Below are 57,671 nucleotides of genomic sequence, written 5' to 3'. Positions count from 1 at the left end.
CGGACAGCCGTTCCCACTGCCCCAACTCCTGAGTGAGTTGCTTCTTCCCTGCCCGGGTGAGCGAATAGAACTTCGCCACTCTCCCTGAGGCCGTCTCGCGCGATTCCGATTCAATCCACCCTTGCTGTTCCAAGCGGTGCAACGCGGGATACAGCGAGCCCTGCTGCACAAGCAAGACATCGTTCGAGACTTGCTGGATCCGCTTGGCAATCGCCCATCCATGTACAGCTTCGAGCGATACCGTCTTCAGGATCAGCAGATCGAGAGTTCCTTGAATCAGGCTGGAAGGTTTTGCCACCCTATGATTATCTACAATCATTGTAGATTGTCAAGGGGTCCGAGCTTGGCGCGGGATCGACAACTCCGTTCCCTAACAGCTCATGGAAGTTATCAGAGAACAATCGCCGCGCGAAGTTCTATACGCTCACAGCGGCGGGCCGCAAACGTCTGGCAGCCACAACCCGATTCCTAAAGAGCATGCTCTACGGCGTTAGTCCGAACGATTTCGCCACATTCCTCACCGTCATCGCCGTGCTGTTTGGAGTGGGACTCCTTGCCGCCTATCTTCCCGCACGACGCGCAGCCCGGCTCGACCCAATCGCCGCACTCAGAACGGAGTAGAGAGCTGCAATCGCGCCCTGCGGGCGCCCCAGACAGCATCGTCCAACTTTGCACCTGCTCCTAGCGGTCGGCTGGAGTGAATTCATCTCTCGCTTTGCTATACTTTTCGATGTCGAATTTCGCTAGCGAAATACAGAAATGATGAATACCGCAGAAGATAAGGATCTCTACTCAGGGCTCATCCGCCTTCACATCCTGCACCATGCGGCCCAAGCCCCTCTCTGTCGAATTTCGCTAGCGAAATACAGAAATGATGAATACCGCAGAAGATAAGGATCTCTACTCAGGGCTCATCCGCCTTCACATCCTGCACCATGCGGCCCAAGCCCCTCTCTTTGGCCTCTGGATGGTCGAGGAGCTTCGGCATCATGGCTACAAAATGAGCACCGGCACTCTGTACCCCATCCTCCATGGCCTGGAACGCAAAGGATATCTCCGGTCCCAGGTGGAGCGCCAAGGAAAAACGTCCCGCCGGATGTACCGGGCAACAGCACTTGGAAAACGGGCGCTGAAGATGGCACTGGGTAAAGTCCGGGAACTCTTCGGAGAACTGATCAAGGATCAAAAATAAGTGAGACAGACCGAGCCTCTCCAATGAATCCAATGCCAATCACACGATTCTTCCAGGCGAGACTTCGATGGCTCTGTGCATTCTGGGTCTTTGCCGCCCATGCCCTCGCTCAGCCCACTCTGTCCTCGCGTCTCAATCTCCAACAGGCTGTAGACGCAGCACTGGAGCGATATCCTTCCGTGCGCGTCTCGGAAGAAGAGTTGCGTAGCGCCACGGCTGCGATTCAACTGGCCCGAACGGCATACCTTCCATCACTGGAAGCAGTTGCTGGGATCAATCGCGCAACAAGGAATAACGTACTTGGACTCCTGCTGCCCTCGCAGGTCCTTTCCCCGATATCCGGGCCAGTACTGGGCACCAATGGCCTGGGCAGCGCGTGGGGAAGCACCGTCGGGCTGCTCGCCACCTGGGAGCCATTCGACTTTGGGCTCCGCCAGGCGAATGTAGCAGTTGCCCAAGCGGGGCGGGCTCGAGCCGAGGCGATTGCCGGCCGCACGCGACTCGATATCGCGACGATCGTCGCCGATACCGTTCTCACGATCGTTGCCGCCGAGCAAACGATCATCGCCGCTCGTGCTGCTGCCGACCGCTCCGCGGAACTGGTGCGAATCATCGATGCTCTGGTTCGGACCGAACTACGTCCGGGAGCGGAACTGTCGCTCGCAGAAGCAGAACAGGCTTCCGCTCAGGCGCAGCTCATTCGCGCCCGTCAGGCTGAGGCAGAAGCCAAGGGAGTTCTGGGAGCGCTCCTCGGAATAGAGCCGAAGACGCTGAGCATCGATGCCGGAAAGCTCTTAACGATGGCAGGCCCTCTACCCCAGACTGGGGACTTATCGGAAAGCCCGCTTGCGCGTGAGCAAGATGCGGCAACGGCAGAGGTGCAAGCGCGGCTACGCGTACTGGATCGCAGTTATTATCCGCGATTCGCAATTCAAGGAACTTCCTACGCACGTGGCACCGGAGCGATTTCAGATGGCAGACTCCTCGGTGGAGTGAACGGATTGGGACCAAACATACAGAACTGGGGACTCGGGTTTACCGCAACCTTCAACGTCTTTGAGTACCAGGCTATTCGTGCCCGCCGGAGTGCGGAAAGCGCTCACCTCGACGCCGAAAGAGCCCGTTATAGCCAAGTGCTGGTCGATCTCCGAGCCCGGCAGAACAAGGCATCTGCAGCGTTCGAAGGCGCGCTCGAAGTGGCACAGACGACGCCCGTGGTCGTGGACGCAGCTCGTCATCTCACTGAACAGGCGAGAGCCCGGTACCAGTCCGGACTCGGCACCGCGCTTGAAGTTGCGGATGCGCACCGGCGGCTTGCGCAGGCAGAGATTGACGATAGCCTCGCTCGTCTGGGGACATGGCGCGCCAAGCTCGCGCTATTCGCAGCCACAGGAAACCTGAGCCCACTGTTAATTGAAGCGAGCCAGTAAACCACGATGAAACTTGTACTTGCAGCTCTCACTCGGCCGATCAGCCTGCTGACGGTGATTGTCGCCATCGCGCTCACCGCAGGCCTGGCGCTTCGCCGTATGCCGGTGGACATCTTTCCCCAGGTGGGGGAACCGGCGATCTATGTAGCCCAACCCTACGGGGGCATGGATCCATCCCAGATGGAAGGATTTCTGACTTACTACTACGAGTATCACTTCCTCTACATCACCGGAATCCAGCGCGTCGAGTCGAAAAGCATCCAAGGGGCGGCCCTCATGAAGCTGGTGTTCTATGCGGGCACCGACATGAATCAGGCAATGGCGCAAACCGTCGGCTATGTGAATCGCGCTCGTGCCTTCATGCCTCCGGGCGCCGTGCCACCCTTCATTACACGCTTCGACGCCGGGAGTGTTCCGGTAGGGCAACTCGTGTTTAGCAGCCCGGATCTTAGTGCCGGTGAGCTGCAAGATATTGCACTGAACCGCGTGCGGCCGTTATTCGCCACACTGCCCGGCGTTTCCGCACCGCCTCCTTTTGGAGGGAATCAACGAACCATCGTCGTGCGGCTTGACCCGGACAAGCTGCGCCAGTACAGCATCTCGCCAGAGGAAGCAATCAGCGCAGTAAACAAGGCGACGGTAGTCGTTCCCTCCGGCAACCTCCGCACAGGCGACTTGAATCGCTTTGCCGTGACCAACTCGGTTGTCGGCGGCAACTTAGCAGATCTCGCGAATGCACCCGTTCGCGTGGGCCAAGGCACCACCGTCTACATTCGAGACATCGCCGTGGTGGAGAACGGCACAGACATTCTCACCGCTTACGCACATGTGAACGGGAAGCGAACCGTTTATATTCCGGTCACCAAGAGAGCCGACGCGAGTACTCTTGCCGTTCTGGACGCAGTCAAGGCCGCGCTCCCCAGCTTTCGCGAAGCTGTTCCCGAGAATGTTACCGTGCGGCTTGAGTTCGATCAGTCCGGATACGTCACCAACGCCATCAAGGGGCTGAGTGTGGAAGCGGCGCTCGGCGCCGTGCTCACTGGCCTGATGGTGCTGCTCTTCCTGAGGGATTGGCGCAGTGCCTTCATTGTCATCACCACCATTCCGTTGGCTCTGTTGTCCGCGATCGTACTGCTTTGGGCTGCCGGCCAAAGCATCAACATGATGACCCTCGGCGGGCTTGCCTTAGCCGTGGGCATTCTTGTCGACGAGGCGACGGTTGAAGTAGAGAACATCCACACGCAAATGAGCCGAGGCCTGCCGCGCGCAGTGGCAGTGGTGGAAGCAGCCCGCCGGACTGCGCTGCCACGGCTGCTTGCGATGGTGTGCATTCTTGCCGTGTTTGTCCCCGCCGTCTTCATGGAGGGCGTCAGCCGCCAATTGTTCCTGCCACTCTCTCTTGCGGTCGGCTTTGCCATGATCTCGTCCTATGTTCTGTCCACCAGCCTGGTGCCTGTCCTCTCGGCCTGGTTGATGAGAGCTGGTCATCCTGAAGACGAGTCTCGCGGGCTCTTCGGCACGCTGCGGGAGTTCTACTCACGCTATCTAAAAGTCGCCCTTGCCTTCCGCTTCCCGATTGCCATCGGCTACCTGGTCACATCGATCGCCGCCCTTGTCATTCTCGTGCCAACACTCGGCACAGAGCTGTTTCCGCAAACAGATCCGCCTCAATTCCAGATGCGCTTGCGTGCGCCCACCGGAACCCGCATTGAGCGCACAGAACTCGTAGCCCTCAAAGCGCTGGATGTGGTGAGACAAGAGATTGGCGCGGAGAATATCGAGATCAGCACCGCCTTCATTGGCGTTCAGCCAGCCAGCTATCCGATCAATACAATCTTCCTTTGGACAAATGGTCCTCATGAAGCGGTGCTGACCGTAGCGCTCAAGCCGGAGGGGCGGCATGGCAGTGCCGCTCTCCGCGAACGGCTCCGGCAGAAGATTCGGGAAGCCCTGCCCGACGTCGCGATCTCCTTCGAGGCGGGCGACATTGTGAATCAGGTGCTCAGTGCAGGTTCGCCGACGCCTGTCGAGATCGCCATCCAAGGACCCAGTCTCGCGGACGATCGCGCACATATGGCAAAGATCCGGGAAGAGCTCACCAAGTTGCGCTTCCTGCGGGATCTTCAACTCTCCCAGCCGCAAGACTACCCCACTCTACAGATCGATATAGATCGGGATCGCGCCGGTCAGTACGGCTTAACCATGCAGGATGTGGCCCGGTCGCTCGTAGCGGCCACATCATCTTCACGCTTTACAGATCCAAACTATTGGCGCGATCCAAATTCCGGCAATGCGTTTCAGATCCAGGTCGAGATTCCGCAGAATCGCATGCAGTCCAACGAGGCATTGGGACAGTTGCAGATTTCCCCGAAAGGCGCGTCCCGGCCCTTTCTGTCGGAGGTGGCGCAGTTGAAGAACGGCACAGCTCCCGGCATGATGGAACGCTCCAACGGCCAGCGCATGCTGAGCCTCACTGCGAATCTCCATGGAGTCACGCTGGGCCAGGCGGCGCCAGAAATCCAGCGGGCAATTGAACGGGCAGGAAAGGCGCCGCGAGGCGTGAAGGTTCTGCTACGCGGACAAGTTCCAGCACTGCAGCAAACCATATCGGGATTGAAGACCGGATTGCTGCTGACCATCGTTGTCATCCTCCTCTTTTTGACTGCCAATTTCCAGTCACTCCGGCTGGCATTGGCGATTGTCCTCACCGTCCCCGCGGTGCTCTGCGGTGTTGTGTTGATGCTCTTGCTGACCGGCACCACCCTCAATATTCAGTCGTTTCTCGGCGCCATCATGGCAATCGGGATTGCTGTTGCAAACTCGATTCTGCTGATCAGTTTTTCAGAGGCAGCCCGCAAGGAACTCAAGCTTCCCGTCGTTGAGGCAGCGCGGCAAGGCGCCGTTGGGAGACTGCGAGCGGTGCTCATGACAGCCTCTGCCATGGTGATGGGTATGCTTCCGATGGCGCTTGGCCTTGGGGAGAGCGGCGAGCAATCGGCTCCGCTCGGCCGGGCGGTGATCGGCGGCCTGATCCTAGCCACCATCACTACTCTGACGATTGTGCCCGCCCTCTATGCTGTCCTCCAGAGCCGTGCCACTACGCAGTCTCCCTCATTGAATCCCGCTGACCCGGAGAGCTCTCACTATGTTCCGAATGCAATCTAGATTCACATTTCTTCTGATACTCAGCCTCGGCTCGCAGTTGCTATTGGCACAAGCTGTTGACGTTGTCACGGTGCGCTCAGAAAAGGTGCGGCGGACCATCCTGTTGCCTGGTGAGATCCTTCCTTTTCAAAGTGTCGCCCTGCACGCACGCGCCAGCGGTTTTGTCGATCGCATGCTGGTGGATCGGGGATCCGTTGTAAAAGAAGGCCAAACACTGGCCTTACTCATTGCCCCGGAACTGGGCGCAGAAACGTCACAAGCCGAATCGCAGGTGCACATCACAGAATCTCTTCGAGCGGAAGCAAAGGCGCGCCTCGCTGGCGTGCAAGCCACCTATGAACGGCTGAAGGCCGCTTCCGCCACGGTGGGAGCAATTGCGGGGAATGAACTGGTGCAAGCAGAGAAAGCAGTAGAGGCAGCACTCGCTGCGCTCCGCGCTGCCGACAACTCAGTGCGTTCGGCGGAAGCAGCGCAGCGGGCAACAAAACAGTCCGAGGGATACCTCAAGGTTGTCGCACCCTTCTCCGGTACGATCACCCGGCGCTATGTGCATCCCGGCGCTCTTGTCGGACCTGGAAATGGATCCGCAGGCCCGCTGCTCGATCTCGAACAGATTTCCAGATTACGTCTGGTTGTGGCCGTGCCAGAAGCCGAGACAGCAGGAGTGAAAGCGGGAACGCCGGTGGAGTTTCGAGTACCGGCCTATCCTGGCCGCAGCTTCGCAGGGAAAATCGCACGGATCGATCGATCGCTCGATCCCAACACCAGAAGCATGCCCGTGGAGTTGGACGTCTCCAATCCCAATCAGGAGCTCTCCCCTGGCATGTACCCGGCAGTGACCTGGCCGGTGGGTGGCGTTGGCGAGTCGCTGCTGCTTCCCCCAAGTGCCATTGTGACAACCACCGAGCGCAGCTTTGTCATCCGCTTGCAGGATGGCCGGGCGGAGTGGGTGAATGTCAAAAAAGGTCCGCCCGCTGGAGAACTAGTGCAAGTGATGGGTGCGCTCAAGGCTGGGGATCTGATTGTACGCCGTGGTTCTGACGAAATTCGAGAAGGAACAGCGCTGCAGCCGAAGTATGCGAAGTGAAGCGCTCACCACTTTCCAGAAGAGAGATCCCGTACTTCCTTCGCCGTCAAAGGCCGATTGAAGACAGCCACATCGTCCATGAGCCCGATGTAGTTGACGCCCAGCCGGATGGTCGCCTTGTCCATGTCCCATCCGAAGATCTCTTCAATCGGCGGCATCGTGCCCTGCAGTTGGCCGTTCAGATAAAGACTCGCCGCGCCCCTGCCACTGCCCAGCCCCTGATAGGTGATGGCAATGTGCGTCCAACGATCGCGAGAGAAAGGCGGCTGCTTCACACTCACCAGGCGGGTATTGAAACTGGGATTTCTGTCGGGCTGGGGATTGGTCCCGTTCCAGGCTTTCAGCGCGCCGAAGACACCCAGCCGGAGTTGGCGTGGATTGTCCTTGGTGAAGTCCACCCAGATGGCGGAGTCGTTGTAAGCCCGATCGGTGATCTGAAGCGGGTCGCAGTAGTCTGGCGCGAGATCCTGATTCGGGTCTAATTTCAACCAGAAGCTGACTGTTCCCGCAGTACTCGAAACATTCTTCCCTGCCTTGAAGAAAACAGCGCGGGTATTCTTCTTCGGAAAACGCAGCGCATCGCCCTTGCGCCCCTCGCCTTTGGCATATTCGACGCCCGAGCCTTCGAGTCCAGCCAGAGCCGGCTGCAGATCCTGATACGACGGGGCATTGTAGAGCTTCGGGTCGCCCTTCGCGATCGACGCATCGAGAGACGCATCAAAGGTCGCGCGAAACAGAACCGCTTTCTTCCAATCAGCAGACCAGACAGAAGTAGCAATCAGAAGACAAGCAAGACAACGAAGCATAGGGCTAATATACAGCAGGAGCAAGGGAGGCCGGATCGCGAGGCAAGAGCAACGAGAAGCAACTTCCTTGGCCCAGCACACTCGATACTTCAATCCGGCCCGCATGAGACCGCGCGATCTGCTGCGCGATCGCCAGGCCCAAGCCATAGCCGCCACTGGCGCGGTCCCGCGACGGATCGACGCGATAGAAGCGATCGAAAATGCGCGGCAGCGCATTCTCCGGAATGCCGCACCCCGTATCGATTACAGCAACGCTCCAGTACGCGCCAGCTTCCTGCAATCGCAGCCTTACCGTGCCACCGGGCCCGGTATACTTCAGCGCATTCTCTAACAGGGCCGCAACCAAGTGGCGCAGCGCATCCGCGTCTCCATAGAGATCGGCGGAGGCTTGCGGCACATCGATGTGGAACGCAATCTTCTGATCGGTAAACAACGGCTCAAGCTCTGTTGCAAGTCCTCGCAGCAGCGCGGCCAGATTCACCGGAGCAATACTATCAGGCGCATCTTCACTGCGCGCCACTGCAAGCAGGCTTTCCGTCAGAAGATTCAGACGTTCCGCAATCCGCAGTACAGACTCAAGCGTCTGCCGGTACTCTTCCAGCTCGCGGCGCTTGCGTAGCGACAGTTCCACTGTTGCCCGCAAGGCGCTCAGTGGCGTGCGCAGCTCATGAGCCGCATCCTCGGTAAAGCGGCGCATCCGGGAGAAAGATTCCTCCAGTCGCCCCAGCATTTCGTTCCAGGCCTCAGCCAGCCGGCTGAGTTCATCGCGCGGCCTGGGCACCACAAGCCGCCCACTCAGATTGCCGGCGCCGATCGAACGCGCAGAACTCGTCATCGCATCCACCGGCCGTAGCGATCCCCGGCTGATCCAGTAACCCGTCAGTCCAATCAGCACCAACAGCAACGGTGACGACCAGGCGAGCAGCGTCGTCACTTCCTGCACCGATTCCTCAATCGGCACCGTGGACGCGGCCGCCCGCGTCTGTAAGGACCGGCCGTACAAACGGAAGGATCGCTCCCGCACCAGCGCAGGCGCAGGAACGGGGTCGCCATGCAGCAGCAGTTGGCCGTCTTCATTGCGGACTTCAATCAGATGACCTTCGGGCTGTGTCGAGGCATACTCCGCCAATTCGAGAGGAATGCGATCTGCCGTCGCCGCTGTGGTTTCGCGCACAAGAAAATTCTCGACACCCCGCAATCGATGATCGAGCGACTCCGCAAGATGCGCCGTCAGCCGCTGTCTCAAGAGCGTGATCACCGCAACTCCCGATAGCACTAGCGCGAAAAATAGCAGGCCTCCGAAGATCAGAGTCAGCCGGATGCGAATGGGAAACATGGCGATCAATGCTCCACGCGGATTGAGTAGCCCACGCCGCGGCTGGTGTGGATGAGTTTCGATTCGCCCGGCGGATCGACTTTGCGGCGAAGCAGATGCACGAAGGTGTCGAGCGTCGCATTCTCAATCTCAGCGTCATAACCCCAGACCGCCTCAATGAGTTGGTCGCGGGAGACAATGCGGCCACTGTTCCGCAGCAGCATCTCCAGAATTCCATACTCCGTGCGCGTCAGCTCAATCGCCCGATTGCCGCGACTCACTTCGCGCGAAGCCGTGTTCAACGTCAGATCGGCGATGCGCAAGACCAGTTTCTGGGGCGAGCCACCGCGACGGGCCACCGCGCGCAACCTCGCCAGCAGAACCTCAAGCGCAAAGGGCTTGGTCAGATAATCGTCGGCCCCGGAGTTCAACCCATGAACGATGTCGCGAATGGTGTCGCGCGCGGTCAACATCAGAACCGGCGTGTGGCAACCCTGCTCGCGCAGGCGGTGGACAACGCCAAAGCCATCCAACCCCGGCAGCATGACATCAAGCAAAATGACATCGAAGTCATTCGTCTTGGCAAGCTCAAAGCCGGTCACTCCATCTTTTGCAAGAACCACCGAATCGCCTTCTTCGCGCAGCGCCTGCTCGAGAACCGGCCCCATATCCACATCGTCTTCCACCACGAGAACCCGCATCCTGCCTCATTCTTTCCTGTGAATCTTCAGATTTGCTTCAGATGCCTTGAAGGTTATTTTTAGATTGCTGTGATGTCCTTAGGCTACGATGCCATGGCGTCCTCTTCATTTCGCAATCTTCCTGGTTAGCGCTGGACTTGTCGGTTGCGCAAGCCGTCTTGCACCAGCGACAGCAACCGCGACGCAGGCCGGCATTCAGTCCCGCACGCAACTGCCGCTCCCTCCTGAGAACAAAGGCGGCGATGCGATTCAGTTTCCTCCTGGAATCCAGGCCGAGCAGCCACTCTCCTCCGATGACGCGGCGGCAATCGCATTGTGGAACCAACCGCAGTTGCGAGCCGATCTTGCCAGCCTGGGCATTGCCCGTGGCGATCTGATCGATGCCGGACTGCTGCGCAACCCCAGGCTCGACATGCTGCTGCCTGTGGGCCCCAAGCCTTTTGAGCTGATTCTCAATCTGCCGATCGAAGTGCTCTGGCAGCGGAAGCGCCGCGTGGCGGCCTCCCAGAAGGCTTATGACCAGTTGGCCCAAAGCCTGATTCAGAACGGACTCAACACCGTCCGCGATGCACGCCTCGCGCATGCGGACCTTGCGCTGGCCATTGCACGAGAGAAGGCTGGTCAGCAATCCGTCACCTTACGCGAGCGGATTGCAAGCCTGACCGAGGCGCGATTGAAGGCTGGCGACATTAGCGACCTGGAGGCGATGGCCGCCCGCAGCGATGCGGCCTCTGTGCGCGAGCAATTGCTGCGGCTGCAACACGATGTCGCACTGGCCACCGAGCGGCTGCGGATGGCGCTGGGCCTTGCACTGCACAGGAGCGCTATCACGATCACCATAGCGCCCATCGACGAGGCTCCGCCGCCACAGGCCAGCGAACTGGTGGGCAAGGCCTTAGAGGCCAGGCCAGACCTGCGCGCAGCGGAGATTGCGATTGCGGCCGCAGCCGAGAGAGCCCGTTGGCAACGCTCGCAGCTTGGTTTGGTCGCGGCGCAGCTCAGCTCAAAGGGCGTTGGCACGAACGGAATTCTCACCGGCCCCGGACTCAGCGCAGAGCTGCCCATCTTCCATCAGAACCAAGGTCTGCGTGCCCGCGCCGATGCGGAAGTCGCAGTCGCCTCACGCCAGTATCTGGCGATCAAGCAACGCGTGGCGTTCGAAGTCTATGAGTCGCGCGAGCTGCTCGTACAGGCCCAAGACGCACTCCATCGCCTGCGCCAGGAAGTTCTACCGCCTCTGCAAAAGACCGTCGCATTGGCCGAAGAGCAATACCAAAAAGGCGATGTCGCCTATCTCTTCGTACTCGAACAATCGCGCGGCCTGATCGATGCAGAACTACGACTCGCCGATGCCGAAGTAGCCCTCAGGCGGGCCCAAGCCCTCCTCGACCGGAATGTAGGAACCAAATGAGCACTCTCCATCACTTACTCGTTTTTAGTCTGCTGGCCCTTGCCGCTTGCAACTCTGCACCGGCGCCCGAGAAGAAGGCAGCGGTAGTACCAGCCAAGGTGGACAACCGCGTGGCGGAGAGCCATCTGACCCAGATCACGCTGTCACCAGAAGCCGAAAGCCGTCTGGGCATCACAGTCGCCGAAGTCGCGGAACGCAGCGCCTCCAGGCACCTGACCATCGCCGGAGAAGTGATGCCCATCCCTGGCAAGACACTGCTCGTAACGGCGCCCGCCTCAGGCGCAGTTACACTTGTGCGCAAGGGCCTGATGGTGGGCCAGTTTGTCAAAAGCGGGGAAGTGCTCTTTCGTCTGACGCCGATGCTCGCCCCCCAACGCGACCTCAAAACAACTTATGAATCCGATCTGCAATCTGCCAAGGCCAGGCTGGACACCGCCACCCAGCAACTAGAGCGGGCCCGGCAGTTGCTCAGCGATCTGGCTGGCAGCAAACGCAATGTGGAGATTGCCGATCAGGAGTTTGGACAGGCCAAGGCCAACTTCGACGCAGCAGCCCTCCGCCTGAAGCGGCTCGAAAGCCATCCGCTCGAGGCCGACGTCGAGATGAGCGTCGTTGCGCCTTCCGATGGAGTGTTACGCCAGTTGCTTGCCGCCGAGGGCCAAAACGTCGCTGCTGGAACCGTCCTCTTTGAAGTGGCGGACTTCCGCAATGTGTGGCTGCGAGTTCCCGTCTACGCCGCAGACCTGAAGGATCTCGCGCGCGCCAACCTCGTTGAGATCCGGGAAATGGACGGCGCCGGAACCATACGCAAGGCGCGTCTCGCATCGGCGCCTCCCAGTGCCGACCCGCTAGCCGTAACGGCCGATCTCTACTTTGAGCTTCCCAACTCCGATCTGATGCTGCGCCCCGGGCACAGGCTTTCTGTCTCCTTGCCCCTGCAATCGCAAACTCGAAAGGGCCTGGCCGCCCCGGCCTCGTCCCTCATCTATGACAGCTATGGCGGCACCTGGGTGTACGTGCAAGCAGGCCCGCAACTCTATCGCCGCCAGCGTGTGGATCTGATTGAGACCGCCGGGAGCACAGTCTACTTTGCAAGGGGCGTGAGCGCCGGGATGAGGGTGGTGACGGCAGGGGCTGCCGAATTGTTTGGAACAGAATTTGGAGCAGGACATTGAGAACCCTCGTTGCAACCGCGCTTCGCCTGCGTTGGGTGGTGGTGGCATTGTCCATCCTGCTACTCCTCGTTGGCTGGCAGGTGATCCAGAAAGCGCCGCTCGATGTTTTCCCTGAGTTCTCGCCCATCCTCGTGGAGGTGCAGACAGAGGCGCCCGGGCTCTCCACCACCGAAGTCGAGTCGCTCATCACCACTCCGATTGAGAACGCGCTCAACGGGGTGAAGGGGATGAAGACGATGCGCTCGAAGTCCGTGCTCGGCCTGTCCTCAGTGGTGCTGATCTTCGGGCCCGACACTGAACTGATGGCAGACCGGCAACTCGTGCAAGAGCGCTTGCTCACCTTGAGCGGTCAACTCCCGATCCTCGCCAAGACTCCCGTCATCCTCTCCCCGCTCTCCTCCACCAGCCGTGTGATGAAGATCGGCGTATGGTCCGGCAAACTCTCCCAAACTGAAATGACCACGCTCATCCGGTGGACCGTGCGCCCCCGGCTGATGTCCGTGCCTGGCGTCGCCAACGTCGCCATCTGGGGCCAGCGGGACCGGCAAGTCCAGGTGCTGGTCGACCCAGACCGTTTGCGCGATTACAAGCTCAGTCTCGCCGAAATCATTCGCGTCACCCAGGACGCCACCATGCCCGCAGCCGGTGGCTTTGTCGAGACGGCAAACCAGCGGCTCTCTGTCACCCACATGCCCGCCGTGCACTCGGCCGAGGACCTCAAGGAAGTGCCTGTTGCCTTCCGCAATGGAGCGCCCCTGCTGCTCGGCCGCGTGGCAAATGTCACCGAAGGGCACCAGGCCCCAATTGGCGATGCAGTGATCAACGACCAGCCAGGTCTGCTCCTCATCGTCGAAAAGCAACTGGGAGCGAACACGCTCGAGGTCACCCGCAATGTCGAGAAGGCGGTCGCGCAACTGGGCCCCGGCCTGCAAGGCGTGCAACTCGACACCAGCATCTTCCGCCCCGCCACCTTCATCGAGATGTCGCTTGAGAACCTGAAGCAGGCGCTGATCTGGGGCTGCATTCTGGTAGCTGCCATTCTGATTCTGTTCCTGTTTGAATGGCGCACGGCGGCCATCAGCCTCACCGCCATTCCGCTCTCGCTTATCACAGCGGCGCTGGTCCTCCATTGGCGTGGCGCCACCCTGAATACGATGGTGATTGCCGGGCTGGCCATCGCATTGGGCGAAGTAGTGGACGATGCAATCATCGATGTCGAAAACGTCCTGCGCCGCTTGCGCATGAATCACGATTCCGGCAATCCACAACCTGCATGGAAAGTGGTCCTGGAGGCGTCGCTTGAGGTGCGCAGCGCGGTGGTCTACGCCACCATCATTGTCGTACTCGTCTTCCTGCCCGTCTTCTTCCTCGACGGCCTGGCCGGCACTTTCTTCCGGCCGCTCGCTTTATCCTACATCCTCGCCGTCCTTGCTTCGCTGGCCATTGCCCTCACCGTCACACCGGCGCTTTGCCTGCTCCTGCTGCCAAAGTTTGGACAGACGACCGGAGGCCACAAGGAGACCGCGCTCGTGCGAGGAATCAAGAGCGTCTATCGCCGACTGCTGCCGCCGCTTCTCGCACGCCCCAAGACGATCATCGTTAGCCTTGTCTGTATTTTCCTGACGACAGGCTTTGCCGTCACTCGATTGGGAGAGGAGTTTCTGCCGCATTTTCAGGAGTACGACTTCCTGATGCACTGGGTGGAGAAGCCGGGCACTTCACTGTCCGCCATGCAGCGCATCACGGCCCGGGTCAGCCGCGAGTTGCGTGCCATTCCCGGAGTGCGCAATTTCGGCTCGCACATTGGACGGGCTGAGGTGGCCGATGAAGTAGTGGGGCCAAACTTCACGGAACTCTGGATCAGTCTCGACCCCAAGGTGCCCTACGCGCCGACGGTGGCCAAGATCCAGGAAGTGGTCGACGGCTATCCCGGGCTCTACCGCGATCTATTGACTTACCTGAAGGAGCGAATCAAGGAGGTGCTGTCCGGAGGCAGCGGCGCCATCGTCGTCCGTCTCTACGGACCCAATCTTGAAGTCCTCCGGCAGAAGGCGGCAGAGGTCAGCGGAACCATTGCAAAGATCGACGGCATCGCGAATCTGATTGTCGAGCCGCAAGTGGATGTGCCGCAGATTGAGATCCGCGTGCGTCCCGAAGCGGCGCAGCGCTTCGGGCTCACCGCCGGCGATGTCCGCCGCGCGGCCATGACCTTGATCCGTGGCACAAAGGTCGGCGAGATCTATGAAGACCAGCGCATCTTCGATGTCTCCGTCTGGACGGAGGAAGCCACGCGCAACGATATCGCTAGCCTGGGGAAACTGTGGATCGATGCGCCCTTGGGCGCGAAGATTCCGCTCGAGGATGTCGCAGAACTGCGCATCGCCCCCACACCGAATCTGATCCAGCATGAGAATGCAAGCCGCAAGATCGACGTCTCCTGCAATGTGAAGGGACGCGATCTCGGCAGTGTCGCAAGAGAGATCGAACAACGCGTCCACGCGCTGCCTTTTGAGCCGGGCTACCATCCCGAACTGCTCGGCGAATATGCGGCGCGCCAAGCCGGCCAGCAACGGCTCTTCGCACTCTCCGGCCTGTCGCTGCTGGGCATTTTGATTGTGCTTTATACGGACTTCCGGTCGCCGCGCCTGGCCGGGCTGGTCTTCGTCAGCCTGCCCTTTGCGCTGGTGGGCGGTGTTGCCTGCGTCCTCGCAACGGGCGGTGTGCTATCGCTCGGATCACTGGTAGGATTCGTCACCGTGCTGGGAATCGCCGCGCGCAACGGCGTCATGATGGTGAGCCACTACCGCCATCTCCAGGAGCAGGAAGGCGAATCCTTCGGGCCGCATATGATCCTGCGTGGCGCCGAGGAGCGGCTGGTGCCCATTCTGATGACGGCTGCGGCAACGGCGCTGGCATTGCTTCCGATCGTGCTTGGTGGCAACAAGCCCGGTCATGAGATCGAACACCCCATGGCGGTTGTGATTCTGGGGGGCCTCGCCACCTCGACACTGCTCAATCTCTTTGTGCTTCCAGTGTTAAGCCTGCGCTTTGGCCACTTCCAGCAGGAGCCGAATGCCTAACCTTCGCCTAAGTACAGCAGGATCTTCCGGCGAATCTGATCGCGCACCTTGCGGAATGCGGCCATTCGTTCTTCTTCCGACCCTTCGACAGCAGTCGGGTCCTCAAAGGGCCAATGGAGCCGCTGCGTGGCGACGGGAAAGACAGGACAGGACTCTTCCGCGTTGTCGCAAACCGTGATCACGAGATCGAGCGCTGTTCCGGCAAATTGATCGACAGACTTCGAGCGATGGCCGGAAATGTCGATCCCGATCTCGCGCAGGACGGCAATCGCCTCAGGGCGAACAATGCTGGGCTTGGTGCCGGCGGAATGGACTTCCAATCGGCCCTTCGCCTCCTGCCGGAGAATGCCTTCTGCCATCTGGCTTCTGGCGGAGTTCCCGGTACAAAGAATGAGTATGCTCTTGGGGGACATCGAAATTACCTTTCAAGTGGAGTTGGAAACCAATGACGGGTCTGATTGCACACGGCACAAACCGAGAGCATCACCGGAACCTCAACCAGCACGCCAACCACGGTTGCCAGCGCCGCGCCGGACTCCGGTCCGAACAAAGCAATCGCAGTTGCAACGGCCAGTTCAAAGAAGTTGCTAGCGCCGATCAGTGCGCCTGGCGCCGCAATAGAGTAATTCACTCGCAGCAGCCGCATCAGCCCATAGGCAAGCGAAGAGTTCAGATAGACCTGCAAGGTGATCGGCACAGCAATCAAAAGAACGTGGAACCACCGTGCGGTGATGTTGTCTGCCTGAAAGGCAAACAACAGCACCAAGGTCGCCAGCAGGGCCGTCATCGTCAGAGGCGCAAAACGCGGCAGTTGCTCCATTTCAAACCAGTCCCGCCCGCGCTTGCGAATCAGAAGGCGTCGCAGCACGGCGCCTGCGGCCAAGGGAATAACGATAAAGACCAGCACGGAGTCAAGCAGGACGGCAAAGGGAATGGTGAGCGAGGAAGCGCCGGTCACCAGATACTGGACAATCGGGACAAACAACACCAGCATCAACAAGTCATTGACGGCAACCTGAACCAGCGTGTAAGCGGGATCCCCATCCGTCAAATGGCTCCACACAAACACCATCGCAGTACAGGGAGCGGCCGCCAGAATGATGCAGCCCGCAATGTACTGATCCGCTTCTGCGGGCGCAATGAAGGAAGAGAAAACAAATCGGAAAAAGAACCACGTGAGAAAAGCCATGGAGAATGGCTTCACCAGCCAATTGACGATCAGCGTCACCACCAAAGCTGCGGGCCTGCGACCCACATCGCGAACCGCGCCAAAGTCGACTTTCATCATCATCGGCGTGATCATTAACCAGATCAGAATCGCGATGGGTAGGTTGATCTGGCTCGATTCCCCGAGTTCCCAGCCGCGCAGACTGTGGACAACACTAGGCAGCATCTTGCCGCAAGCCAGCCCCACGGCCATGCACAGCGTAACCCAGAGCGTGAGATAGCGTTCAAAGAATGCAAGCTGCTTTCGCGCTGCCCTAATCATGCGCCACAATACGGGGTTTGAGCGCACGGATGAAGGCGCCCATAAACTTTCCGTCCACCTGCAGCGCAATCGCATCAATATCCAACCCCTGGCCACTCAGAAAACTACGAGCCTCCTCTACGCGGTAGATACGGGTGGCTTCGATGTGGATCTCCTCAAAACCGCTTGCCTGCAGCTTGGCGGCATACTCGTTCTCGTCCAGCGCTCCGGCAAGACATCTCACCCACAGCCCCATGCTGCTCCGGATCTCAGGCAACATCTCCCCACGGGTCACAACATCGGCAACCGCAAAGCGGCCACCAGGCTTCAGCACCCGGAAGGCTTCTTGCAGCACCCGGTCCTTGTCTGCACTAAGGTTAATCACACAGTTCGAGAGGATCACGTCCACGGAGTGATCTGGAAGGGGAATGGACTCGATCTCGCCTTTTAAAAACTCCACATTCGCCGCGCCCGCCTGCCGCTGATTCTCGTTTGCCAGCGCCAGCATCTCATCTGTCATATCCAGGCCATAGGCCTTTCCGGTAGGCCCCACACGCCGGGCCGAAAGCAACACATCGATGCCACCACCCGAACCCAGGTCCAGCACCGTCTCTCCGGGCTGCAAGTCTGCCAGCGCGGTCGGGTTGCCACAACCAAGCGAGGCAAGAAGCGCCGCTTCGGGCACTTGCCGGCGTTGTTCCTGATCGTAGAGATTGCTGGTGATTGGATCGCAGCAGGAGGATGCTCCATGGGCAGATCGAAGAGCCGCCAGGCCGTACTTCTCTTGCACTACTGCCTTGATGTCTATCTTGTTCATCATGCTCTCCCTACTTACAGAGCGGGACAATCGCCTCGGGCCGGATCGCCTTGTTACGGGTGCAACACTCTGCGTAGAGGAAAGACAACACCGCTTCCAGAGCAGCGGTATTGGCCGTGTAACGAAGAAAAGTCCCTTCCCGCTGCACCAGCACCAAGTCCTCATTCTTCAGCTTCTCCAGATGATGGGAAAGGTTTGAGGCCGAGATTCCGAGTTCCGATTGAATCTCTCCAACTACCATTCCCGCAGGATGGGCCGAGAGAAGAACTTGCATGATGCGGAGACGGGACTCCGTGCCCATCGCCGCAAACATATCGGCGAAGCGGATCGTCCGCTCGTTTTCATCTTCTTGATTCACTATTTCTATAATAATTGAAATATTAAAATAGGCAAGCTTCTTTCTGAGAAGGCATGCCGATATATGGTCAGGGTGACGAATGGCGGTCAGCAGCGTTCCGGACATTTTGCCACCTCCACGAGCTGCAGCCGGGGTCCCCATTCGTCCATCAGAAGACCTTCGAGTGGTTGCACATGAAAACCACGCAATCAAATCGCCGCACCAACTTGAACCTGGAAACCACGGTCCTCTTCTGGAAGAGCCACAGAGAATTTCGTCGGATTGAAAGGGAAGATTGGGGCTCGAATTGCATAAGAAAAGGCAGAGGAGTATCAAAATGAACAAATTACTCATTACAGCAATCGCGATCGGCATCGGCGCCGTGGGAGCCATCGGCCAGCATCGCGAGGGAGGGGGGCGCGAAGGAGGGGTAGGAGGGGGACATATTCCTGCCCATGGCCCGGTTGCGAATCGGGCTCCGATGCGTGAGAACGAGTCCCGCGATACGAAAGAGAACAGGATTGCCGTCGATCAGAAGGGGCACCCGAATCTCCCGCATGTCCATGCAAAAAATGACGAATGGGTAGGGCATCGCAGCGGCGCGAATGATCCCCACTACCATTTGGATCACCCCTGGGCTCATGGCCGCTTTTCTGGTGGTTTTGGGCCACAACATGTGTTTGTGCTGACTGGTGGCAACCGGAACCGCTTCTGGTTCAATAACTTCTACTGGGCCGTCGCACCTTTTGACTACAGCATCGTCGATGACTGGAACTGGGCCGGCGACCAGATTGTGATTTATGAAGATCCGGTCCACGTAGGCTGGTATCTCGGATACAACTCGCGGCTGGGCACTTATGCCCACATTGAATACCTCGGTCTTTAATCTCTCGAGGAAAGACAGACGATCTACAAACGCTCATCCCAATATGAAAAATTTAATCGTAACAATGGACACATCCCTTACTCTTACGGTTAGTTTTCGCACAATACATTTCCGCAAAGATGGAAACCATCAACAAGGAAGATTGAACGTGTCGGAAGGAATGGCTCAGGAATGGGAGCACGCCGGATCTCCAGCGCGATTCCGAGGCAGAGTTTAGCAGTTTGAACTCTTTGTAGGCAAGATCGGAGCGCATCTCCTGTCGACTCCGAACCATGATTGAGATTCAACAGAAAGCGATAAGAAAATGAAAAACACATGGAAGAACACACTGCTAGTTGCATTTGCAGGAATCGCATTGTTGGTAACGCCCTTTCTGTCTGCTGACGAGATAGAAAAGGCTAATATTCCATTCCAGTTCACCGCCGGAGAAAAGGTCTATCCGGCCGGAATGTACGAGTTCCGGGTGGATTTAGCTTCGCGGGTCGTGAAGGTCACACAAGATCCCAAAGGAGCCGCTGGATTCGTGCCGTTCATCACCACAATGGCGGCAACGACACACTCGACGGCTACAGACAATCATATTGTCTTTGACAAAGTAGGAAACAACTATACCCTTTCGGAAATTTGGCAACCGGGTGAAGACGGAATCCTGGTTCATGCAACAAGAGGAGCACACGAACACCACGTGATTCACGTTCCTAAAAAGCAGAGGTAAGTCTGCTCGATCAGGTGGGTTCGTTTCTATCATTCGCAAGTATGGTCAACGAAGGTTCCATCCCCAATACCTCGACAAGGACATATGAACACCACATGCAAGATCGCAGTAGTCAGTTCCACGATCTTTTTACTGGCGTTTGCGCAGAACAGCCCTCGGCCCTCCGCCGGGGCAAACGAAGTCCCGGTGCAACTGGTAGTGACCGCAGAAGAAATACACGGTAGCGAGTTGCCTTCGATTGGCAAGTCTGATGTCAGGGTATTGCAGGGTGGAACGATGAAAGAGGCCCTAGACTGGGCGCCATTTCGAGGGGAAATGGCGGGTCTTGACCTCTACATCCTGATCGATGAGCGAGGAGATCCTGGAGCGGTGACGCGATTTGAAGAGCTTCGCCGCTTCATCTCTTCTCAGCCGCCAACCACCGCGATTGGAGTTGCTTATATGGAGAATGGGGAAGCACACGTCGTGCAGGCCCCAACCAAGGATCACGACAAGGCAGCGAAGGTCCTTCGAATGCCTTCGGGCAACGACAGTGCCGGTGCCAGTCCGTTTAATTCCTTGAGCAAGTTGATCAATGAGTGGCCCCAGGGGGCCCTGCGGCGTGAAGTGCTCTTAGTGTCCGATGGCGTTGACGTTTTTGAAGATGTTGGCGGGGCAAGCATGTATCTGGACGATGCAATCGCGGCAGCACAGTATGCTGGAGTGCAAGTCTTTTGTATTTATGCACCCAGTCTCGGCCATGCCAGCCATAGCCCTGCATTGGTCCGGGGGGGGCAGGCCTATCTTGCCGAACTCGCCGAGCAAACCGGCGGAGAAGCGTATCTGAGCGATCAGGGGAATGCGCAGTCGTTTACGCCCTATCTGGCCGATGCGGCCAAACATCTCGCTCAACAGTACCGCGTCAAATTTCTCGCCATCCCTCTCGAGGAGAAACCCGGAGAAAGAAGCGCGTACCAACGGATCGCAATCCGCTCACGGCTCCCGAATATCCAGTTCCTCGCCGCCCGCAGATTCTATCTCGCTGCCGGCACAGCTACCAAGCCATAGCGAATGCAGATTGGGTGCGCTGTTCCCGATTGAAGGCAGAAGCGCGGCGAACTCAGAGCTTGTCTTCTCACGCCATCAATAGGAACATCGGCAAAACGCCGATCTGAACAGGCACACCGGAAGCAGCCAGCAGACCATCTGGAAAAACGGCCCGCGCAAAGCTGCCGCGACCCGGAGTTGCCGTTCCTTCGCACAACGAACGAGTTCTTCACTCACATCCTCCTTCAGTCGCTTCCCGCGGCGAAACCAACAGGCATCCGTGATACCCTCGGATTGTCTCTTGGTGCTGGACTCGGCGATTCGTCGCGGTGTCTGGCTGAAAAGGGAATCCGGTGCAATTCCGGAGCTGCCCCGCAGCGGTAAGCAGGAACGAACGCCAATCATCCGCCACTGAGCTCACAGCTTGGGAAGGCTTGGCTAGTAGGTTTGTATCCAGCCTGTAAGCCCGAAGACCTGCCAGAGTCGCCGTCCTTGTGACGGCTACCCCATGGACTTCGAGGGAAGGGCTCCGTGAAGATATTACTCTCCGTTTTTTTCTATACGTGTGTCATTTTCGCCCAACCGGCGCCGCGTCTTGCGATTGTCGGTGGGCCGCAACAATTATGGCCGCGTATTACGACAGAATTCGCCAAACGTTATCCCGGCCGTGAGATTCAGTTACTCACCACCGCGCCAACAGCTCCCGTTCCGGTTGATATTGTCTTCGCCTACTACCCGACCCCAGAGGAGTTACAAGCCTCCCTTTCCTACTTGCCTGACAAGTCACTGGCGCAGCCGCAGGAGTTTGCCGCGCCGCTATGGCGCAGGACGATTGATCCCCAGGCCAGCGTCAAAGCCTCTGCTTATCTCGATGAGGGGGGTGTTGAAAATGGCGTGCGTCTGGTGGCCTATCTTTGTGATCTCGTCAGGCCCAACTGGAAACTCAGTCCCGAGGCGCCTCTCAAAGGCCCACAATCCGGCATCTATCATCCCGATGCAGAGGAACTATTTTCAAGCTTCGAGGCCTATCGCAACTGGTGGCTCCAACGCGCAGGACGGCAAGCCGCGCCCCCTGCCGTCGCGCTGGCCTTCTTCAGTAGCTGGCTTCGAGGCCGCGATCTTGCCGTAGTCGATGCCGGTGTCCGGAAACTGGAAGCACGCGGCTATCTGCCCATCCCTGTTTTTGGCTATCCGACAGATCGATTCACACCCCTCCTGCAACACCAAGGGAACATTCAGCCTGCAGCAGTCATTACGCTCAATGCCACACTGTCCTCTGTGAAAGATGCGGACATCTACACCTCCTGGAAGGTGCCGGTCTTCAATGGACTGGTGACACGAGATTCTCTGGAGCAGTGGCAGTCGAGTCCCAAAGGCTTGGCGCCCGATCGGATTGCCCCTCATTTGAGCTTCCCGGAACGCTCCGGACTCGTGGCCCCCACTCTGGTGGCCACTACAGAAAGCTCTGCCAATGGCGCGAAGATGACGCTTCCGTTCCATGCTGGCCTCGACAGCCTCCTCGACCGTGTTTCCCGTTGGATTGCGCTCCAAACAAAGCCAAATTCCAGCAAGCGTGTCGCCGTGATTTACTACAATAATCCCGCTGGCAAAGGCAATGTCGGCGCCAGCTATCTGCAGGTTTTCCCCAGCATCGCCAACATTCTGAGCGGCCTTGAAAAACGCGGCTATCAGGTATCGCATCCCTTGCCGGACGAAACCGTCATCCGGCGGCTGATTGAAAACAATGGCCGCAATCTGGAACTTTGGGCGGAGGGTGAAAAGGAACGGCTCGGTCACTCCGGAGACCCGGTCCTCTGGCCACTGGAAGAGTATCGCAAGCACTATGATCTGCTGCCGCAGTCCTTTCGCGATCAAGTGGAAGCAACCTGGGGCGCACCTGGTGTTTCCCGGTTGATGACAACTGATTGCCATCACAGCCGCTGCTTCCTTCTACCAGCGATCGAGCAAGGCAATCTGTTGCTCGCCCCCCAACCCCTTCGTACCACTTCCGATCAAGCGAGCGACCCCGGACACGTCACTGTCACTCCCCCGCCCCACCAATACATCGCTTTCTATCTCTGGCTCCGTCATGTTTGGGCAGCGGACTCCGTCATCCACCTGGGTAGGCACGGCACCCTCGAATGGCTTCCCGGCAAGCAAGTGGCGCTAGCCCCAGATGACGCACCCGCCCTGGTTCTCGGCGATCTGCCAAACTTCAATGTCTATGTCATGGATGGTGGCGGCGAAGCGATTCAGGCCAAACGCCGGGGCTTTGCCACCCTGATCAGCCACCTCACACCGATGATCTGGCGCACCGGTGGCCGTGCCGAATTCGAGAAACTGCACCTCGCCTTTCACGAACTCGTCGATCGCGGCGATTCTCTGGCGCCCAATCTCGCTCGCGAATACGAAAAGGTAGCCAGGGAAGAAGTGAAACGCCTGGGACTGGATCGCCAACTCCAACTCGACACCACCGGAAGTTGGACCAAGATGTCCCCTGCCTTGCACCGTTTTCTCCATGAGATTGAAGACGCCCCGCTACCGGCAGGGCTCCCGGTCTTTGGCAGTTCCCCGACAGAGGAGCGATTGAAAGAGGCCGTGAGTGCTTATCTTTTCTCTTCGTTCCCCAAAGACTCGCACGATACCGTCGAGCCATCGATTCCAATCTGGGCGGAGGAACTCCTCGCAGGCCGTGAACCACGCGCTGGCGAATTGAGCCCGGAACTCACAGCCCTGCTGGCCAAGGCAGCCAAAGCACTGCCCGCCTGGATTGCGGCACTGCGCAGCAGCGGGCCAGCCGAGATAGAAGGCCTGGCCAATGCCCTCGACGGCCGTCATGTGCCATCGAACCTGCTCGGCGACCCGCTCCGCAAACCGGAATCACTCCCGGTCGGACAGAATCTACATGCAGTCGATGCAGCGCGCATTCCCACCGAGGCCGCCTGGGTTGTCGGCCAGCAGATGGCAAAGGAATTCCTCCAGCGCTATCAGGAAACACATCATCAAGAGCCCAAGCGAGTCTCACTGGTGCTCTGGTATGGCGAGACGGAACGGCATCAGGGGGCCATGGAATGCATGGCGCTCGCACTGCTTGGAGTGCAGCCCGTTTGGAATCAGCGAGGCGTGGTGGAAGATCTGAAACTGATCCCACGGGAAAGCCTCGGGCGGGATCGTGTCGATGTTGTCTTCACCGTTTCAGGAAACTATCGGGATGGCTTTGCCGACAAACTGCATCTGCTCGACAAGGCAATTCGTCTCGCAGCCAGCGCCGCCGATCAGACCATTGCGGATCAAGATCGCAAACTAGCAGCCCAGATGCAGGCACAAGGAGTCGGAGCGGAAGACGCGGCAAAACTATCGAAGCTGCGGATCTTCAGCGCCAAACCGGGAGCCTATGGTGTTGGCGTACAACACCTGATCGAGAAGTCAGGAGGAGCCGACCGGGCCTCGAATGTAGCCGCTCTCTATGCCGCGAATATGGGGTTTGGATTCTCGGGAGAGCAATGGGGAGTGGAAGGCCTCAAAGCACTCCAGGCGAATCTCAGCTCCATTGATTCGGTGCAGTTTTCACGATCTTCTAATCTCTATGGCTCCTTGGATAACGACGACAGCTATCAGTACGTCGGTGGCCTTCGGACCGCCATCCAGCAGTTTCGGAAGCAGGCGCCCGATGTCTATCTTCACAATCTGCGCCAGGCCGGCACCACGCACATGACCGCGTTACGGGAGTGGCTGGCCGTCGAGCTCCACTCCCGGCAATTCAATCCGAAGTGGATTGGAGAGATGAAGGAATCAGGCTACGCCGGGGCACGCCAGATCTCAAAAGAGATCGAGCACTTGTACGGATTTCAGAAGACTGCGCCAGAACATCTCGACGAACGAACCTGGAACACTGTGCTCGATGTGTTTGTGAAAGATCGCTACAAGCTGGGGTTGCAGAAATTCTTCCGCGACCAGAATCCGCATGCCAAGCAGACAATCCTGGCCCGCCTGCTCGAAGTGGACCGGCAAGGCATCCATCACTTCAGCACCGCCGACCGTCAGATGCTCGCTGGGGAGTATGCGCGCAGCATTGCGGAAATCGGTGCAGCCTGCAATGCGCAGGTCTGCGCCAACCTTGCGCTTCGCTCGCATGTCACGCAGCAGCTTCGCCAGAGTGGAAAGAGGGAGGAGTTGCAGAACATGGAAGAGTCGCTGAGCAAGACCCTGGGTAAGACCGTCCAGTCGGCTGAGCCCGCGCCTCCCAAGCCAACACCGACCCCACTCTCCAAACTTCGATCCTTACAGTCCCACGCGATTACCTGGGTTCGGAGAATGCGCGTCCAGTGGATCGCAGACTCCATCCCACCCTGGGCCTGGTTAGCAATGATTGCAGCCTATGCTTGCGTAATCGGTGTTCGCATGAGGAGCAGCAGAATGGAGAATTCCAGCTTCAAGATCTAGAGGCTGTCATTCCCCTTGGGACGATAGAAGGATGGCCCCAAACAATACCAGACCGAGCTCAGTGACGCAGAATAGGCGTTGCAGTACCCGATCTGACATGGATGGAGAAGAGCCCCGCAGCGCGATTTTCCGCTGTGGGAGAGGTCCAACAACTTGCAATATTGGTCAAGTGCAGAGCACCCTGGTACTTGGTCGCTCCACAAATATAACGCTACAGGATCGCGACATCGTACGGCTGGTGTGCTTGGAGCACCGCTGCTTCGAGGGCACTGGATCTCAGATCAAGAGAAGGCCTCAATCGTGATGATCAATGAGCGCTATGTCTGTCTCGTATTTGGGGATAAGGATCCAATTGGGAAGCGAATCCTGGCAGCATTGCGCCATTGGCCACAGCCATCGGGTGAATCCCCGCCGACCGATCCTGCAATCTTTGGATTCCGACGCGGGTGGATCCGCTGGTGGCGCTGCGTGGGGAATAGTTTGAGCAGTACGAATCCTGCAGCGCCACAGCATCCCCAAGCGAGTTAGCGAGTCGTATAGCCGCCGTTCGCAAAGATTGTTTGGCCCGTGATCCACCAACCATCAGTGACCAGGAGCTCTACAAGCGGCACGATATCTTCGATCTTCGTCAGTCCGCCGAGCGCGGAAGCAGACTTGTGATAGGCAACCGCTTCCGGCGTCTCCTGACCGTAAAAGAACGGCGTGTCCATTGGTCCCGGCCCCACGGCAGTAACAGAAATTCCGCGCGGACCAAATTCTTTCGATGCGGCACGCGTGAAATGCTCCACTGGAGCCTTCAGGCCGCCGTAAGTCGAGTAGAGTCCGGTGTAGGCAGCAAGCAAGGAAGTGACGATCGTACAGATCTTGCCATGATCATTGAGTTGCTTGCCTGCTTCCTGGATGAAGAAGTAAGCGGCCTTCGCATTGATCGCGGCCATGGAATCGTATTCTTCTTCCGTAGTTTCCACAAAGGGCTTTTTCAATACCTTTCCTACCGTATTGATCGCGATATCAAGACCGCCAAAGCGCTCTTTCGCCGCGGCAAAAACCCGCACCACATCCGCCACCTTGGTAAAATCTCCCTGAATCGCGAAGGCCGTTCCACCGTCGGCCTGGATCGCAGCAACTGTCTTATCGGCATCTGCTTGGGTGGCCGCACTGTTGTAGTGCACACAGATTTTTGCTCCCTTGGCCGCAAAAGTCCGGCTCAAGAGCCCACCCAGATTCTTCGCGCCTCCTCCGATGAGAACAGCCTTTCCTTGTAATGAGTGATTTGCCATCGATTTCTCTTCCCTCCTCTTCCTCAGGCTCAAAGAGAGCCGCTAGTGCCATCATCCATGAAATCCCGGATGTTATGCTTCCAACATGTCCGGAGCACTTCCAGATTCTCCGCGTCCCCTTTGCCACGCATCATGGCCTGGACTCCAGCTTTTTGTCAAAGAGCAGGACATCTCACGGCTGACCACATGGTCGATCCATGTTCCTGACCATGTCCTGATCGTGCATCTGGGCGGGCCAATCCACCGGTTGGAGACGGAATTGAAGGGTGCCGGCGCACTCCTTCATCCGCCGTTGGCTGGTGAAGCCTGGGTCGTGCCAGCGCAAACGCGCTACTCCAGTCTGGCCCAGGGCAAGTTGGTCCGCTATGCAGAACTTTTCCTGGATCCGCATCAGCTTTCTACAGTCGCCGGAAAACAGATGGAGGCTCCCCCCGTGCGAGCCCGAGCGGGCCACTACGACGACTTCCTCTATCGAGCGGTCCAACACCTCCAGCTTCTCCACCAGCAATCGGATGATTTGGCCCGCCTCAGCGCCGCGGCCTTGAGCCAGAGCATCTATCTTCATTTTTTCCGGGAGCATGCGCAGGGAACTTTGGCGGCGAGCCCCAGGAATGTGGGGCCGCGCTTACTTGCAGCGGACGAGAGCCGGTTGCGAGAGTATATTGCAGATCGCCTGGGTAGCACAATCCGCCTCGGGGAATTGGCGGCATTGGTCCGGATGAGTTCTCATCAGTTGCTATCTGCATTTCGGATCTCGTTTGGAACCACTCCGGCGCAATACATTCTCGAACAGCGTCTGGGCCGAGCGCGCTGGTTACTGGTCACATCGCGCCAGGACATCGCTTCGATTGCTTTCGAGAGTGGCTTCTCCAGTCATGGCCACCTGACCACCTGCTTCCGGAAGCGCTTCGGAGTCCCCCCGAAAGAGTATCGCCAGAACGCCTAAAAGAAAAAAGGCGTCCGGGGGAACCGGACGCCTTTCTCTCGATTGCGGGAGACCCGCGCTCAATTGGACTAGAACTGCAGCTTGAGGGAAAGCTGACCAAAGCGCGGAAGATTCGACTGGCTCAGTGCGCCAGAGATTCTTCCGAAATTGCCATTGTTCACATCGGTGCTGGGACCATTAAAGAACTGAGGCGTGTTGGTTGCGTTCATCAGCTCGCCACGGAAGGTGAGAGTGATGCGTTCCGTGATCGCGGTACGCTTCATCAGCGCAACGTCCAGGTTGCGGATGCCCATCGTACGGACGGAGGTAATACGGCTCGACCAGGTCTGCAAGGTGTTTGCAGGACGGACCGACCAGGCCGGAGTTTCACCCTGGAGGCAGTTTGCCGTGTTTCCGTTGGCAAGCAGCGTACAGGTGTTGAAGTAACGGTCCAGGTTCTGACCGGCGTAGACAGGGCTGACGCCAGTCGGCACGCTGTTAGCGCTGCTCGAGGTTGCGATGGTGAGCGGCATGCCACTCTGCAAACGAGCGATTCCGCTCATTTCCCATCCACTGATCAGATGGCCAACAACCTTCGGCGTGCTGGAGAAGAAGGCGCGCCCCTTACCAACCGGCAATTCCCAAACACCGCTGAGCTGCAGGCTCTGGGGAACGTCCCAGGCAGCAACTACCTTTTCCAATTGGGTGTCCTGGGCATTGCGGTAGTTCATCCACTCGAGCGTACGCGAGTAGGTGTAGGACGCACTTGCGCTGACGCCCTTGGAGAAGCGGCGGGATACGAGGAACTGGAAGCCGTCGTAACGGGTCTTGCCCTCGGAACGATTCATTTCCGTGATGTCGAGGAACTGCGGATAGGCGCGCAGCAGTTGGCGATTGGTGGTGGTTGCGTTGCTGATCGCGGTTCCGGCAGGAACCAACCCGAAGAACGGATTGGCTACCGAGGCCGACAGGAACGCAGTGCCCTTGTTCAACGAATCGAGAGAGATGTCGTTGAACGGCTTGCTCACCGAGAGATTGTTCACACGGCTGCCGACATAACCGGCAGTGACGAGCAGGCGGAAGGGCAATTCCCGTTGGATTTCAAACGAGAACTGGTTCGTATAGGGAAGCTTACGATTCGGGTTGGAGAAGCTGAAGGACTGGCCGAGGAAGGTAGCCAGACCATTCTTGTTTCCAACAGGCGTCAGGATTCCCGACGGGAAGGGGTTGGTCAGAGTGTTGAAGGGAACACCGGTGTCAACAAAGCTCACGATGTTCGTCCTCTGGCTAAAGCCCGGTGCGCCACCCGGATCATCAAAGACCTGGGCGTACATGAGTCCGTAGCCGCCACGGAGAACGGTCTTTTCGTCCAGCTTGTAGGCAAAGCCAACGCGGGGAGCGATGTTGTTCCAATCGTTGTCGAATGCGCCGCGCGGGTTGTTATTCACACCGGCAAAGCGAAGACCACCCTTCAGTCCCAGATTCGGCACCTGGATGGGGAATGCGGATGTTTTGTCAAAACCAACAGTCAGGGCATCAAAGCGATCGGTAAGCGGACCAAGGTAGTCCCAACGAACGCCGAGAGTGAGTTTCAGCTTTTCAGTCAGACGGAAGTCATCGTTGAAGTACAACGAGAAGAGCTTCTGCTGGCGGGCGGGTTGGCTATTGACGTCGATGTAGCCTTCCTGCGGGGTACCCAACAGGAAGCTGGCGACGGAATTGCCCGAGTTCGAGTTCACAGCAGTGGGGTTGCTGCCCGTGAACTGCTGCGTGAAGGTGAAGTTGCCGGCGGAGTAGCCAGGGTTCTGTGCATAAGCACGCTGCAGACGATACTCGCCACCAAACTTCAGCGAGTGACGCGAAACGATCTTAAACAGCGAGGCCTGGAAGGAATTCGTCTGGGCCGTCGGATCGACAGAGGAAGGCTGGGCTCCGGCGCCTTCGTAGTTGTTCCAGGCAAAACGCGGGAAGTAGGTGCTGGCTTGGCTCAGGTATTGCGAAGAGAAGCCCAGGCCGCCAATGGCGCCGAGACCAACCGAAGAACCACCCTGCGACTTAAAGCGGGCCAGACCGAGTCGCACGTCGACGACAGTGCTGGGGTTCAAGGTCTTGGTGAGCTGGATGGTCGCGCTGTGATTCTCACGGGTGAAGGGGCTGTTGCCGCCGGTGTCCGCAATGTTCAGCGCGCTATTGGTGGAGTACTTGAAGCTCCGCTGTTCGGCAAGCGCATTGCGCGAATAACGAACAAAGATGCGCGTATTCTGATCGAGACTGTAGTCCACACGGCTCGTGTAGGACGGGAAGAAGTCAGTGAACTTGCGCGACCCACCGGAGGTGGCCAAATTGTTGAGCCCGGTGATCGGATTGCCTGCCGTGTTGCCAAGCGGAACGATGCTGAGCACCTTAGCCGCGATCGGGTTGATCCGGTTGGACGGGATCACGTTGTTGGGGAAGGCATCACGCACATACTGCCCATTAACAAGCCGCGTGGTGAAAGGATCGTAAATCGTCTGCACCTGGCCCGCAGCGTAGTAGGTCTGCGAAAAATCACCAGCGCGCTGGAGCGCAGTGGGAACCGAGGTGACGAAAGGATCAGGGATGACCTGACGAAGGTTCTCGTAGCTTCCGAGGAAGAACAGCTTGTTCTTGATGATGGCGCCACCGAGGTAACCGCCAAAGGTGTTGATATGCGAAGAGCTGCGGCGCACACCGTTGCGGTTGTTCTCAAAGGTGTTCGCGTTCAGATGGGTGTTCTGGAAGAACTCAAAGAGGCTGCCGTGCCATTCGTTGGAACCACTCTTGGTGAGGATGTTCACAACGCCGCCGGTAGTCCAGCCATACTGCGCGTCGTAGTTCGTGGTTTGCACTTTGAACTCGTCGGTCGCTTCGACAGGGGGAACGTAGGCTACGCTCGATGCCTTCGACAGATTCGAGACACCGTCAATCAGCACTTCGTTCATCGACGGACGGCTGCCATTGATGGACATGCCAGAGGAACCGCCGGTGTCAAAGGGACGCAAGCGGGTGACGCCACCGGTCACGGCAACGCCAGGGGTGGTCCAGGCCATCGCAATGATATTACGACCCTGGAGCGGAACCGCTTCAACGCGGCGGCTGTCGATCGTGAGACCGCGATCTGCGCTCTCCACTTCGACGACGCCCGCATTGGCTTCCACGGTCAAGGCTTCCGTAACGGCACCGATCTCGAGCTTAATGTCGAGATTCGCGCGCTCGGCAACCTGAAGGGTCAACCCTTGCTGGACACTCTTCTTGAAACCTTGCTTCTCAACGGTCACGGTGTAAGAAGAGGGGTTCAGAAATGGGATGTTGTAGCGGCCATCACTATCGGTGACAGCGCGGTACTCGTCCCCCGTGGTGTTTGAGCGAGCCATGACATTCGCGTCCGCGATGCCTGCGGCAGATGGATCAATCACTCGCCCGCTGAGGCTGGCTCGAAATTCCTGAGCGGGGAGAAAACTACATGACAGTATTAAAAATACTAATGAGGTCAGTATACGCACTAAGTAAAGACTCCTGATGTTGAAAGCATCATATATCGAATGGAGCGCTGCGTCTGCTTTCGAACGCAGCCCTCGTTTTCACTCAGGAAAATGGATATTTTTACTGAGCGGAGGAGAGAAGACTATTTTGCTTTGCGCCGCAAAGCGTCTACTAGGCCGACTGCTTCGCGCGTCGATAGCGGCGGATCAGGTTGTTCGTCGAGCTATCGTGAGCGAGATTGGGTTCGTCCTGGCCTTCCAATTCTGGCACGATCCGGTTCGCAAGAACCTTACCAAGTTCAACTCCCCACTGATCAAACGAATCGATATTCCAGATCACGCCCTGGGTGAAGACGGAATGCTCATAGAGCGCCACCAGTTTCCCTAAGGTGTTTGGGGTGAGTTCGTCGATGAGGAGCAGGTTGGAGGGACGATTGCCCTCAAAGACACGATGAGGAACAAGCCAGTCCGGCGTGCCCTCGGCCTTCACCTCATCGCTGGTCTTTCCAAAAGCCAGTGCTTCTGCCTGGGCAAAAACATTCGCCAGCAGGATGTCATGGTGCCGGCCCACCTGGTTCAAGGGCTGATTGAAGGCGATAAAGTCGCAAGGGATCAGACGGGTGCCCTGGTGGATCAGTTGGTAGAAGGAATGTTGGCCATTGGTTCCGGGTTCCCCCCAATAGATCGCCCCGGTCTGGTAGCCGACGACAGCACCATCGAGAGTGACATGCTTGCCGTTGCTCTCCATGGTGAGCTGCTGCAGATAGGCAGGGAAGCGCTTCAAATATTGCTCATAAGGTAGTACGGCAACAGTGGACGCCTCAAAGAAATTGCTGTACCAGAGGGCCAGGAGCCCCATTAAGACCGGCAGATTGCTCTCAAAGGGGGCGCTCCGGAAGTGCTCATCCATCTCGTGGAAACCTTGCAACATGGCGCGGAAATTATCCGGACCAATCGCAAGCATCGTCGACAGGCCAATGGCGGAATCCATCGAATAGCGGCCACCCACCCAGTCCCAAAAGCCAAACATGTTCGCCGTGTCGATCCCGAACTTCGAAACTTCCTTCGCATTGGTCGAGACCGCCACAAAATGTTTGGCCACCGCGCTCTCGTCCCCGCCGAGACCTTGCAGCAGCCAGGCGCGAGCGGTATGGGCATTGGTCATCGTTTCGAGCGTCGTGAAGGTTTTTGAAGAGACGATGAAGAGGGTCTCGGCAGGATCGAGATCCAAAACAGCTTCGGCAAAGTCGGTGCCGTCAATGTTCGAAACAAAGCGGAAGGTGAGCGAACGGTCGCTATAGTGGCGAAGCGCCTCATAAGCCATCACCGGGCCCAGGTCAGAACCGCCGATTCCAATATTGACCAGATTCTTGATGGGCTTGCCGGTATGTCCGCTCCAGGCCTTGGAGCGGATGCGCTCACAAAACGAAGCCATTTTGTCGAGTACTTCGTGGACGCCTGGGATGACGTCCTGCCCATCCACCAGGATCGAGGCCGTCTTCGGGGCTCGTAGAGCGACATGGAGAACCGCACGGTTCTCAGTGGTATTGATCTTCTCTCCACTGAACATCGCGTCCATGCGTTCGCGGAGCTTCGACTCCTTCGCGAGTTGCAGCAGCAGCTCGAGAGTCTTCGCATCGATACGATTCTTTGAGTAATCGAGAAAGATCCCCACGGCTTCTGCGCTGAGCCGGGTACCTCGCTCCGGATCATTCGCAAAAAGTTCCCGAAGGTGGGATTTGCTGATGGTTTCAAAGTGAGTCTTCAGGCTTTGCCAGGCAGAACGATCCACGAGTGACAGAGGCGTGTTTTCCATATCATCTTTGATTGTGGACCTGTTTTCCACGAATGGGGTTGTAATGTAAAGCCTATGGCCTGGAAACGGAAAGACAGCAGGACCCACCGTAGGAATTTCCTCGCAATGGGCGCAGGACTCGCGGCAGGCGCTTCCTGCACAAAACCCACGATTGCCTCAGAGTCAGGCGCCTCCATGCGGGCCTATGGAGAGAGAGCACCACAAGAGAAATCAGTGCGGGTCATCCGCGAACTGACCAAGAGCCCTGGCACAGGATCGAGCCGCACTCCGCTGCAGGATCTGCATGGCACCATCACCCCGTCCGCATTGCACTTTGAGCGGCATCATGCCGGGGTGCCCTCGATTGACCCGGCGCAACATTCTCTTCTTGTCCATGGCTTGGTCGCCAAACCACTGGTCTTCTCCATGGAAGATTTGAAGCAGTTTCCCTCGATCTCCCGCACCTACTTTCTCGAGTGTGGCGGCAACAGCGTCGGAGATGCGAACGGAAATCCGCCGCCCGATGTCCAACGGAGCCACGGCTTGTTGAGTTGCTCCGAATGGACCGGCGTCTCGCTCCGCTTGCTGCTGCAGGAGGCGGGCTTAGCCCCCGAGGCCACTTGGATGATCGCGGAGGGAGCGGATTCGGCGCGCATGGCGCGGAGCATTCCCATCGCAAAGGCTCTCGACGATGCGCTCCTGGTCTATGGTCAAAATGGCGAAGCTCTCCGTCCGGAACAGGGTTATCCCTTGCGTCTGTTGTTGCCGGGTTGGGAAGGCAACGCGAATGTGAAGTGGTTGCAACGCCTGGAATTGACAACCGAGCCAGCCCAGTCGGTGAAAGAGACTGCCTACTACACCGAGCTCCTGGCAGATGGAAAGGCCAGGCAGTTTAGCTTTGTGATGGATGCGCGGTCTGTGATCACACGGCCCTCCGGCGGGCATCGCTTGCGCGGACCGGGCTTCCAGGAAATCACGGGACTTGCCTGGTCTGGACATGGAAAGATCGCGCGAGTGGAAGTGTCGGTCGATGGGGGCAAAACTTGGACTGACGCGGAGTTGCAGACACCGGTGCTATCCCGGGCAACGGTCCGTTTTCGCTATCCGTGGCACTGGGAGGGGCAGGCCGCGGTCCTGCAATCGCGCTGTACCGATGAGACCGGCTATGTGCAACCAACGCACGAGCAGTTCCTCGCGGCCTATGGAAAGCACAGCGGTTATCACTATCACGCGATCAAATCATGGTTTGTGAATGCGTCTGGCGAGGTGAAACATGTTTAGAAGCACGCTCTTGGCACTGCTGGCACTCAGTGTTTTTGCACAAACGAAGCCATTGGGGATTGGGCGGCCTGCCACGGCGGAAGAAATCGCCCGCGTGAATTTGACGGTCTATCCGAACGGGCGGGGACTGCCCAAAGGCCATGGCACCGCCAAGACAGGAGCCCCGATCTACAAAGAGAAATGCGCCGAATGCCACAATGATCGAGGCGAGGGGCGTGAGGCGCAATACCCCGCCCTGGCAGGCGGCATCGGCAGTCTGGCGACGGCCAAGCCAGTGAAAACCGTGGGGAGCTACTGGCCTTATGCCACAACGGTGTTTGATTACATTCGACGCGCGATGCCCTTCGATCATCCGCGCAGCCTTTCGACGGACGAAGTCTATTCCGTCACGGCGTTTGTGCTGCAATTGAACGGGATTGTCACCGAGTCACAAGAGCTCAACGAGAAGAGCTTGCCGTCCGTAGTGATGCCGAATCGGAACGGCTTTCTCACCGTTCCTGACCCATTCATCCGGCCGGCCAAGCGATAGCGCCTAATCCACCACTGCGGCAGACACCATCTCGACAATGCGGCGCACACCGTCATCGGTACCGATGGGGCCGTCGCTGAACTGGCTCCGCAGGGCGGGCGTCCAACCCTCACGCGAGCCATCGTAGGGATAGTCTTGCTTCAAGCCGGTGCGGGCGGGGTCATATTGAGAATCGTCGCCGGACATTTTGTAGATGATCATGTCAAGCGACGGAATGACGATGACGCCATAGCCGCCGCCGCCCGATTTGAAGAAGGCATCTTTCGGCGCGCCTGCGAGATGACCATCCGCGTTGTTCTCCCACATCAGACTCATCGGGGCATGAGTGTTCCACTTGGTAGGTTTGCCACAAAGTGCAATGTAGTCGGCGGGAATCAGTTGCTGATTGCCCCAACGGCCCTTGTGGAGAACGCTGTAGAGGAAACGCAAGTGGTCTGTGGAGCGCAAGGCAATGTCACCCCCACCAGCCGCGTGCGGCAGCACAACGTCGCCCCTCCGCTTAGCCCAGGCCCATTGGCCCCAGCCCATTGGCTTTGCAAGACGCTTGTCGAGATAGTCGTCCATTTCCATGCCGGTGAGATTGCGCAGGACGATCGAGGCAATGTGGGGAGAAGAAGAGGCATAGGAATAACCGCCACCAGGCTGCGTCCAGAGGGGAGTGCGGAGAGCGGCGAGATCCTGATCGAGTGGGGTTGCGGGACGAGGGATGGGATTCAGTTTGACGGAGGGAACACCGCCAATGAAGCCAGGATTGGAGCCTTCACCATGGAGGCCAGCCGACATCGAGAGCAGTTGGCCGAGAGTGATCTCTGCCTTCGCCGGATCGTCGAGAGGCATGGCCTGGGGCAGGTATTTGGAGTTGAAGACTTTGGTGTCGAGGCCGTCGGGGATGGCCGCTTTCTTTTCGGTGAGCCCCATCCCGACGGCAATACTGGTATACACCTTGCCGACGGAAGCGGTGGCAGGGATGGCTTCGCGATTCCCTCTCCCGTAATACCGTTCATAGACCAGCCAGCCGTGACGCACGACCAGGAGCCCACCATGCTGGCTCGTCCGTGTAGCGTAGTCGAAGGCCTGATCGAGGCGCCTCAAATCGAGACCGGCCGTCTTGCGAATGGCAGCCGCATCCTTGAGGGTGCGCCAACCTCCAGCGCTATCTGGCTTGGGGAAATAGTCTTCGCCGAAGACGGGTGCGGCAATACAGAGTAAGACCGGAATCAAAAAACGCATGTCTAGAGCATACATGCGGAAACAGCAACCAGGAACCAGACACAAAGCCTGGTTCCTGGTTGCTGCCGTTAGTTTGCGTTGCTTGGCTTTGGAGTGGAAGCAGTGCTCTTCGGCATCTTGGGCTTCTTGATCAGCGCAACCGGCACCTGTCCGGTGAGCGAATTCAAGAAGACTTCAATCGAGGCCACCTGCTGGGGCGTCAGGGATTGTCCCAACTGATACTCCCCCATCTTCTCAATCGCTTCCGAAAGCTTGACCGTCTTTCCGTCATGGAAATACGGCCCGGTCTTGGCGATATTGCGGAGCGAGGGAACCTTGAACATCATATCGTCTGCAGCATTTTTGGTGACTTCGCGACGGCCGGAGTCTGAGGTATTCGGCCAGGTCTTCTTAGCCCCTACCTTCTGGAACAGGTTTCCGCCCAGATAAGCACCGGCATGACAGGAGGCGCAGCCAGCGGCATAGTAGGCATTGAAACCAGCCTTTTCCGCATTGGTCAGAGCCTTCTGGTCTCCAGCCAGGAACTTGTCCCAGCGCGAAGGAGTGAGCAGCTTGCGCTCAAAGGCGCCGATGGCGATGCCAAAGTTGTCGTAAGTCACCGGATTCGGCTCACCCGGAAACGCACGCTGGAACGCGGTGACATATTCCGGCATGGAGTTGATGATCGCGAGAACTTCCTTGTCGGAGGCCATCGCCATCTCGACAGGGTTCAGAACGGGGCCCTTGGCCTGCTCTTCTACGTCCTTGGCCCGGCCATCCCAGAACTGCAGGAAATGTCCGGCGGCGTTATAGACCGTAGGCGAATTCCGTCCCCCCTTCTGTCCCTGAAAACCGGTCGACGTCGGCTGGTTGTCGACTCCGTAGGTGGAGAGGTTGTGGCAGGAATTGCAAGAAATCGTCTGGCTCTTCGAAAAACGCGTGTCGTAGAAAAGAATGCGCCCGAGGGACACCTGGGCATCTTCAATCTTTCGATCTCCCGGAATGGAGCTCTCCGGTAAAGGTTTAAAGGCTTTCAGGTGGGAAGGGTCAATGGAGACCGGCTCAGCCGCGTTGGCGATCACAGTGGCGCCGAGGATCAGCATTGCACCTGCGAGCGTGGCAAGGAGTGGTTCGGTCTTTTTCATGGATTCTATTTCTACCTCCGAAACGGCAGGGAGCCGCGTTACATGGGGACTTTAGAGGGGCGTCTGCATTCTGCTCCTGGATTGGAACAAGAATTGTGCTTCATCTAACTCTTTTGAAAACAAGCAGATAGATGGAGCGGCAGGCGAGGCCCCTTCCTCTAAAGTAGCACCCCTTCCCAGAGGGAGAATCCAGCCGGCAGATCTTTACGAGAGGCTGTCCTTCACCGGAACAGCCGAAACGGACCCATGTTGCTCGCCGAAGAGTGCGAGATCACGGACATTCTTCTGCACCGCAACTCCGCCGAAGAGACTGAGCAAAAAGGCCATTGCATAGAAGCCCTTCTCGCTTGCCGAGAGGGTGGCGTTCCAGAGCCCGACGGCCAGGAGCAGCATGCAGAGACCGACCGAAAGCCAGCAGAGGCCAAAGTACAGCCCGGTCACCCGGATCCCTTCCAGACGGTCGCGTACCGACTTTTGTAAAGAGACGGAAGAGAACAGACCGTACATGAGGATGGTGAAGTAGTAGCCCTTCTCATTCAGCTGCATTTCTGCATTCCAAAGTCCAATCGAGAAGGTCGAAGCCCCCACCAGGAGGGCAAGCCAGGAGGCGCCGATAAATGCCGGTGTCGGTTTTTGGATATTGGAGTTCATGCGGGCTCCGAGTAGTGTACAGGAGATCGCCCAATTCAAACCCTTTTTCTGACCAAGAAAAATGGCTTAGTTTTGCGCCTTCTCGACAGGCAACCAAACCCGACCGGATCGCTTCTCCCAGATGCTTCCATCCAGGCTGCGGTAGTCGCCTCCAGAGATATTGCCGCCCCCGGCGCCGATCGCCTGATTCGCCAAATGGACAAGAATGTAGCCATTCTCAGAGCGAATCGTCTGATCGGTGCAGACGGTGAACCACGGATAGAAGCCGGGCTTCAGCACCTTCGTCTGGTCCAGCTTTTCGGAGTTCAAGTCGATGGAATAGACAGCGCAGTCCCGCAAGAGAAAGGCTGCCGCCTTCCCCTGGATCACTGTCTCAAAGATCGTTGCCCCTTTGGGGGCCATTTCTTTTCGCAATGCCGCGAGCTTTTCGTCGACGGTTCGGGTTCGCAAAAGGGAGTATGCCGCAAAGGCGAGGAGGCCTAGAACGACAACGATCAGGGAGTAGCGAATCATAGACTTTGCCAGTGAAGTGTAAGCTTTCGGCTCCCATCGGACAAGCGGCCTCGGTACCTCCATCTATCCCTACAGTTCTCTAGTACTAATCCGATATAAGGTAGAAACATCAGAGATCTAGGTTGAATCATTGAGTCGATCACTGCTATCCGTTGGACCACCGGCAGTCGCGTTTTGGCCATCACTGTGAGAGACTTTTCGATGGATGGTCTTCATGAAAATCGCTCAATTGAAATGAGGACAGTCGCGGTTCTAATTTGAGAGCGGAAGAGCATGCAGGGAGGAGGGCCCTAAAGTGCGTTGTGAGTATTTGACAATTGTCGTTCCGGCCTACAACGCTGCGGCGGTCTTGCCGCGTTGTCTCGGAGCGATCCAGCGTTCTACGCTGTTGCCCGGTGAGCTGATTGTTGTCAGTGATAGCTCAACGGATAATACCGTATCGATCGCAGAACAATTCGGAGCCACGGTTCTACAAACGTCGGTGCAAAGCGGACCGGCTGTGGCGCGGAACATCGGCGCAAAAGCGGCGCAAGGGGACTTGATTCTCTTCTTGGACTCTGATGTAGAGGCCTGTCCGGACGCGATTGAGAAGATTGTGAAGAGCTTCGAGGAAGATCCGCAACTGGATGCGCTGATCGGATCCTATGATTTTGCGCCTGACGGGCGTGGCTTCATCTCTCGCTACCGCAATCTGCTACATAGCTATTTCCATCAACAGGGCAAACGGGAGACGATTGCATTCTGGGGCGCGTGCGGAGCCGTTCGGAAGGATGCATTTCTTGCCGTGGGAGGCTTTGATGTCAGCTTCGGCCGGCCTTCCATTGAAGACATCGAACTCGGATATCGCATGAAGAAAAACGGTTCGCGCATCGCGCTGGACCCCAGTATTCATGTGAAGCACCTAAAAGTCTGGACATTGTCCAACATGGTCAAGACGGATCTTTTCGACCGGGCGATCCCCTGGACACGTCTCATTCTGCGTGAAGGCGAAATGCCCAACGATCTGAACGTGCAATGGAGCCAGCGGCTCTCGGTGGCACTGGCGATGGTAGCGCTTCCGGCACTGTTTCTGGGTTGGGGGCTTGCTGTACTTTGCTGGCTGTGCGTGATCGCCATCAATTGGCCGGTCTACTCGTTCCTGGCCCGGCAATGGCATTGGGGCGGAGCGATTGGAGCCATGCCGGTTCATTTCCTGTACTACTTCTATAGCGGTTTAGGCTTTGCGATTGGATTCAGCCAGCATGTTCTGGCGGGCCCCATCCCAGAGTTGGCGGCAGGTGAAGAGCTGAAGTGATATGCTCCCGAGCATGTCTCGACGCATGCTGCTGATTGCATTTCTTACGTTTTCACACCTCGCATTCTCTCAAAGTCCCACTCCGTTTCAGGCGCCAGCCGGCCTGAGCTACACACCGAACCTGGAATATTCCAATGTCGGCGGGAAGTTGGAGATGGATATTCTCCGGCCACAGAATCTGAGTGGTCTCGCCCCGGCGGTCCTTTTCATCCACGGTGGAGGATTTCGAGCCGGAAACCGGCAGAGCTATCTGGCCCTGGCAGCAAAACTGGCGCAGCGCGGCTATGTAACGGCTACAGCCAGCTATCGCTTGGCGCCTAGGAATCAGTTCCCCTCCGGACTCGAAGACGCCAAAGCAGCCGTACGCTATCTGCGAGCAAACGCAGCAAAGTACGGCATCGATCCGGAACACATTGCCGCCTGGGGTGGAAGCGCCGGCGGGCATCTGGTGTTGATGCTGGGCCTCACCGGTGATGTGGCCGAATTTGAGGGCACCGGCCCCAATCGCGAGTTTTCGAGCAAGGTGCAGTGCGTCGTCAACTATTACGGTCCGACGGACTTCACCCAGAGCTACTCCAAGAGTGTCGATGCCGCGCAAGTGCTACCCCTCTGGATGGGTGGGCATCTCGATCAGAACCGCAAGATCCATCAGAAGGCCAGCCCGATCAACTGGGTGACGCCGAACGCGGCCCCAACAATTTCCATCCACGGGACAAAAGACACCTACGTTGCCTATGAGCACAGCGTCGCCATCACCGAGCGCCTGCTGAATGCGGGTGTGGATGCCGAGATGGAAACGATTTCGGGGGCAGGACACGGCTTCAAGGGCGCTGACGCAGAACGCGCCGAAACCGTAGCCTTTGCGTTTCTCGACAAGCAGTTTAAGACTGTGATTCCCCAGACGCGCCTGCTGCTGAGCGATCACGGCGTGCGGGGGGAGATCCTTTCGATGGACTGGCCCTCCGGCAAGGTCTATTGGACCAAAAAGAATGGCCGCGGACACGATGTCCAGAGCCTGGCGAACGGCCATGTGCTGTTCACCATTGCTCCAGAGAAGCGTGTCGTTGAGCTCGATGACAAGCAACAGGAAGTGTGGAGCTATGGAGAAGGACTCGAGCACCCGCTCAGCGCCCAGCGCCTCGCGAACGGCAACACGCTCATTGGCGATGCCAAGCTGGGCAAGGTGATTGAGGTGACGCCCGCAAAGAAGGTGGTGTGGAAGTATGAGGCGGAGAATCTGTCCAATATGCGGATGCGCAATAGCCGCAGAACCGCCCAGAACACGACGCTCATTGCGGAAGAAGCCATTGCGAAGATCTTGGAAGTGGATGCCAGCGGCAAAGTGATCTGGCAGTGGCAGGCTCCGAACGGAGCGCAACGCCGCGCCTACCAGGCCATTCGTCTGGCGAACGGTAATACGCTGGTGAGCATCAGCGATCCGGGAGAAGTGGTAGAGGTTGCGCCGAACGGGAGTGTCGTCCGTTCGATCGCAGGCACAAAGATGGATCTACAGTTTGGCTGGGCCAGTGGCATCGCGCAGATGCCGAATGGCAATCTGCTGATCGTCGACTATACCGGCCGCCGGGTGGTTGAGGTGGATCCGAAGGGCAAGCTGGTGAATGAAATGAGAAGTGGCGAGCGAACCTTCGCCAGCATCGACGTCGTGAAGTAATTCGAAAAGGGCCGCCCAATCGGACGGCCCTTTTTCGTGTTTGGAACCAGAGCCTAGAAGAGGATCTTGAGTCCAAACTGGATCTGACGGTTTGGCGACACCGTCGAGGTGATCGCTCCGGGACCACGCGCGATATTCGCCTGCGACGGATAGACGAGAGTCCCCGAAGCATTGCGCGTGGGCAGGAATCCGCCCCCTGTATTCAGCACGCCGTTGGGCCGCGCGAATTGTGGGGTATTGAAAACGTTGTAGAACTCCGAGCGAAACTGCACCTTGATCCTTTCGCTCACCCGGAAGTTCTTGAACATCGAGTAGTCAACGTTGGCAAAGCCCGGACCTTCGAGGATGCCAACGCCCGCGTTGCCGTACTTGCAGGCCTCAGGGATGGTGGGATCCTGACAGGAAACAATGCGGAAGTCGTCGGGGTTGTACCACTGGTTTACGGTGGGGTTAGAGACGCTTCCCTTGCCGACGCGGTCGGGGCGGATGGTGACGTTCGCCGTATTCGTGATCGCACCTTGCGTGACCGTCATGGGGAAACCCGTGCGCAAAGTGATGATGCCATTGGATTGCCAGCCGTTGAAGATGGCGCCTGCAACGCCTTTCTGGAGTGCGGCAAACATCGGGATCTCGTAGATAAAGCTGTTGACCATGTTGTGCGTGGCATCAAAGCCAACACGGCCCTTATCTGCCGCGCGGTTGCGGGGGTTTTGTGAGGCGTTCGGGTTGTAGCCGTCGGTCTCATTCCGTCCGTAGCCTTCAATCAGGGTCTTGGACATGGTGTGGGCGATGCTGAAGCTGAAGCCGTGAGCAAAGCGCTTCTGCAGAGAGAGTTGCAAGCCCTGGTAAGACGAGTTGCCTCCCGAATCGAGAAAACGAACCCGCGTCAAGGGCCGCAGCACGCCGCTGTCGACGACAAATTGGATGGGACGGCGGGATTGGAGAGTACTCGAGGTCGTATTGAAAGCAGGGTCGGGAGAGTTGCGCTCCATGGTGGTATCGAGATGCGAGGTCTTCGACCCCACATAGCCAACCGAGAGAACCATGCCCGCAACAAGACGGCGTTGGACGTCCAGGCTCCACTGGTTCACCTGCGGCTGGAAGTTATCGGTATTGAGAACGTTCGCGCTCACCGCACTGGCGTTGTTGATCACACCAAAGGGATTGCTGAAACTGAGGAAGTTCACTGGGTTGACGAGTGTATTGCTGCGGGCGTCGTTCGAGAAATTCGAACTGCCCGAGAGCGGCGGATTCAGATTGAGGATGGAGTAGTTGTTCAGTTGGTGAACGTTGTAATAGATGCCGTAGCCAGCGCGAACCACCCAAGCCTCGGTTGGCCGATAGGCGATGCCGATGCGCGGCATGAACATGTTCTTCTGTGGCTTGTAGAAGTCATAGACGGTGCGGATCTGATTGGGGACAAAGACCGGGGGGTTGTTGAGCCCGTTCTGCCATTCGAAAGAGCGCCACAGACCACGGATGTCCGTGGCGGCACTGTTGAACTCGTAGCGGAGACCCAGGTTCAAGGTGAGGCGCTTCGAGACCTTGAAATCATCCTGCCCAAAGAATCCAATGCGGTTCTGGCGGATGTCCGTTAGAGGAAGGCCTTCCGGCGTGTTGGTGGCACTGGGCACTCCGAGGAGGAAGGCGGCAAAGCCATTGTTGGCAAGATTGCCGGTGAAATCGAAAGAGCCACGGGGCACATTGGCAGCGCCACGGAACAGCGAGACGCGACGGAACTCTCCACCGAACTTCAAGCTATGGCGCCCGAAGCTCCAGGAAAGATTGTCGCCAATCTGGTGCACGCGATTGTCATCAAAGCCGTTGCCTCCATCCTGCTCAGCCAGACTCAGGAAGGGCGCCACATTCATGGTGGGAAGACCCGCCTCGCGCGGGGTGAGCTTTCGATTGCCATCGTTCACAACACGGAAGGCATCCAGGCCAATCGCGCTCAGATCGAAGTTGGTATTGGCGCGCGGGTTGAAACTATCATCGCGTGAGGTGGAGTAACCGTAGCGCGCTTCATTCACAATCGTCGGACTGAATACGTGAATCCATTGTGTCGCAATGTTGTTGTTGCGCGCCACCACCCGGTAGGTGAACTGCGGGGAGGCCCCAGGAACGGTGAGGTAATAGGGGATGTTGGTTGCATAGCGGAACATCACCTTGTCTTTGTCGGAGATGTTGTGATCGATGCGGGTGAAGTATTGATCGTCCTCGATCCGCTGGCCTCCGACGCCCTGGTAGTTGGTGCCGGTGAGAGGATCGGGCAGCACCACTTGCGGCTTCTGCCAGAAGGACAGGAGCGCTTTGGCCGTGGAACTAATGAGGTTTGCAGGAATGATGTTCCCGGGGAAAGGCGTAGGCGCTGCCGTGTTGGAGAGCGGATCATAAATCAAGACTGGCGCGAGCGCCGCCCCCGCCGCATTCGTGCGATTCAGCAACGCGGAGAAGTCTCCCGTCCGCATGGCGTCGCTGGGCACCAGGCCACTGCCAGTGACGCCTGGATTGCTGCGACGGCGGCCTTCGTAATTGAACATGAAGAAGGTCTTGTTCCGCCCGTTATAAAGTTTCGGAATCCAGACCGGGCCACTCAGGACGCCACCGTACTGGTTCTGCCGCAGATTCTGCTTTGGAACGCGGGCGGCGCCTGCCGGAGTGAAGTAGTTCTGGAAGTAGTTCTCCGCATCGAGTTTGTCGTTCCGGAGAAACTCGTAAGCGGCACCATGGAAGTCATTGCCGCCCGAACGCATCACCATGATGAGTTGCGCGCCGGAGTTGAAACCGTATTCAGCGGAGTACGAACCGGTGAGCACCTTCACTTCTTCCATCGCTTCGGGCGAAGGTGAGAAGGGCACCGTATTGACACGCGCCTCCGTTGCGATCACGCCGTCGAGAGTGGCGTGCATGTTCGTCTCGCGTTGCCCATTGGCGACAATCGCGATCGTTTGCCCCGGAATCGGCACACCACCGCCCGTGCCGCTCTGTCCATCGAGGCCGCCCCGCGAGCCAAACATTACACCGGGCTGCAGCGCCGCGAAATTGCCAACATTGCGGCCATTGATGGGAAGCTCGACGAGACGGCGCTGTTCGACAACATTGCCAAGGGTGGACTCGTCAGTTTTCAGTGCCGCTGTCTCTGCCGTCACTTCGACGCGGTCTGTGACTTGTCCGACTTGCAGAGTGAAATCGACACGAACCTTTTCAGTGACCTGCACCTGAACGCCACGGCGCAGCTCTGATTTGAAGCCAGGGGCTTCCACCGCAACGCTGTACTCACCGACATCGACAAGTGGGAAGAGATAGTCTCCCGACGATGTAGAAACGGTCTCCGCCTTCACAGCCGTGCGGAGATTGGTGAGGATCACCCTCGCGTTGGCGACAACAGCACCGGTCGAATCCGTGAGGGTACCGAGGATAGAACTTGCAGTAGTTTGTGCCAGAACCAGAGAGGAGGTGGCAAGGAAGAAAGCAAAGACAACTTGAAGACTTTTCATCGTAACTCCCGAGAATGAGATCTGATGTTATGGAGCGAAACAGTCGACCCGGATAGTCTCGAACATTGAGTTTTTCGAGAATAGCACTGCCCTCGATTAGAAGAGGAGGCGTACCCCGAGTTGGAGATTGCGCGCTCCAGGGTCGGCCGCATTGCCGATCCCCGCGCTGGTCACTTTTCCGAAGGTTGCGTTCGCCAGCCCACCGTCCGGATTGGCGTATTGAGGCGTATTGGTCACGTTGAAACTTTCACCACGCAGTTCAGCAGTAAAGCGCTCGGAAAACTTAAAGCGCCGGAAGATGCTGAAGTCCGCATTGAAGAAGCCAGGTCCGGTGAAGGGGTTGCGGCCCAGGTTGCCAATGGTGTCCTGCTTCGGGGTCGCAAACGATGAGGTGTCGAACCAGGTGCCTTCTCCGTTGAGACTCACCTGCCCGGTCACCTTTAGCGGGCCGGAACCCACCCAGTTGGCGTACTGCGTGTTGCCAGGAGCATTCAATGTCGATGCCGGAGCCGTCACGCTGAAGGGTGAGCCGGTCATTAGCGTGAGGATCGTATTCACCTGCCAGCCACCGAGAAGCATCGCTCCAGGACCAGAGGTGAGGAACTGTTTGCCTTTGCCAAAAGGCAATTCATAGAGGATGCTCTGGTTGAACATGTGGCGCCGGTCGAAATCGCTGCGGGCGCGGTTGCGGCCGGTGTTGATGTAGAGAGCAAGGCCGGTGTTGTCGTTGGAGTAATCGATCGCCTTGGACCAGGTGTAGGCGGTGGTGAACAAGAAGCCATTGTTGAACTTGCGATCGAACTTCACTTGCAGCGAGTTGTAGTTGGTGGAGGTGCCAATGAAGCGAAGATTTGTTTCCGCAGTACGGCCATAAGCCGCATAGAGTGGCTGCCCATTCGCGCCCTGGCCAGGAATGATGCCTGCGTTGAGATTGAAGACGGTGGGAACGCGCCGCCCGCCATTGCCGACATAGGCAACATCGAGCGTATAGCTGCGGCCCAGCGCGCGCTGGATGGCAAAGTTATAAGACTGCACCAGACCTTCACGGAAGTTCAGCGGAATGACATCGAAGTTCTGATTGCGGATGCTGGCCGGGAGTCCATTGAGCGCGATGATGCCATTCGATGGAATCGTAAACGGATCGGGCGCAGGGAAGCCATCAGCCATGCGCCCTGCGGCTACAAAGGAGTTGAGCGGGTTGTAAGCGTTATTCTGCCGGACGGGGAAGTTATAGGCATAGCTATTGTCGGGAAAGGGCATATAGGAGATGCCGAAGCCCGCACGGATGACAGTCTTCTCGTTCAGGCGCGCACTGATGCCCACGCGTGGCGCAAAGAATAGATACTTCGTCTGCCGGCCGAGATTGGCCGGATTGTTGCCAAAGCCAGTGACTGTGAGCGAGTTGTCACCCGGGTTGAAATTGGAGAAGCCACCCTTCGAGCGGGGCGTGGCGGGCGGATACAGTTCATGCCGCATTCCGATGTCGATCGTGACGCGCTTGTTGAGCTGCCACTTGTCCTGAATATAAGTGAACAGCGGCTTCTGGAGATACTCCGGGAAGGCATAGACAAGATCGCGGCCATAGTCATTCGGTTGATCGAGCAGGAACGAAGCCCAGGCATTGGCAAAGCCGTTGGCCGCGCCGGGAATCGAGGTCTGTCCGGAACGGAAGCGATAGAGGCCGCGTGTGGAGTAGACTTGCGTCTGGTAGAGACCATCGCGCGTGTTACGGAAATCGAAGCCGAACTTGAGAGTGTGATTGTTGAGAGTCTTGGTCCAGTTGTTGACGACGGTCCAGTTCTGCTCAAAACGGATCCAGGGCAAGCTGGCGGAATAGCCGAGAATCGGATTGGAGTAGCCGCTGATATCGAAGCCTGCCAAGCCACCATTGAAGGGTGAAATATTGATGCCCTTGATCCCCACGGCATCGCTGGCTTTCGTATTGATGTCGCTGTTCTGCGCGTCATTGCGGTAACGAGTAAAGCCGACGCGTAACTCTGTGATGAGGGTGGGGTTGAAGACCTTCGTATAGTTGATGCCCGCAGACACGGTCTTCTGCACACCGGTCCCACCGAAGCCTCCATTGGCCGGGCCACCAGCAAGTCCAAAGATCGGCGGATCGATCAGGCTTGGCTTCTGAAAGCTGAAGCGGACGCTGATGCGGTCGTTGGCGCCAAAGTTATGATCGACTTTTGCATCCATCGAGTCGGTGTCTTTCGATCGCGTGGTGCCGCCTGAGAAGTTGTTAGCGGTGCCGGCTTGCGTCGGGTTGGGGATCATCGCAACCAGCTTGGCGGCGATTGGACTGATGCGGGCAGCCGGAATGATGTTGTTGGCGAAAGGCGTGCGTCCCGATCCGTCCGCGTTGCCAGTGGACGGGTCGTAGATGATGGTCGGGCCGCTGGACAGGTTGCCCGTACGGAAGTCAGTGGTTGGAATCGTGAAGCGATAGCCCTTGCCAAGCCGGTCCCGCACGCCGAGATAGTCGGCAAAGAAGAAGGTCTTGTTCTTGATGATCGCGCCGCCGAAGGTCGCGCCGGCATAGTTGTAGGTGACCGGCGGCTTGACCAGCAGATCGGTACGGCGGGCATTCAGCGCGCTCACTTTGTTGAACCAGTAGACACTGCCATGAAAGTCGTTGCTGCCGGACTTCAGGTTCACGTTCGTCACAGCACCACCGGCACGCCCGAGTTCTGCATCGTAGTTTGAGGTCGTGATGTCGACCGATTGCAGCGCCTCAATCGGCGGCACCAGCGCAGTGAGAAGGCCTGTGCGCTGGTTGTTGTCGACGCCTTCAAACTGGACGTTGTTGGCGAGACGGCTCTGTCCGTTGACGCGCGACTGCAGCGAGTCGTTGGAGTTGAAGAACTCCGAGTGATTGCGTTGGGCCCGGGCGGCGCCAGGGACAAGATTCAGTAAGGACTGGAAGTTGCGATTTTGGGTGAGCGGCATTTCTGACATTTGCCGCTGCTCGATTTTCCGGCCCGTATCAGTGCGATCCGTCTGGAGGAGCGGAACATCAGCAGTAACGACAATCTGCTCCGTCACCTGACCGGGCTGCAAGGCGAGATCAATTCGAACGGTGGAGTTGAGAACGACATCCACGTTCTCACGAACGGCCTTGCGAAAACCAGTCAGTTCGACCGAGACGGTGTAGAGGCCTGGGGCAAGGTTCAAGAAAGAGTAATTGCCGCTTGCGTTTGTTTCTGCCGGACGGCTCACACCCGTGTTGACTTCAAGGGCAGTGACCTTCGCACCCCCAACAGACGCACCAGAAGAATCGGTAACGGTCCCAACGAGAGTACCGTTGACTGCTTGCGGATAAAGCGGATTCGCCAGTAAAAGCAAATACGAGATACTGCCACGGAGCAACAACCTGTACATAGGGGTACGCCTCCTGAGCGCGTATATTGGGTGCAATTCTATAACAGGTCATCAAGGATTGCGAGGCGTAGATACGCTCAGGAGGACACGCGGGTTAGGAGGGAAAACGGAAAGCAAGTTCCACTTGCAGCGTAGAATCGACGGCCCGGCCATCGACAGTCGCTGGAGCAAACTGCCAATTCTGTACGGTGCGGAGGGCGCCGTGAATCAAATCAGGACGGCCTGTTACTACTTGTACGCGAGAGAGGTGGCCGCGCTTATCGATCAACAGGCCAAGGGTAACCGTGCCATTGCGCGGTGTTGCATTGTTGAGGGCTTTTGACACGGCAGGAGTGCGGTGCGTGATGCGGGCAGCTTCCACTTGAGAATCCCCAAACAGGGCGCAAGCGGCAAAGAGGAGTAGCAATAGAGTGGATTTCATGGTTCAACTTCCTACGCTTGATTACGCGGAAGTTGAACCGGATTGAGATCAGGCCAAGAGTTTCTTTACGACTTGGCCATGGACATCGGTGAGCCGGAAATTACGGCCCTGGGAGCGGTAGGTCAGCCGGGTGTGATCGAAGCCAAGCAAGTGGAGCAAGGTGGCGTGGAGATCGTGGACGTGCACCTTGTCTTCGGTGACATTGAAGCCGAGCTCATCGGTTGCCCCCATGACAAGGCCGGGCTTGGTGCCGCCGCCCGCCATCCACATGGTGAAGGCATTGGGGTGATGATCGCGGCCATCGTTGCCGCCCTGGGTCATCGGAGTGCGGCCGAATTCCCCGCCCCAGACCACGAGCGTATCCTCGAGCATGCCACGCTGCTTGAGATCTTTGACCAGCGCGGCGCAAGCTTGATCGGTATCCTGGCAATTCTGTTTGATGTCCTTGGTGAGCGCGCCGTGCTGATCCCAAGCCTCGTGGAAGATCTGCGTGAAGCGCACCCCGCGCTCGGCCATGCGGCGGGCGAGCAACAGACAATTTGCGAAGGACGGCTTGCCGGGCTCAGCGCCGTACATGTCGAGGATGTGCTTCGGTTCCTTCGAGATATCCATTAGATCAGGCGCACTGGACTGCATCTTGAAAGCCATCTCGTAGGAACTGATGCGAGTGGAGATTTCAGGGTCACCCACTTGATCGAGCTTCATCTTGTTGAGGCGGCCAATCGAATCAAGCGAGTCGCGCTGCAGGCGCGCATCGACGCCTTCGGGATTCGAGAGATAGAGCACCGGATCGCCGGAGGCACGGAACTGCACGCCCTGATGCACCGTGGGCAGAAAGCCGGAACCCCAGCAGGAGTTGCCGCCGGAGGGCCCCTTCTTGCCGGTCGAAAAGACAACGAAGGCCGGAAGATCTTCTGATTCGCTTCCGAGGCCATAGGTGGTCCAGGCGCCAAAGCTGGGGCGTCCGAAGATCATGCTGCCGGTGTTCATCAGCAGTTGACCGGGTGCGTGGTTGAAGGCATCGGTGTTCATCGATTTGACGATGGCGATGTCGTCGACAACTGTCGCGAGATGAGGCAGCAGTTCACTCAGCTCGGCGCCGTTCTGCCCGTACTTGGCAAACTTGAACTTCGGGCCCAGCAGCGTGGAGTTCGGGTTGATGAAGGCTGCGCGATAGCCCTTGAGCAGATCGGCAGGAGGCAGCGTGCCGTCAAACTTGGCGAGTTGCGGCTTGTAATCGAAGAGTTCCAGATGGCTCGGCGCACCGGCCATAAAAAGGTAGATGACACGCTTTGCTTTTGCGGGGAAATGCGGCTGCTTCGTCGAGGCTTGGGCCAGCCCCCGCAGGGCGAGAGCCCCGAGGCCAACGCCACAATCTTTCATGAACCAACGTCGCGCGACGGACAATTTATCCTGCATCACTATTCCTTCGTAATCGTTTCGTCGAGGTTCAGGATGACGCGAGCCAGCGCCATCCAGGCTTGCTCGGCAGGCAGTTTCCGATCAAGTTGTTTGTTGAGAAAGCTCTTCAGTTCGGCAAGCTCCGCCGCCTGGGGAGGCCGGGAAAGGGTTCGTCTGAAGGCAAAGACAATGCGCGAGTCTTCGGTCGTGCCACCTTCCTTCAGTGTCTTGTCGGCGAGTGCTTTTGCCGTCTCGAGGAAGAGCGGTTCGTTCAGCGCCGTCAGCGCCTGGAGCGGCGTATTGGAGCGCGTGCGGCGCACACAGGAGACGTCGCCATTGGGAGTATCGAAAGTCATCAGCGCCGGATAAGGCACGCTGCGATAGCGGAAGGTGTAGAGCGCACGGCGATAGCGCTGCGCGTCCTTCTCCTCGAACCAGTTCTTGGGGCCATAGCTGGCCGGAGGAAGAAACAGGAAGGCAGGCGCAGGCGGGAAGACGCTGGGGCCGCCGATCTTCTCATTCAGCAAGCCGCTGGCGGCGAGCGCAATATCGCGCACGATTTCGCCTTCGACACGGAAGCGCGGCCCACGCGCAAGCAGGCGATTGTTCGGATCTTTGGACAACAGTTCCGGAGTCACCTTTGACGATTGCCGATAGGTGCTCGAAGTAACGATCAGGCGGTGCAGCTTCTTGATGCTCCAGCCTGAATCCATAAACTCGACGGCGAGCCAATCGAGCAGTTCCGGATGCGAGGGCGCGGCCGTCTGCTTTCCAAGATCTTCGCTGGTTTCCACAATTCCTGTAGCGAAGTAGGACTGCCACACGCGGTTCACGAAAGAGCGCGCGGTGGTGGGCGCGTTGCGGGCGGTCAGCCACTTAGCAAAATCGAGACGCGTGCCTCCGGCTCCCGCGGGCAGCGGATTGAGGAAGGCAGGCACACCGGGCGAAACCTGCTTCCTCGGCTTCAGGAAGTCGCCACGCTCGAGAATGCTGGTGGTCCGCATCTCCGAGCGGTCCATCATCGTGAGCTGCGAGGAGCCCGAAGGCAGACTGTGCCAGAGATCGTCGATCTGCGCGTTGGCGTCACGGAAGGCTGGCACGGTGCTGCGCCAATAGCTGAAGACCAGTTGCTCCTGCTCGGGAGTGCGGGAAGCCGCCGGTATACTTATGATCTCGCGCACGCGCTGTGGCACCATGTCGGCGGCCGCATTGGGATCGGCACTCACCGAAAGGCGCATGCGGCCCAGATTCTGGTTCTGATTCGCATCGCTGTTCCACCCGCCAGCCTTCTGGCTGAGGTAGACGTTGATGACTGTCTTGCCATCGGAGTTGTCGATGGGCGTTGCAAGGTTGAAGACGGCATTGCGCGGCAGATTGCGCAGCACCGGCCCCGCGTCATGCCCCCAACTGGTTTCTTCTTTACCATCATAGGCAAACTCGATGGGGCCGGTGACACGACGTTTCGTCGTCTTGTCGTTGTAGACCGGCTCGAGTTCCTTCTCTGGAAGATTGATGTCGGCAGAGGCGTGCGCGATCTTCAAAAGCTGCGGCTTCTCTTGCCCCGGACGCGCGACCTCCACCTCGAACTCAGTGAGTGCACTGGTGCCAAGCGTCGAGCGGCCCGGGCCGCCGAGCGGCAGATTTGGATCATTCAGCAACTCCAGCCGGAACGAGGCGATCGTCTTGGTGCTGGGCTGGATGGTGAGCTTTGCCCGATGCTTGGTAGGCGCATAACCGGCACCCACCATCGAACCGTCGCTTTGCGCGATATAGCGTTGTCCGCCGGTCGAGATATCGTCGACAACGGGCTTCACCACTTCCCATGGCGTTTCATACTTGGCGGTCGCTTCCCAGGCATGCATGCGATTGCGCCAATCCGGATTGCGATGCTGGAGCTCCGCTTCGGCCGTCTTGATCTTGGCGAAGATGTTGGCGCGCTGCATCTGTTCCTGCGGCGTGTAGACGGCAACATTCGACTCATGCGTGTTATTGAGATAGGCAAAGATCTGGTAATACTCTTCCTGGCGGAGCGGATCGAACTTATGGTTGTGGCATTGCGCGCAGGCAATGGTGAGACCGAGAATCGATTTGCCAATTGCGTCAATGCGATCGAACATCGCCTCCATGCGGAACTGTTCGGGATCGATACCACCTTCTTCATTCACCATCGAATTGCGCAGGAAGCCTGTGGCCACCAGTTGATCCTGCGTCGGATTTGGCATCAGATCGCCCGCAATCTGCTCGCGGACAAACTGGTCGTAAGGCAGATCTTTGTTCAGAGCATTGATCACGTAATCGCGATAGAACCAGACCTGCCGCATCTTGTCTTTTTCGTAGCCGTCGGAATCCGCATAACGCGCAGCATCGAGCCAGTGACGGCCCCAACGCTCGCCGTAATGGGGCGAGGCGAGCAGGCGATCCACCTGCTTCTCATAAGCGTTCTTCGATTTGTCCTTGAGAAAGGCGTCGACTTCGGCGATGGTCGGCGGCAGCCCGATCAGGTCGAGAGAAAGACGGCGCAGCAGCGTGATGCGATCAGCTTCCTCCGCCGGTTTGATCTGTTCTTTGTCGAGCTTGGCGAGGATGAAATTGTCGATCGGGTTGCGCGGCCAGGCGGGCATCGAAACAGATGGAGTGGCCGGACGCTCGGGCGGCACAAAAGCCCAGTGCTTCTTTACCTCCACGACTTTGGCGCCGATATGATCGGGCCACTTTGCCCCTTCGTCAATCCAGCGCTTGAGGATGGCAATCTGCTCAGCAGGGAGCGGCTTGTTGCCCATCGGCATGCGGGTTAGCTCTCCAGCACCAATGACGCGGGTGTAGAGAAGCGACTCCACAGCATGACTGGGCTTGATACTCGGCCCGGAGATGCCTCCGCTGAAAGCCGCAGACTTCGCATCCAGACGCAGTCCTCCCGACTGTTGCGCCGCACCATGGCAACCCTGGCAATTGCGGCGGAGGATCGGCTGGACGTCGCGTTCGAAGTCGACCGGGCTAGGATCGGCGGGCGGACTACTGTTCTGCGCCAAGGAGGCAAATACGATGAGAGCGGCGATGGCCGCAGTGAGGACAGCTTTCACGGGATGCTAAAACCTGCCCCTAATCTATCGCAATCGCCAGTCCAGAGGACTAGGATATCTGTATGAAACTCCTCATTCTGCTGCTGGCCGTGTCAGGATTGTTCGGACAATCAGTCGCAGGAACTTATCTCGGCCAATTGGATGCCGGCTTTGCGGGCAAGCTTCGGCTGGGTCTAGAATTACGCCAGTCCAGCGAAGGCAAGCTCAGCGGCGAGATCGTCTCGATCGACCAAGGCTATGCCAACATTCCGGCGGCAAGCGTGCAGGTGGAAGGGAAGCTTCTAAAAATCAGCTTGCCGGTAATCGGCGCAAGCTATGAAGGCAGCTTCAGCGAGGATGGAAAAACCATCACCGGCACCTTCACACAGGGCGCAGCCTTGGAACTGGTGCTCAAGCGCGTCGCGGAGTTACCCAGGCCGGCAAGGCCACAGGAGCCGAAGCCGCCTTTTGTGTATGAAGTCGAAGAAGTGAGCTTCACCGGAGGCGCGCCGGACGTCACCCTGGCCGCGACACTCACCAAGCCGAAGGGCGCAGGCCGGTTTGCGGCAGTGGTGTTGGTATCTGGGTCTGGCCCGCAGAATCGCGACGAGGAACTGGCCGGCCACAAGCCCTTTTGGATCTGGGCCGATGCGCTCACCCGCGCCGGCTTTACAGTGTTGCGTTATGACGACCGGGGCACCGCAAAATCGACCGGAAAATTTAAGGGCTCTACCTCGAACGATTTTGCGCTTGATGCCGCGGGAGCGGTGACTTATCTTCGAACGCGTAAGGATATCGATGCAACGAAGATCGTCGTGATGGGGCATAGCGAGGGCGGGCTCATCGCGCCCATCGTGGCCGCCGCGGACCCGAAGCTGGCAGGCATCGTATTGCTGGCAGGCACCGGAGTGACGGGCGAAAAAGTGCTGCGGCGCCAACTCCCCGATCTGGCTCGCGCCGCCGGACTCAACGAAGAGATGGCACAGGAGAATGCGAAGAAGACCCTCGAGAAGATGCAAGCAAATCTGTCGAGCGACCTTTGGCTCAAGCACTTCTGGGCCTACGATCCGGCACCGACGCTGCAGAAGGTGAAGTGTCCAGTGCTTGCATTGAATGGGTCACTCGACAAGCAGGTGAACGCGGACGAGAACCTGACAGCCATCGGAGCGGCGCTCCGCGAAGGCGGCAACAAGAACGTCACCATCGAGACGCTGCCCAAACTGAACCATCTCTTCCAAACCGCGCAGACCGGCAGTGGCCAGGAATACGGCAAGATCGAAGAGACTCTCTCGCCGGTGGCGATCGAAACCGTTCAGACCTGGCTTAAGAAGACTCTGTCCACGAAATGAGGCTGGTGGGCACACCGCGCTTCAGTTGCGAGTGACGGGGAGGGTCTTGCTTGGCTGGAAAATCTAAGCGGTAGTGGCCCCCGCGCGACTCCTCGCGCAGCAGTGCCGCCTTTGCTACCAGCCGCAGCACTGTCGCCAGATTGCGGCGTTCGTAATCCTTGCGATCCGGCTCCTCGATCAATTCGCGTCCGCCCTGATCCACGGCATGCAATACGGCCGAGATGCCTGCGGCATCGCGCAGAATGCCGCAACCGTCCCAGGCCAGAGTCTGGAGTTGCTCGCGCTTGAGCAGCGGAAACTGCTCATCGCCAAAGGTACGGCCAAGCTCGGGGCCCTTCGCGGCGCCAAGCATCGCTTCGCCGGCGCGGGCACCGAAAACAACACCTTCGAGCAGCGAATTACTCGCCAATCGATTCGCCCCATGAACACCTGTACAGGCAGCTTCGCCAGCGGCAAAGAGGCCGTTGACACTGGTGCGGCCATGAAGATCGGTACGCACACCGCCCATGATGTAGTGGGCCGCAGGATGTACAGGAGCGGCTTGCTTGGTGAGATCGATTCCAAAGCGGAAGCAGGTCTCATAAATGGTGGGAAAGCGCTGGCGGATCCAGGCTGCATCCTTATGGCTCAGGTCGAGGAGAACATGAGTCGAGTGCGTCGCACGCATTTCAGCGACGATCGAGCGGCTCACCACATCGCGCGGCGCCAGTTCTTCCATTGGGTGATAGCGCTGCATGAAGCGCTCACCGTTAATGTTCCGCAGCAACGCGCCCTCGCCGCGCAGAGCCTCGCTGAGCAGGAATCGAGGACGGCCCGGAATGTATAAAGCAGTGGGATGAAACTGGATAAATTCGACATCCGCCACTTCTGCCCCGGCTCGATAAGCAATCCCGATGCCATCGCCCGTTGCAACGCTCGGGTTGGTGGTATTGAGAAAGAGCTGCCCTGCCCCGCCGGTGGCCAGCAGCACCGCTCGCGAATAGACGTTGACCCGGACCCGCGCCTTCTGGTCATAGGCGACAGCGCCAATGACTTGCCCGTCTTCGATCAACAGGTCGGTGACAGCGGCAAAACTCTCAAAGCGTAGGTTCGGCAGTGAGCGAGCCTTCTCATACAGAGACCGGGCAATCTCGTGCCCGGTGGAATCGCCCCCCGCATGCAGCACGCGGCTCCGGCTATGCGCCCCTTCCCGGGCCATGAGAAACTGCCCATTTTCCTTATCGAAATTCGCTCCCCAGGCCAGTAATTCTTCGATTCGGGCTGGACCCTCTTGAACCAGGGCTGCAACCGCCGGTTCGTAACACAAACCATCGCCCGCAAGCAAGGTGTCCTGGAAATGCAACGTAAAATTATCATCATCGGAGAGAGCTACTGCGATGCCACCTTGCGCGTATTCCGTAGAAGACTCTTCGATTGTGTCCTTGGCCACCACGAGTACCGTCCCATGCTCGGCCAAGGTGATCGCTGCTCTCAATCCCGCCACACCCGCGCCCACGACCAGAAAGTCGAAGGACATTTTTTCTTTATGAAACAAACGCTTACCCTACTTGTATTTTTCCTTGCGAGCCTTGGGGCCTCCGCACAAGATTATTTCCCGCTCGTGCCGGGAAGCACCTGGATCTATCGCCAGACATCCGGCACCGGACAGGAAACGCTGACACTCAAACTTGGCGAATCCGTACAACTGAAGAACAAAACCTATCATCGCCTGACTGGCTATGCGGCGGCAGAAGTTCTGATCCGTCGTGACGAAGATGGCGGCTTCCAACAGATTCATCCGGTAAATAAACTGGAATCCCCCTTCCTCTTCTTCGATGGTCTCAAGTTTGCCCGCGACATTGCGCCCTGCTATGAAAATGGCCTGTTCACTCAAAAGCTCGACAGCTATCACGGGCCAATTGGTTACTTTGAAGGAGCTGCCACCATCGAATACTCTGGGGGCAACTGTGCCGACACAGGGCTGACCAGCGAAACCTTTGTGCCGAACTTGGGGCTGGTTCGCCGTGCCCAGACTTCCTTTACCGGCGAGCGCGTATTCGAGTTGATCTATGCGCAAATCGGCGGCATCACCTATCTGAACGAAGCCGGGGTGAGTGCTTCGATCTCAGTCACCAATCTGGGCGAGGGCAAGGTGGGCGCACGTCTGACCTTGACCAACCGGAACGAGTTGCCCTTAATTCTGCAGTTCGCCTCCGGTCAGATCTATGACTTCATCATTCGGGACGAAGCTGGCGAAGTGGCCTATCGCTGGAGCGCCGATAAGCTGTTCACCGCAGAAGCAAAGCAGATTCGTCTCTTCGGCGAAGAGGTGTGGCAGGAGACGCTCCCCTTCCACGCAAAGACAGTCGGCCTCTATTCAGTGGAAGCTGTGCTCATGACCCGGAATGGCCAGAAGTTCTCGGCCACGGCGAGCCTCAGTTTGCCATAGCCTGCCGGAGATTCTCCGTGAGTTGTTCCATGCGCTCCGGCAGCAGCTTTGCGCCGCCGGAGCGCAAGTAGAAGACGTCGACGGCACGTTGCCCTTCCGTGTGCAGCAACACGGTATCAATCTCGCAGCCTTGTTCCGAGATGGTACGCGCGACATCATAGAGCAGACCGGGCCGATCCTGAGCCTGCAATTCCAGCAGAGTGGCATGCTGCGAAGTTTCGTTGTCGAAGCGAAGCACTGTATCGATCTGCATGCGGTAACGGATGTTTGGCTTCGAGCGGCGGCGCAACAGCCGTTCCGCTGTTTCCTTTCCCAAGACGACCCGCCGGATGGCCTCCTTCACCTCATTGACAATGGGTGGGTTGAGTTCCAGGGTCCGTACCGGATCGGTAAAAACAAAGAGATCCAGCACCTCCTGGCGCGCATTGCCGAAAGCTTCTGCCTTTAAGATGTTCATCCCGAAACTGGCAAGAGTTCCCGCGAGATCTGCCAGCAGGCGCGGCCGGTCCTGGGCCACCACAATCAACTGCCAATCATCCTGGCGGCGGCGAAGATCACAAGCAACGCCAATATGCAGAGCCGCCGTCGAAAGCGAGAGATGCAGTGCGCGATCTCCATCTGTGGTGCGGAACCAGTAACGGGTGGGAAAGCCTTTCGCAAACTCCGCCATGGCGCCTGAGACATCGGGCGGCGAGGCAATGCGGTCATCCTCCAGCTCTTTCGTCAATTCCCGTTCGATGGCAGTGTGCGCGTGCCACAGCTGCGTTCGGCGCCAGGTCGTCATGGCACCCGGAAACACGGCACTCGAATCCGCAATTGTCAGCAAGGTCAGCATCCCCAGATACTCTTTGGTCTCCATGCGATGCGCAGCCTGTGCAGCCACCTCCGGGTCGCCGACATCGCGCGTCGAGATCAGTGTCGATAAGAACAAATGCTCGCCAATCAGCCGCTCGATCACCGATAGATCTTCTGCGGGAATCCCGATGCGCCCTCCCACTTCTTGGGCAATCGCAACAGCGCGCGCATCATGATCGCCGCCCATGCCCTTGCCGATATCGTGCAGCAGCAACGCAAAGCGCAACAGCGGCTTGGTATCGCAATTGAGCCAGAGCGCGCCAAACTGCGCCTCTTCAAAGCCCAGCGACTCCAAGCCTTCGAGCGCAATCATCGTATGCTCATCCACCGTATAGCGATGATAGAAATCGCGAACCACCAAACAGTCGATATGCTCCCACTCGGGAAGCTGCGTATTGAGAAAGCCGGTTTCTGCCATCGCGCGCAAAG

At 58.1% G+C, this 57,671-nt stretch carries 41 protein-coding genes and 1 riboswitch (2 of these 42 cut by a window edge); of the genes, 19 read left to right on the top strand and 22 right to left on the bottom strand.

Annotated elements, in window-relative coordinates; translation table 11 throughout:
* Window positions 1-298, bottom strand: the 5' portion of a protein-coding gene (locus M017_RS0110540; RefSeq protein ID WP_031497818.1) for a PadR family transcriptional regulator. Its footprint begins 32 nt before the window's first position; 298 of the gene's 330 nt are visible here — the first part of the coding sequence; the start codon lies at window positions 296-298; the stop codon falls past the left edge of the window.
* 179 nt (window positions 299-477) lie between these two features.
* Here M017_RS0110540 and M017_RS29260 point away from each other — a divergent pair, with 179 nt between their 5' ends.
* The 5 genes from M017_RS29260 to M017_RS0110515 all read left to right on the top strand — a co-directional run bounded on the left by M017_RS29260 (window position 478) and on the right by M017_RS0110515 (window position 6,874).
* Entirely contained in the window at window positions 478-621 is a 144-nt protein-coding gene (locus M017_RS29260) for a hypothetical protein (RefSeq protein WP_155121348.1), read from the top strand.
* A 253-nt stretch (window positions 622-874) separates the two neighbouring features.
* Complete coding sequence (locus M017_RS0110530) at window positions 875-1,192, top strand: PadR family transcriptional regulator (protein WP_031497817.1); 318 nt, start codon at window positions 875-877, stop codon at window positions 1,190-1,192.
* 32 nt (window positions 1,193-1,224) lie between these two features.
* Window positions 1,225-2,622: a TolC family protein gene (locus M017_RS0110525; protein WP_051669837.1), complete on the top strand. Its 1,398-nt coding sequence runs from the start codon at window positions 1,225-1,227 to the stop codon at window positions 2,620-2,622.
* Between the two features lie 6 nt (window positions 2,623-2,628).
* Window positions 2,629-5,787, top strand: coding sequence for an efflux RND transporter permease subunit (locus tag M017_RS0110520; RefSeq protein ID WP_031497815.1), 3,159 nt, complete (start codon window positions 2,629-2,631; stop codon window positions 5,785-5,787).
* Window positions 5,777-6,874, top strand: a complete 1,098-nt coding sequence (locus tag M017_RS0110515) for an efflux RND transporter periplasmic adaptor subunit (RefSeq protein WP_051669835.1) — start codon at window positions 5,777-5,779, stop codon at window positions 6,872-6,874. Before M017_RS0110520 ends, M017_RS0110515 begins: the two co-directional genes overlap by 11 nt.
* 5 nt (window positions 6,875-6,879) lie before the next feature.
* On the opposite strand, the gene M017_RS0110510 is transcribed toward M017_RS0110515, so the two are convergent.
* The 3 genes from M017_RS0110510 to M017_RS0110500 are packed head-to-tail and all read right to left on the bottom strand — an operon-like array spanning window position 6,880 to window position 9,696.
* Entirely contained in the window at window positions 6,880-7,680 is an 801-nt protein-coding gene (locus tag M017_RS0110510; protein WP_051669834.1) for a LamG domain-containing protein, read from the bottom strand.
* A gap of 4 nt (window positions 7,681-7,684) precedes the next feature.
* The gene (locus M017_RS0110505; protein ID WP_155121347.1) at window positions 7,685-9,016 is read right to left on the bottom strand and encodes a sensor histidine kinase; all 1,332 of its coding nucleotides are present in this window, start codon (window positions 9,014-9,016) and stop codon (window positions 7,685-7,687) included.
* A 5-nt stretch (window positions 9,017-9,021) separates the two neighbouring features.
* Window positions 9,022-9,696, bottom strand: coding sequence for a response regulator transcription factor (locus M017_RS0110500; protein WP_031497811.1), 675 nt, complete (start codon window positions 9,694-9,696; stop codon window positions 9,022-9,024).
* 88 nt (window positions 9,697-9,784) lie between these two features.
* Here M017_RS0110500 and M017_RS0110495 point away from each other — a divergent pair, with 88 nt between their 5' ends.
* The 3 genes from M017_RS0110495 to M017_RS0110485 are packed head-to-tail and all read left to right on the top strand — an operon-like array spanning window position 9,785 to window position 15,362.
* Window positions 9,785-11,107: a TolC family protein gene (locus M017_RS0110495; protein ID WP_051669829.1), complete on the top strand. Its 1,323-nt coding sequence runs from the start codon at window positions 9,785-9,787 to the stop codon at window positions 11,105-11,107.
* Window positions 11,104-12,282 (top strand): efflux RND transporter periplasmic adaptor subunit, encoded by a 1,179-nt coding sequence (locus M017_RS0110490; RefSeq protein ID WP_031497809.1) that lies wholly within the window; start codon window positions 11,104-11,106, stop codon window positions 12,280-12,282. The genes M017_RS0110495 and M017_RS0110490 overlap by 4 nt, the downstream gene beginning before the upstream one ends.
* On the top strand, window positions 12,279-15,362 hold the full coding sequence (locus tag M017_RS0110485; RefSeq protein WP_031497808.1) for an efflux RND transporter permease subunit: 3,084 nt from the start codon (window positions 12,279-12,281) through the stop codon (window positions 15,360-15,362). The genes M017_RS0110490 and M017_RS0110485 overlap by 4 nt, the downstream gene beginning before the upstream one ends.
* Here M017_RS0110485 and M017_RS0110480 read toward each other — a convergent pair.
* The 4 genes from M017_RS0110480 to M017_RS0110465 are packed head-to-tail and all read right to left on the bottom strand — an operon-like array spanning window position 15,359 to window position 18,110.
* Window positions 15,359-15,775 carry an arsenate reductase ArsC gene (locus M017_RS0110480; protein WP_031497807.1) on the bottom strand — a complete coding sequence of 139 codons (417 nt, stop codon included), beginning with the start codon at window positions 15,773-15,775 and terminating at the stop codon, window positions 15,359-15,361. The genes M017_RS0110485 and M017_RS0110480 overlap by 4 nt on opposite strands.
* A gap of 5 nt (window positions 15,776-15,780) precedes the next feature.
* A complete protein-coding gene (arsB, locus tag M017_RS0110475; protein WP_031497806.1) occupies window positions 15,781-16,851 on the bottom strand; it encodes an ACR3 family arsenite efflux transporter in 1,071 nt (356 codons plus the stop codon).
* The gene (locus M017_RS0110470) at window positions 16,844-17,647 is read right to left on the bottom strand and encodes an arsenite methyltransferase (RefSeq protein WP_031497805.1); all 804 of its coding nucleotides are present in this window, start codon (window positions 17,645-17,647) and stop codon (window positions 16,844-16,846) included. Before M017_RS0110470 ends, arsB begins: the two co-directional genes overlap by 8 nt.
* 10 nt (window positions 17,648-17,657) lie before the next feature.
* Window positions 17,658-18,110, bottom strand: coding sequence for an ArsR/SmtB family transcription factor (locus M017_RS0110465; RefSeq protein WP_202901638.1), 453 nt, complete (start codon window positions 18,108-18,110; stop codon window positions 17,658-17,660).
* Window positions 18,111-18,321: 211 nt separating this feature from the next.
* On the opposite strand from M017_RS0110465, the gene M017_RS0110455 reads away from it, so the two are divergent.
* The 4 genes from M017_RS0110455 to M017_RS0110440 all read left to right on the top strand — a co-directional run bounded on the left by M017_RS0110455 (window position 18,322) and on the right by M017_RS0110440 (window position 25,054).
* The gene (locus M017_RS0110455) at window positions 18,322-18,870 is read left to right on the top strand and encodes a hypothetical protein (RefSeq protein WP_031497802.1); all 549 of its coding nucleotides are present in this window, start codon (window positions 18,322-18,324) and stop codon (window positions 18,868-18,870) included.
* Window positions 18,871-19,174: 304 nt separating this feature from the next.
* Entirely contained in the window at window positions 19,175-19,585 is a 411-nt protein-coding gene (locus M017_RS0110450) for a hypothetical protein (RefSeq protein WP_031497801.1), read from the top strand.
* 84 nt (window positions 19,586-19,669) lie between these two features.
* Window positions 19,670-20,632 (top strand): vWA domain-containing protein, encoded by a 963-nt coding sequence (locus tag M017_RS0110445; RefSeq protein WP_031497800.1) that lies wholly within the window; start codon window positions 19,670-19,672, stop codon window positions 20,630-20,632.
* A gap of 264 nt (window positions 20,633-20,896) precedes the next feature.
* Window positions 20,897-21,106, top strand: a riboswitch (cobalamin riboswitch).
* Between the two features lie 36 nt (window positions 21,107-21,142).
* Window positions 21,143-25,054: a cobaltochelatase subunit CobN gene (locus M017_RS0110440; protein ID WP_031497799.1), complete on the top strand. Its 3,912-nt coding sequence runs from the start codon at window positions 21,143-21,145 to the stop codon at window positions 25,052-25,054.
* A 524-nt stretch (window positions 25,055-25,578) separates the two neighbouring features.
* On the opposite strand, the gene M017_RS0110435 is transcribed toward M017_RS0110440, so the two are convergent.
* Window positions 25,579-26,334: an SDR family oxidoreductase gene (locus M017_RS0110435; protein ID WP_031497798.1), complete on the bottom strand. Its 756-nt coding sequence runs from the start codon at window positions 26,332-26,334 to the stop codon at window positions 25,579-25,581.
* Window positions 26,335-26,419: 85 nt separating this feature from the next.
* Here M017_RS0110435 and M017_RS0110430 point away from each other — a divergent pair, with 85 nt between their 5' ends.
* Window positions 26,420-27,280 (top strand): AraC family transcriptional regulator, encoded by an 861-nt coding sequence (locus tag M017_RS0110430; protein ID WP_031497797.1) that lies wholly within the window; start codon window positions 26,420-26,422, stop codon window positions 27,278-27,280.
* 68 nt (window positions 27,281-27,348) lie between these two features.
* Here M017_RS0110430 and M017_RS0110425 read toward each other — a convergent pair whose 3' ends face one another.
* Both M017_RS0110425 and pgi read right to left on the bottom strand, forming a co-directional pair.
* Window positions 27,349-30,780 carry a TonB-dependent receptor gene (locus M017_RS0110425; protein ID WP_272945388.1) on the bottom strand — a complete coding sequence of 1,144 codons (3,432 nt, stop codon included), beginning with the start codon at window positions 30,778-30,780 and terminating at the stop codon, window positions 27,349-27,351.
* Between the two features lie 151 nt (window positions 30,781-30,931).
* Entirely contained in the window at window positions 30,932-32,575 is a 1,644-nt protein-coding gene (gene pgi, locus M017_RS0110420; protein WP_031497795.1) for a glucose-6-phosphate isomerase, read from the bottom strand.
* Window positions 32,576-32,629: 54 nt separating this feature from the next.
* Between pgi and soxC the strand changes: the two genes are divergently transcribed.
* Entirely contained in the window at window positions 32,630-33,835 is a 1,206-nt protein-coding gene (gene soxC, locus M017_RS0110415; protein ID WP_080507633.1) for a sulfite dehydrogenase, read from the top strand.
* A gap of 10 nt (window positions 33,836-33,845) precedes the next feature.
* The gene (locus tag M017_RS0110410) at window positions 33,846-34,364 is read left to right on the top strand and encodes a c-type cytochrome (RefSeq protein WP_202901637.1); all 519 of its coding nucleotides are present in this window, start codon (window positions 33,846-33,848) and stop codon (window positions 34,362-34,364) included.
* A gap of 3 nt (window positions 34,365-34,367) precedes the next feature.
* Here the strand turns inward: M017_RS0110410 and M017_RS0110405 are convergent, their stop codons facing one another.
* From M017_RS0110405 to M017_RS0110390, 4 genes are all read right to left on the bottom strand, one after another.
* On the bottom strand, window positions 34,368-35,594 hold the full coding sequence (locus tag M017_RS0110405) for a serine hydrolase domain-containing protein (RefSeq protein WP_031497792.1): 1,227 nt from the start codon (window positions 35,592-35,594) through the stop codon (window positions 34,368-34,370).
* A gap of 68 nt (window positions 35,595-35,662) precedes the next feature.
* Window positions 35,663-36,718 carry a cytochrome-c peroxidase gene (locus M017_RS0110400; protein WP_031497791.1) on the bottom strand — a complete coding sequence of 352 codons (1,056 nt, stop codon included), beginning with the start codon at window positions 36,716-36,718 and terminating at the stop codon, window positions 35,663-35,665.
* A 204-nt stretch (window positions 36,719-36,922) separates the two neighbouring features.
* Window positions 36,923-37,369 (bottom strand): inner membrane protein YiaA, encoded by a 447-nt coding sequence (yiaA, locus tag M017_RS0110395; protein ID WP_031497790.1) that lies wholly within the window; start codon window positions 37,367-37,369, stop codon window positions 36,923-36,925.
* A gap of 66 nt (window positions 37,370-37,435) precedes the next feature.
* Window positions 37,436-37,882, bottom strand: coding sequence for a hypothetical protein (locus M017_RS0110390; protein ID WP_051669825.1), 447 nt, complete (start codon window positions 37,880-37,882; stop codon window positions 37,436-37,438).
* Window positions 37,883-38,177: 295 nt separating this feature from the next.
* On the opposite strand from M017_RS0110390, the gene M017_RS0110385 reads away from it, so the two are divergent.
* A complete protein-coding gene (locus M017_RS0110385) occupies window positions 38,178-39,176 on the top strand; it encodes a glycosyltransferase family 2 protein (RefSeq protein ID WP_031497788.1) in 999 nt (332 codons plus the stop codon).
* 13 nt (window positions 39,177-39,189) lie between these two features.
* Entirely contained in the window at window positions 39,190-40,848 is a 1,659-nt protein-coding gene (locus M017_RS28645) for an alpha/beta hydrolase fold domain-containing protein (RefSeq protein ID WP_155121345.1), read from the top strand.
* A gap of 53 nt (window positions 40,849-40,901) precedes the next feature.
* Here the strand turns inward: M017_RS28645 and M017_RS0110375 are convergent, their stop codons facing one another.
* From M017_RS0110375 to M017_RS0110355, 5 genes are all read right to left on the bottom strand, one after another.
* Window positions 40,902-44,345, bottom strand: a complete 3,444-nt coding sequence (locus tag M017_RS0110375; protein ID WP_031497786.1) for a TonB-dependent receptor — start codon at window positions 44,343-44,345, stop codon at window positions 40,902-40,904.
* A 96-nt stretch (window positions 44,346-44,441) separates the two neighbouring features.
* Window positions 44,442-47,729 (bottom strand): outer membrane beta-barrel protein, encoded by a 3,288-nt coding sequence (locus M017_RS0110370; RefSeq protein WP_031497785.1) that lies wholly within the window; start codon window positions 47,727-47,729, stop codon window positions 44,442-44,444.
* Between the two features lie 94 nt (window positions 47,730-47,823).
* Window positions 47,824-48,150, bottom strand: coding sequence for an energy transducer TonB (locus M017_RS0110365; RefSeq protein ID WP_080507631.1), 327 nt, complete (start codon window positions 48,148-48,150; stop codon window positions 47,824-47,826).
* A 48-nt stretch (window positions 48,151-48,198) separates the two neighbouring features.
* Complete coding sequence (locus tag M017_RS0110360; protein ID WP_031497783.1) at window positions 48,199-49,569, bottom strand: DUF1501 domain-containing protein; 1,371 nt, start codon at window positions 49,567-49,569, stop codon at window positions 48,199-48,201.
* A 2-nt stretch (window positions 49,570-49,571) separates the two neighbouring features.
* Entirely contained in the window at window positions 49,572-52,631 is a 3,060-nt protein-coding gene (locus tag M017_RS0110355; RefSeq protein ID WP_035957764.1) for a PSD1 and planctomycete cytochrome C domain-containing protein, read from the bottom strand.
* A 62-nt stretch (window positions 52,632-52,693) separates the two neighbouring features.
* Here M017_RS0110355 and M017_RS0110350 point away from each other — a divergent pair, with 62 nt between their 5' ends.
* Window positions 52,694-53,959: an alpha/beta hydrolase family protein gene (locus M017_RS0110350; protein WP_031497781.1), complete on the top strand. Its 1,266-nt coding sequence runs from the start codon at window positions 52,694-52,696 to the stop codon at window positions 53,957-53,959.
* Here the strand turns inward: M017_RS0110350 and M017_RS0110345 are convergent.
* Complete coding sequence (locus tag M017_RS0110345) at window positions 53,934-55,475, bottom strand: L-aspartate oxidase (protein WP_051669823.1); 1,542 nt, start codon at window positions 55,473-55,475, stop codon at window positions 53,934-53,936. The two genes, M017_RS0110350 and M017_RS0110345, sit on opposite strands and share 26 nt — an antisense overlap.
* A gap of 9 nt (window positions 55,476-55,484) precedes the next feature.
* Here M017_RS0110345 and M017_RS0110340 point away from each other — a divergent pair, with 9 nt between their 5' ends.
* On the top strand, window positions 55,485-56,387 hold the full coding sequence (locus tag M017_RS0110340; protein WP_031497779.1) for a BsuPI-related putative proteinase inhibitor: 903 nt from the start codon (window positions 55,485-55,487) through the stop codon (window positions 56,385-56,387).
* On the opposite strand, the gene M017_RS0110335 is transcribed toward M017_RS0110340, so the two are convergent.
* Window positions 56,374-57,671: the 3' portion of an ACT domain-containing protein gene (locus tag M017_RS0110335; RefSeq protein WP_162179882.1), read on the bottom strand. 1,018 nt of this gene lie beyond the right edge of the window; only the last 1,298 of its 2,316 coding nucleotides appear in the window; its start codon lies beyond the right edge, outside the window — the gene reads right to left on this strand; it ends in the stop codon at window positions 56,374-56,376. The genes M017_RS0110340 and M017_RS0110335 overlap by 14 nt on opposite strands.

This window comes from Bryobacter aggregatus MPL3, from assembly GCF_000702445.1.
Lineage (GTDB): Bacteria > Acidobacteriota > Terriglobia > Bryobacterales > Bryobacteraceae > Bryobacter > Bryobacter aggregatus.
The sequence above is the reverse complement of the archived record's forward strand: the minus strand, read 5'-3'. Positions and strand labels throughout refer to the sequence as shown.

Excerpts from the sequence above, each read along its gene's own strand:
- M017_RS0110400 (WP_031497791.1), bottom strand. The coding sequence starts at position 36,718 with ATGAAAAAGACCGAACCACTCCTTGCCACGCTCGCAGGTGCAATGCTG.
- M017_RS0110505 (WP_155121347.1), bottom strand. The coding sequence starts at position 9,016 with ATGTTTCCCATTCGCATCCGGCTGACTCTGATCTTCGGAGGCCTGCTA.
- M017_RS0110340 (WP_031497779.1), top strand. The coding sequence starts at position 55,485 with ATGAAACAAACGCTTACCCTACTTGTATTTTTCCTTGCGAGCCTTGGG.
- M017_RS0110360 (WP_031497783.1), bottom strand. The coding sequence starts at position 49,569 with ATGCAGGATAAATTGTCCGTCGCGCGACGTTGGTTCATGAAAGATTGT.
- M017_RS0110495 (WP_051669829.1), top strand. The coding sequence starts at position 9,785 with ATGCCATGGCGTCCTCTTCATTTCGCAATCTTCCTGGTTAGCGCTGGA.
- M017_RS0110490 (WP_031497809.1), top strand. The coding sequence starts at position 11,104 with ATGAGCACTCTCCATCACTTACTCGTTTTTAGTCTGCTGGCCCTTGCC.
- M017_RS0110350 (WP_031497781.1), top strand. The coding sequence starts at position 52,694 with ATGAAACTCCTCATTCTGCTGCTGGCCGTGTCAGGATTGTTCGGACAA.
- M017_RS0110520 (WP_031497815.1), top strand. The coding sequence starts at position 2,629 with ATGAAACTTGTACTTGCAGCTCTCACTCGGCCGATCAGCCTGCTGACG.
- M017_RS0110370 (WP_031497785.1), bottom strand. The coding sequence starts at position 47,729 with ATGTACAGGTTGTTGCTCCGTGGCAGTATCTCGTATTTGCTTTTACTG.
- M017_RS0110510 (WP_051669834.1), bottom strand. The coding sequence starts at position 7,680 with ATGCTTCGTTGTCTTGCTTGTCTTCTGATTGCTACTTCTGTCTGGTCT.
- M017_RS0110450 (WP_031497801.1), top strand. The coding sequence starts at position 19,175 with ATGAAAAACACATGGAAGAACACACTGCTAGTTGCATTTGCAGGAATC.
- M017_RS28645 (WP_155121345.1), top strand. The coding sequence starts at position 39,190 with ATGTCTCGACGCATGCTGCTGATTGCATTTCTTACGTTTTCACACCTC.
- M017_RS0110525 (WP_051669837.1), top strand. The coding sequence starts at position 1,225 with ATGCCAATCACACGATTCTTCCAGGCGAGACTTCGATGGCTCTGTGCA.
- M017_RS0110500 (WP_031497811.1), bottom strand. The coding sequence starts at position 9,696 with ATGCGGGTTCTCGTGGTGGAAGACGATGTGGATATGGGGCCGGTTCTC.
- M017_RS0110405 (WP_031497792.1), bottom strand. The coding sequence starts at position 35,594 with ATGCGTTTTTTGATTCCGGTCTTACTCTGTATTGCCGCACCCGTCTTC.
- M017_RS0110430 (WP_031497797.1), top strand. The coding sequence starts at position 26,420 with ATGTCCGGAGCACTTCCAGATTCTCCGCGTCCCCTTTGCCACGCATCA.
- M017_RS0110435 (WP_031497798.1), bottom strand. The coding sequence starts at position 26,334 with ATGGCAAATCACTCATTACAAGGAAAGGCTGTTCTCATCGGAGGAGGC.
- M017_RS0110470 (WP_031497805.1), bottom strand. The coding sequence starts at position 17,647 with ATGAACAAGATAGACATCAAGGCAGTAGTGCAAGAGAAGTACGGCCTG.
- M017_RS0110515 (WP_051669835.1), top strand. The coding sequence starts at position 5,777 with ATGCAATCTAGATTCACATTTCTTCTGATACTCAGCCTCGGCTCGCAG.
- M017_RS0110455 (WP_031497802.1), top strand. The coding sequence starts at position 18,322 with ATGAACAAATTACTCATTACAGCAATCGCGATCGGCATCGGCGCCGTG.
- M017_RS0110390 (WP_051669825.1), bottom strand. The coding sequence starts at position 37,882 with ATGATTCGCTACTCCCTGATCGTTGTCGTTCTAGGCCTCCTCGCCTTT.
- yiaA (WP_031497790.1), bottom strand. The coding sequence starts at position 37,369 with ATGAACTCCAATATCCAAAAACCGACACCGGCATTTATCGGCGCCTCC.
- M017_RS0110445 (WP_031497800.1), top strand. The coding sequence starts at position 19,670 with ATGAACACCACATGCAAGATCGCAGTAGTCAGTTCCACGATCTTTTTA.
- arsB (WP_031497806.1), bottom strand. The coding sequence starts at position 16,851 with ATGATTAGGGCAGCGCGAAAGCAGCTTGCATTCTTTGAACGCTATCTC.
- M017_RS0110480 (WP_031497807.1), bottom strand. The coding sequence starts at position 15,775 with ATGTCCCCCAAGAGCATACTCATTCTTTGTACCGGGAACTCCGCCAGA.
- M017_RS0110375 (WP_031497786.1), bottom strand. The coding sequence starts at position 44,345 with ATGAAAAGTCTTCAAGTTGTCTTTGCTTTCTTCCTTGCCACCTCCTCT.
- M017_RS0110530 (WP_031497817.1), top strand. The coding sequence starts at position 875 with ATGAATACCGCAGAAGATAAGGATCTCTACTCAGGGCTCATCCGCCTT.
- M017_RS0110345 (WP_051669823.1), bottom strand. The coding sequence starts at position 55,475 with ATGTCCTTCGACTTTCTGGTCGTGGGCGCGGGTGTGGCGGGATTGAGA.
- M017_RS0110465 (WP_202901638.1), bottom strand. The coding sequence starts at position 18,110 with ATGTCCGGAACGCTGCTGACCGCCATTCGTCACCCTGACCATATATCG.
- M017_RS29260 (WP_155121348.1), top strand. The coding sequence starts at position 478 with ATGCTCTACGGCGTTAGTCCGAACGATTTCGCCACATTCCTCACCGTC.
- pgi (WP_031497795.1), bottom strand. The coding sequence starts at position 32,575 with ATGGAAAACACGCCTCTGTCACTCGTGGATCGTTCTGCCTGGCAAAGC.
- M017_RS0110365 (WP_080507631.1), bottom strand. The coding sequence starts at position 48,150 with ATGAAATCCACTCTATTGCTACTCCTCTTTGCCGCTTGCGCCCTGTTT.
- soxC (WP_080507633.1), top strand. The coding sequence starts at position 32,630 with ATGGCCTGGAAACGGAAAGACAGCAGGACCCACCGTAGGAATTTCCTC.